We start from the raw sequence: 45949 nt of genomic DNA, 5'->3' as shown, positions 1-45949 counted from the left end.
CGCGCCTGCCCGAGGCCGGCCGGCACCGCGCCGCTCATGCCGCCCACCAGTCCGCAGGCCCCGGCAGGCCGAGCGCGGCGCGGTCGACCGGTGTCGCCGGCGCCTCCGTCCGCCGTGCGACCCGCAGATGTGCCGAGCGGGCGCGCGGGTTCGCCGCCACCTCCGCGGCCGACGGCGCGATGGCCTTCCTGGGCGCAAGGCGCAGAGTCGGCGCCGGCGCCTCGACGACAGGCGCGTGACGGCTGCCGCCGCCCCCATCGCTCGACCGCACCTGCAGGAAGCGCTTCACCACCCGGTCCTCGAGCGAATGGAACGTCACCACGGCCAGGGCGCCCCCCGGCGCCAGCAGGCGCTCGGCGGCCTCGAGCCCGCGGATCAGCTCGCCGAACTCGTCGTTCACCGCGATCCTGAGCGCCTGGAAGCTGCGGGTCGCCGGGTGCGACTGCCCCGGCTTCGGGCGCGGCAGGCAGGACGAGACCACCTCGGCCAGCCGCTCGGTCGTCTCGACGGGCCGCGCGGCCACCAGCGCCCGCGCGATCCGTCGCGCCGCGCGCTCCTCGCCGTAATGGAACAGGATGTCGGCGAGCCGCCCCTCCGACGCCCCGTTGACCAGATCGGCCGCCGAGGCCCCCTGCCCCGACATCCGCATGTCGAGCGGCCCGGGATGGGTGAAGGAAAAGCCCCGCTCGGCGCGGTCGAGCTGCATCGACGACACGCCGAGATCGAGCGCGACGCCCTGCACGGGGCCCTCCACCAGCCGCTCCATCTCGCCGAACCGGCCCTCGACCAGCGTCAGCCCCGGCTTGGCCGCCGCCCAGCCCGCGGCCGCCGCGAGCGCCGCGGGATCGCGGTCGATGGCCGTGACATGCGCCGCCCCCGCCTCGAGCAGGCGGCGCGTGTAGCCACCCGCGCCGAACGTGCCGTCGACCCAGCGCCCCTCGACCGGCGCCACCGCGGCAATCAGCGCGTCGATCAGCACAGGCACGTGGGGCGCCTCGGGGTGGTCTGCGGCAGGCGCGGCGGCGGCCATCGCTCACTCTCCTTCCGACAGCAGCGCCAGCGGGTTGCCGCCCTTGGCCAGTGCCGCGAGGCGCTCGCGCTGCTCGGCGGCGTAGGCGTCGTAGGCGGCGGGGCTGAGGATGCGGAACGACTTGCCGCGCGCGACCAGCACCGCCTCGCCCGTCACGCCGATCTGCCGGCGCAGCGCGGCCGACATGACCAGCCGCCCCGTCTCGTCGGTCGCGCTGCCGAAGGTCTGGCCGTTGAAGTAGTATTCCAGCGCCTCGCGCCGGGGCGAGCCGAGCGGCTGCGCGTCGATCTTTCGGGTGATCTCTTCCATCGCCGCGACGGAATAGCAGTCGAGGAACGCCTGGTCCTCGGGGCCGTGGGCGATGAAGAGGCGCGGCGCGAGCCCGTCCTGCCACTTCGGGTCGGCGGCCTCGAGGACGCGGCGGAACTGGGCGGGGATCGAGACCCTGCCCTTGCCGTCCACCTTGTGGCGGCTCGTCCCCGTGAAGGTGAGCTCCAGAAGGTGCTCCACCCCGACGCTCCTTGTCCCGCCCCCCGGATTCTTGTAGGTTTTTCAAAGAAAACGGCGGATCAGACCGCTGCCACTGTCTGATCCGCCGCCCTCTGCCCCATCCTAGGGGTCGTCCGGCTGCGCGTGCCACCTGGGGGGATGTCTGCTCGCCCGCGCGCCGGATCTCTTTGGTCGATGAAGCGGGGTGCCTGTATGAAACCTGACTTGGGATGTTCGGGGGCTTGTTGGGATGCCCCTCTGTTGTCCCGTCCTCATCGTGGAAACAGGTATGCCATGGGAACTCGCGGGCACCAATGGGAAATGACGGGAAACAGCCAATTTCCGTCGACACCGATCACACGGCCCGACACGGCCACGACAGGATCGGAGGGGATATTGTAGCGGGTGAGGGCGCAGCCACACGATCTTGTGCCACCGCCGGTATCTTTCGATCACGGCAGCGTGCAGAAGCGCAACAAGCTTGCGCATTCGCCTCGCCACGACACTGGTTCGGATTGACTCTGGCGTGGATATGCCGCGTCGGGCCGGAGCGAATCTGGCGGCTCCCCGGCAGCAGGGGGCCATCACCGCCGGTCCAGACCGTCAAAGATCGACAGGAAAGCCCGGAACCGTCCGGGGCAAGCCGCGGTGGGATGGGTTCCCATGGCGCCCCCGCCGTCCCACCGGGTCCCATGCGGGCCCGGGCGGAGAGGGGGGCGCGAGGGGATCAGGAAAAGGGCGTCAGGCCGTGCCCTGCTCGACCAGACGGCGTGCGAGCGCGGCGTAGGCCGCGGCCGCCTTGCCCTCGCCCGCCGCCACGGGCACGCCGGCATCGCCCGCGACCCGGGTCTCGAGCTCGAGCGGCAGCGCCCCGAGGAAGGGCAGGCCAAGCTTGGCCGCCTCCGCCTCCACGCCGCCCTGCCCGAAGAGATGCGCCTCATGCCCGCAGTTCGGACAGACATAGGTCGACATGTTCTCGATCAGCCCCAGCACCGGCGCCTTGAGCTTGTCGAACATGTCGATCGCGCGGCGCGCATCCATCAGCGCCACATCCTGCGGGGTCGAGACGACGAGCGCGCCGGTGACCTGGTATCGCTGGCAGAGCGTGAGCTGCACGTCGCCCGTGCCCGGCGGCAGGTCGACCACGAGGATGTCGAGATCGCCCCATGCCACCTGCCCGAGCAACTGCTGCAGCGCGCCCATCAGCATCGGCCCGCGCCAGACGACCGCCTCCTCGGGCTTCAGCATGAGCCCGATCGACATCATCGTGACGCCGTGGGCATGCAGCGGCTCGATCGCCTTGCCGTCGGGCGAGCCGGGCTTCTTCGAGACGCCCATCATGCGGGGCTGGGAGGGGCCGTAGATGTCGGCGTCGAGCAGCCCGACGCGCCGCCCCTGCTTCGCCAGTGCCACGGCGAGGTTGGCCGAGACCGTCGACTTGCCGACGCCCCCCTTGCCCGACCCCACCGCCACGATGCGGTCGATGCCGGCCACCTTGGCCGGGCCGCCCTGCGCCTGCGTGGGGTGGCGGCCGATCTTGAGGTCGGGCGGCGGCGTCGTGGGCTGGGCGGGCGCCTTGCCCGCAGGGCCGTGGGCCGTAAGCACCACGCTCGCCTTCGTCACCCCCGGCAGCTTCGCCACCATCTGCTCTGCCGCCTGGCGGACGGGGGCGAGCGCCTGCGCCTCTCCGGCATCCGCCGCCTCGAGCACGAACGACACCTCGCCGTCTGGCGTGACCGTCAGCGCGCGCACCAGATCGCGCGAGACCACGTCGCGCCCATCGGGCAGCGTCAGCCGTCGCAGCGCCTCCATCACCTCGTCCCGCGTGACCGCCATGTGCCCCTCCTTGCCGTGCCGTTCGCTGGTGCGCCCAACGTGGCGGCTGACGCCGGACATGCAAGGGCGCGCGAAGCGTTGCGAAACTGCCCCGATACCGGGCATCCCTGCCGAAAAAATAGGTCAGTGCTGCATATGCATTTTCTGCATGGCAGCATTGAGCCCCGCGCTATTGTGCAAGCGCAGCATCCGCGTATCTTGAGATCAACGGAACGGGGCGGCGTCGCCGACGGGCAGAGGTCCGGGAGGCGGCCACGGGCCCCGGACCACAAGGTTCAGAAAGCCCTTCCTCCTCCCTGGGTTTTCTGTTTCTGGCGGCGGCACCTTCCTCCTCCCTGGTGTCGCCGCCTTTTTCATTTTTCGGGCCAGCCGCAGCTCCTGGCCGGCTGCAGGGCTCTGGCCGGCCCGGCCGCGCGCATCCTCCTCACGCGCGCGGCCGGGCCGGCCCCCTCCCTCCTCAACTGCGGAACTCGGCCCCCCTCGTCGACAGCGCCTCGGGCGGGGGCAGCGTGCCGTTGCCCGCCACGTGCTCGCACAGCGCCGTCACGTCCTCGATATCGACCGGCTTTCGCATGACCGCCCAGATCGAGGGCGCCATCGCGAACAGCTCTCCCTTGGGATAGAGCGCGGTGCCGGTGATCACGACGACCTTGCAGGCCGGATTGAGGTAAGTGGCAAAGTTGGCGACCGACACGCCATCGGTCTCGCCGAGGAAAAGGTCGAGCAAAACGAGATCGAAAGGCTCCGCCATCAGCAGGTCGCGGGCGGCGGGCTCGGTCTCGACCTGGCGGGCGGTGTGGCCGGCACGCTCGATCACCGCGCCCCAGAGCGCACGGAGATTCGGGTCGTCCTCGACAACCAGTACTTTCAAATGCCTGTCCTCGTTGCAGGCACGCGCCGCGCGTGCCCATGAATCGGTCGGGGGTCAGTTACCCAGAAAACTTGCCGCAGGTCAAAACGGCACATCCCCTGCCTGCGCCTCGGGCAGAAGAAATTTCGCCAGAACCTTCTTCACGCCCGCCTTGTCGAAGTCGACGGCCAGCTTGTCGCCCTCGATCTCGGCCACCTCGCCGTAACCGAACTTCTGGTGAAAGACGCGCTCGCCCTCGGAGAAGGCCGACACCGCCTCGGCGTCGATCACCATGGCGCGCGTCTCGCGCGGCTGGCTCATGGGCCGCTCGGCCGCCCGCGCCTGCATCCGCTTCCAGCCGGGAGAGTTATAGACATCGGCCCGCGCCGCGCGCTCGTGCAGGTCGGAGCGTTGACGCGCCATGATCTCCGGCGAGGCAGAGGCGGCCATGCCCGCGGCGCCGTAGCCGCCGCCGTAGAGACCGGGCGGGGTCAGCACCTCGACGTGCTCTTCCGGCAACTCGTCGATGAAGCGCGAGGGCAGCGCCGATTGCCACTGGCCATAGACCCGCCGGTTGGCCGCGAAGGAGATCGTGCACAGCCGCTCGGCCCGCGTGATGCCGACATAGGCCAGCCGCCGTTCCTCCTCGAGGCCCTTGAGGCCGCTCTCGTCCATCGACCTTTGCGAGGGGAACAGCCCGTCCTCCCAGCCCGGCAGGAAGACCACGGGGAACTCGAGGCCCTTGGCCGCGTGTAGCGTCATCAGCGTCACTTTCGCGACATCGTCCTCGGCCTCGTTGTCCATGATGAGCGCGACGTGCTCCAGGAAGCCCTGGAGATTTTCAAACTCTTCAAGGGCTTTCACCAGCTCCTTCAGGTTTTCCAGCCGCCCCGGCGCCTCGGGCGTCTTGTCGTTCTGCCACATCGCGGTGTAGCCTGACTCGTCGAGGATCTGCTCGGCCAGTTCGATGTGGCTCTGCCCGGGGTCGCGCGCCGCATGCGCCCAGCGATCGACGCCGGCGATCAGCTCCGACAGCGCCGCGGCGCCCTTGCCGGTCAGCCCCTTCGAGGCGAGCAGCAGCCGCGCGCCCTCCAGCAGGCTCACGCCGTTTGTGCGCGCCGCCACCTGGGTCTTCTGCTGCGCCTTGTCGCCGAGGCCCCGCTTGGGCGTGTTCACGATCCGCTCGAAGGCGAGGTCGTCGTCGGGGCTGGTCGCCAGCCGGAAGTACGCCATCGCGTCGCGGATCTCCATCCGCTCGTAGAAGCGCGGGCCGCCGATCACGCGGTAGGGCAGGCCGATGGTCAGGAATCGGTCCTCGAAGGCGCGCATCTGGTGGCTGGCCCGCACGAGGATCGCGCAGGCGTCGAGGCCGGTCGGCTCCATCCCCCGCGTGCCCTGGCCCAGCGCCTCCAGCTCCTCGCCCACCCAGCGGGCCTCCTCCTCGCCATCCCAATGACCTATGAGGCGAACCTTCTCTCCCTCGTCAGCATCGGTCCACAAGGTCTTGCCCAGCCTGCCCTTGTTGGCGGCAATCACCCCCGAGGCGGCGGCGAGGATGTGCGGGGTCGAGCGGTAGTTCTGCTCGAGCCGGATCACCCTGGCGCCGGGAAAGTCGGTCTCGAATCGCAGGATGTTACCCACCTCGGCACCCCGCCAGCCGTAGATCGACTGGTCGTCGTCGCCGACGCAGCAGATGTTCCTGTGGCCCCCGGCCAGCAGCCGCAGCCACATGTACTGGGCGACGTTCGTGTCCTGATACTCGTCGACGAGGATGTAGCGGAACCAGCGACGGTATTGCCGGAGAATGTCCTCGTGGGTCTGGAAGATCGTCAGCATGTGCAAGAGCAGGTCGCCGAAATCGACCGCGTTCAGCGTGCGCAGACGCGCCTGGTAGTGCCCGTAGAGCTCCACCGCCCGCCGATCGAAGGCATTGGCCTCCGAGGCCGGCACCTTGTCGGGCGTCCATGCCCGGTTCTTCCAGTTGTCGACGATGCCGGCCAGCATGCGCGGCGGCCACCGCTTCTCGTCGATGCCGGCGGCCTGGATGAGCTGCTTGAACAGGCGCAGCTGGTCGTCGGTGTCGAGAATGGTGAAGTTCGACTTCAGGTCGACCAGCTCGGCATGGCGGCGCAGCAGCTTGACGCAGATCGCGTGGAAGGTGCCCAGCCACGGCATCCCCTCCACCGTGTGGCCCATCAGGCCCGAGACGCGCGCCTTCATCTCGCGCGCCGCCTTGTTGGTGAAGGTCACGGCGAGGATCTCGTTCGGCCGCGCCGTGCCGGTCGCCAGCAGATGCGCGATCCGCGCGGTCAGCGCGCGCGTCTTGCCGGTGCCCGCGCCAGCGAGCATCAGCACCGGGCCCTCCAGCGCCTCGACCGCTTCGCGCTGGGCGGGATTCAGCCCGTCCAGGTAGGACGGGGCCGCCTGCGCCATGGCGCGCTGCGAGAGGGGAACGGCCTGCTCGAACGCCTCGAAATCGTCGTAACTGCTCATGGTCCGAGAGTAGCGCGGAATGCAGACGAGTTAAAGAAGCGTTCCATGAATGTTCTGCACGTTTCCACCGTCGGCGCGGTCGCCGCTGCCCTGCGACAGCGCCTCCCGCTTTCGCTCGGGGCGCGGGCGCGGCATAGGGAGTGCATGAGCCTCGACCAGACGCACCCCGCGATCCCGGACCTCGCGCGCACAGCACGGCGCCGCATCCCCCATTTCGCATGGGAGTACCTTCACAGCGCGGTTGGCGACGAGACGGCGCGCGACGGCGCCGAGGCCGCGCTCGACGCGGTACGCCTCGTGCCGCGGGCGCTCCGGGCGGTGACGCAGCCCGACCTCTCGGCGCGGCTCATGGGCCGCGACTACCCCCTGCCCTTCGGCCTCGCGCCCGTGGGCATGTCGGGCCTCGTCTGGCCGGGGGCGGAAGAGACGCTCGCCCGCCTCGCCGCCCGCGAAGGCGTGCCCTACACCCTTTCCACCGTGTCGGCCTCGACGCCCGAGAAGGTCGGGCGGCGCGTCGGCGAACAGGGCTGGTTCCAGCTCTACCCGCCGGGCCAGCCCGAGATCCGCGACGACCTCTGCCGGCGGGCGCGCGAGGCGGGCTTTCACACGCTGGTGCTGACGGCCGACGTGCCCGCGCCCTCGCGGCGCGAACGGCTGCGGCGGGCGCGTCTGTCGAACCCGATGCGCCTGACGCCGCGCACCGTGCTCGACGCGGCGCGGCGCCCTCGATGGGCTCTGGGGCAACTCGCCCGCGGCATCCCCAGCCTCGAGACGCTGGCCCCCTACGCCCAGACGGCGCAGGCGCGCGGCTCGACCGAGCATGTCGGCTACCTGCTGCGCTGCGCCCCCGATATCGACTACCTGCGCGCGCTGCGGGAGGCATGGGAGGGGCCGCTGGTGGTCAAGGGCATCCTGCACCCCGACGACGCGCGCGCGGCCGTCGAGGCCGGCGCCGACGCGATCTGGGTGTCGAACCACGGCGGGCGGCAATTCGACGGCGGCCCGGCGCCGATCCGCCAGTTGCCGCTGATCCGCGCGGCGCTCGGGCCGGAGGTGCCGGTGATCTACGACAGCGGCATCCGCTCGGGTCTCGACATCCTGCGCGCGCGCGCGCTCGGCGCCGATTTCGTCATGGTCGGCCGGGCGGTGCATTACGGGCTCGCGGCCTTCGGGGCCGAGGGCGCCGCCCACGCCGTGCATGTGCTGCGCGAGCAGATGCTGGCCGACCTGTGCCAGCTCGGCTGCGCCCGCCTCGCCGACCTGCCCGGACACCTTGCCGAAGCCGGGCGCTGACCGCGCCCACGGCGTGCATCCGTGCCGACCCCGCCCGTGCCTGCGGCGTCCCGACCGCGCCCCGGCACGGCGGCGTGGCCCACCATGCTGCGGCGCGACATGCGCTCACGCGAGCGTTTACGAGTCTCGCGAAAGCCCATAGACCTGTCGCGCACAGCGCCGGAGGGGCCATGCCCGAGTTCAGGAAGATCCTCATCGCCAACCGCGGCGAGATCGCGATCCGCGTGATGCGCGCCGCCAACGAGCTGGGCAAGCGCACGGTCGCCGTCTTCGCCGAGGAGGACAAGCTCAGCCTGCACCGCTTCAAGGCCGACGAGGCCTACCGGATCGGCGAGGGCCTCGGGCCGGTGCAGGCCTATCTGTCGATCGACGAGATGATCCGGGTGGCGAAGGAGTCGGGCGCCGACGCGATCCACCCGGGCTACGGCCTGCTCTCGGAGAACCCGCACTTCGTCGACGCCTGCCGCGACGCCGGCATCACCTTCATCGGTCCGAAGGCCGAGACGATGCGCGCGCTGGGCGACAAGGCATCGGCCCGACGCGTGGCGATAGAGGCCGGGGTGCCGGTCATCCCCGCGACCGAGGTTCTGGGCGACGACATGGAGGCGATCCGCGCCGAGGCAGAGGCGATCGGTTACCCGCTGATGCTCAAGGCGTCATGGGGCGGCGGCGGCCGGGGGATGCGGCCGATCATGGGCCCCGACGAACTGGTCGACAAGGTGCGCGAGGGGCGGCGCGAGGCCGAGGCCGCCTTCGGCAACGGCGAGGGGTATCTGGAGAAGATGATCCCCCGTGCCCGGCACGTCGAGGTGCAGATCCTCGGCGACAGCCACGGCGCCATCTACCACCTGTGGGAACGCGACTGCTCGGTGCAGCGCCGCAACCAGAAGGTGGTGGAACGCGCCCCCGCCCCGTATCTGAGCCACGCCCAGCGCGAGCAGCTCTGCGCGCTCGGCAAGAAGATCGCCGAGCATGTGGGCTACGAATGCGCCGGCACCGTCGAGTTCCTGATGGATATGGAGACCGGCGAGTTCTACTTCATCGAGGTCAACCCGCGCATCCAGGTCGAGCACACGGTGACGGAGGAAGTCACCGGCATCGACATCGTGCGCGCCCAGATCCTGATCGCCGAGGGCAAGAGCCTGGTGGAGGCCACCGGCACCGCCAGCCAATACGACGTCGAGCTGTCGGGGCACGCCATCCAGTGCCGGATCACCACCGAGGACCCGACCAACAACTTCATCCCCGATTACGGGCGCATCACGGCCTATCGCGGCGCCACCGGCATGGGCATCCGCCTCGACGGCGGCACGGCCTATTCCGGCGCGGTCATCACGCGCTACTACGACTCGCTGCTCGAGAAGGTCACCGCCTGGGCGCCCACGCCCGAGGCCGCCATCGCGCGGATGGACAGGGCGCTGCGCGAGTTCCGCATCCGGGGCGTCGCGACCAATATCTCGTTCGTCGAGAACCTGCTCAAGCACCCGAAATTCCTCAACAACGAGTACCACACCAAGTTCATCGACGAGACGCCGGAGCTGTTCGACTTCAAGGCGCGACGCGACCGCGCGACGAAGATCCTCACCTTCATCGCCGACGTCACGGTGAACGGGAACCCCGAGGTCGAGGGCCGCCCCCGGCCGCATGCCGAGCTGCGCACGCCCAAGGCTCCGGCGCATCGGGCCGAGGCGCCAGCCCCCGGCACGCGCAGCATCCTCGAGGAATTCGGGCCGCAGGCGGTTGCCGACTGGATGGCCGAGCAGAAGCAGCTGCTGATCACCGACACCACGATGCGCGACAGCCACCAGTCGCTGCTGGCGACGCGGATGCGCTCGATCGACATGATCCGCGTCGCCCCCGCCTATGCCCACAACCTGCCGCAGCTCTTCTCGGTGGAGTGCTGGGGCGGCGCGACGTTCGACGTGGCCTACCGCTTCCTGCAGGAATGCCCGTGGCAGCGCCTGCGCGACCTGCGCGCGACCATGCCCAACATCATGACGCAGATGCTGCTGCGCGGAGCCAACGGGGTGGGCTACACCAACTACCCCGACAACGTGGTGCGCTTCTTCGTCAGCCAGGCCGCCGAGAGCGGGGTCGACGTCTTCCGCGTGTTCGATTCGCTCAACTGGGTCGAGAACATGCGCGTGGCGATGGACGCCGTGCTGGAGGCGAACAAGGTCTGCGAGGGGTCGGTCTGCTACACCGGCGATCTGCTCGACCCCGACCGCTCGAAATACGACCTGAGATACTACGTCGAGACGGGCAAGGCGCTGCGCGACGCGGGCGCGCACATCCTCGGCGTCAAGGACATGGCGGGCCTCTTGAAACCCGGCGGCGCAAAGGTGCTGATTCGCGCGCTCAAGGATGAGGTGGGCCTGCCCATCCACCTGCACACCCACGACACCGCCGGCATCGCCTGCGCGACCATCCTCGCAGCCGCCGACGAGGGCGTCGACGCCGTCGACTGCTCGATGGACGCGCTGTCGGGCAATACCGCGCAGGCGACGCTGGGCACCATCGTCGAGGCGCTCCGCCGGGCCGAGCGCGACACTGGGCTCGACATCGAGGCGGTGCGCGCGATCTCGAATTACTGGGAGCAGGTGCGCGGCCACTACGCCGCCTTCGAGACCGGCCAGCAGGCGCCGGCCTCCGAAGTCTATCTGCACGAGATGCCGGGCGGGCAGTTCACCAACCTCAAGGCCCAGGCCCGCTCGATGGGGCTCGAGGAGCGGTGGGGCGAGGTCGCCCACGCCTATGCCGACGTGAACCAGTTGTTCGGCGATATCGTGAAGGTCACACCCTCGTCGAAGGTGGTGGGCGACATGGCGCTGATGATGGTCAGCCAGGGCCTGACGCGCGCCGACATCGAGGAAGGCACGCGCGACATCGCGTTTCCCGACTCGGTCATCGAGATGATGAAGGGCCATCTCGGCCAGCCCCCGGGCGGCTGGCCCGCGAGGATCCAGAAGCGCATCCTCAAGGACGAGGCGCCGATCACCGAGCGGCCCGGTGCGCTGCTGCCGCCCGAGGATCTCGAGGCGAGGCGGGCCGAGATCTCGGAAAAGCTGGGCGGCGCGGAGGTCGACGACGAGGATCTTGCGGGATACCTGATGTATCCCAAGGTGTTCGCCGACTACGCGCTGAAGCACCAGGATTACGGGCCGGTGCGCACGCTCGACACGCGAACCTTCTTCTACGGGATGGCGCCGGGCGACTCGATCTCGCCCGAGATCGACCCGGGCAAGACGCTGGAAATCGTGATGCAGACCGTGGGCGAGACCAACGAGGAGGGCGAAGTGCGCGTCTTCTTCGAACTCAACGGCCAGCCCCGCACCGTGCGGGTGCCGAACCGGCGGGTGAAGGCGACCCACGTCGCCCGCCCCAAGGCCGAGACGGGCAATGCCTCCCATGTCGGCGCGCCGATGCCCGGGGCCATCGCCGCGGTTCCCGTGCAGGCGGGAGCGAAGGTGCGCTCGGGCGACCTGCTGGTGACCATCGAGGCGATGAAGATGGAGACGGGCCTGCATGCCGAGCGCGACGCGGTGGTGAAGGCTGTCCATGTGCGCCCGGGCGACCAGGTCGACGCCAAGGACCTCCTGGTGGAACTGGAGTAGGCGGGCATGCGCCCAGCCCCGGCCGGTTCGCCCGGCCGCACCCGGTGATGGGGGCGCTGCCCCCGTCGCCGCTGCCGCGGCGACCCCCCCGGGATATTTCGAGCAAGAAGAAGCCGGGGCCAGGTTAGGGCCGGCGTGTACCCGAGGGCGGAGCGGGTGCCGGAGCGTGCTACAAGCGCAGCCCGCTCGGCAGGCGGCCCCATATCACGCGGACCGCACGCTTGAGGTGGCCCGGCCAGGGGGGGGGGCGCGGTTCAAGGGGGGCGCGGCTCAGGGGGGCGGGACTCAGGGGGGCGGGGCCTGGACGGCCGCCCGGCGACGCAGCAAGGCCGCTGCCCCGAGCGCGGCCGCGAGGAGCGGCAGCGGGATGACGGGGGGCGCCGAGGCCGACACCTGCCATGTTCTGCCCGGCCCTGTCGGCTCGGAGAGGTTGGCCACGAGAGGGGCGGCAAGGCCATCGAAGGTGATCTCGACCACGCCACCGTTCAGGAGCACGTCGAAATCGTTGACAGTCCCGTCTGTGAAGTCTGGGTCGATGTCGGTCGTGAAGCTGATGCTCTCGCCGGGGTCGAACCCGGTCGTGGCGAACAGGATCTCGTCGGGTCGCTGCCCCCCGCCCGGAAAGCATGAGTCGACCTCCGGCGTCGAGACGGTGAGCGTGCCGCCCGCGGGCGACAGGAGATCCTGAACGCAGTCGAAGTTGAAGGCCGTGTTACCGATGCCGACGCGCCCGCCAAGGATCCGGCTGGCCCCGGAGTCGTCCGAGATCGAGAAAGACGGGTTGTTCGCTGTGCCTTCGATCTCGAGCGAGAACCCGACGCTGGCGGCCTGGGCCGTGGTGGTGCCGGCGACCAGGCCGGCGGCAATGAGGACTCGTCACATGAACGGCTCCCGGTCGACGCTGGCGGCGCATCGGGCGCGGGCCGGGCGGTGCCTGCGCCTCTCGGGGTGGAGCGGCCGGGGACCTGAGCGCGCCCGTCGTCCCGCGGCGTCACGTCGGGCGGGCGCCGATTTTTCGCTTGAAGCCCCGAGCCGGCTTGGGTAACAGACGCGCACTTCAAGGGGCGGGCGTAGCTCAGGGGTAGAGCATTACCTTGCCAAGGTAAGGGTCGTGAGTTCGAATCTCATCGCCCGCTCCAGAAGTCTTCCGACAAGTCGCACCTCCGACCAGTCGCGCCATCGGCACCGACCCGGGGGAGCCGGATGGTTCCCGATTCCTGCCCGGTGCAACCGCCGGTTAATCCCTCTCGCCTAGACGGACGCGGACACGACCGGAGGATCCGCGCCGATGACCACGTCGAAGGGCTCGCAACCGAAACAGCCTCGGCCGCCGCTGGCAGAGGCCGCCGCGGCGCTTCTCGCCGACGACATCCTGCTCGCCTTCGACGCCGGGTCGGGGGCGCTGGCCGGCGCCTCGTCCGCCGCGGCGGCGCGGCTGGACCTGCCGGTGGAGGGCGATGCCAGCCGCGCCTTCGCAGACCTCGTCGCGGCCGCCGGCGAGGAGGGGGCCGATCTGTGGTGGGAGGCGAGCTCGGGGTCGCGCACGGCGTGGTCTGGCGCCCTGATCTCGACCGAGGGCGCGCGCCTCGAGGCCGCGTTCCGTGCCGCGCTTCACGGCCCCGAGGAGGGGCCGCGCCACCTGGTGGTCGCCGCCCTGCCCCTGCCGGAGGCGCCGCCGGCGCCCCCCGCTCCACCCGGCCTGTGGGAGACGATCGACCCCGCGCTCGGCGTGATCGAGTACGATACCGACGGGATCGTGACCGCCGCCAACGAACGGGCGACGATGGCGCTCGAATTCTTCGCCGACCCGATCGAGGGAAAGCACCACGACACGCTCTGGCCCTCCTCGGTGACGATGTCGCCGGATTACGCCGAGTTCTGGGAGAAACTGCGCCAGGGGCGCACCGTCGAGGGCCGGCACGAGCACGTCTCCGGCATGGGAGAGACGGTCTGGCTGCAGTCGGTCTTCATCCCGCGCCGGAACCCCGAGGGCCATGTGACCAGCGTCGTGCAGTGCCTGATGGACGTGTCCGACACCACGGCGAAGGCCGCCGCCGAGACCGAGGTCGCCGCCGCGCTCGAGGCGGCGACGGCCGTTGCCGTGTTCGACGCCGAGGGCCACCTGACCCGCGCCAACGAGGCCTTCCTCGGTCTATACGGCATCGAGCAGGACGAGGCGATCGGCATGAAGCACGACCGGATGGTCGACCCCGAATTCGCCCGCGGCCGCGTCTACCGCGAGGCCTGGGAAGGTCTGGCCGAGGGTCGCGCCGCCGAGATCGACGTCAAGCACCTCACCAAGGCCGGGCGCCCGCGCTGGATGGGCATGACGCTCGCCCCCGTCCTGAGTGCCGACAACTCGCTCGGGAAGGTGATCGTCTCGGCCCGCGATATCACCGAAGTCAAGCAGCGCGCCACGCAGCTGGGTGAACTGCACGATTCGCTCGAGCGGGTGCGCCCCCGGGTGGAATTCGACCTTTCGGGAAAGCTGATCGAAGCCAACCTGCCCTTCCGCAAGCTCTTCGCCGCCGACGAGGAAGAGCTGCTGGGCCTGGAGCACGCCGCGCTCTGCGACGCCGACTTCGGCCGCTCGCGCCGGCACGACGAGTTCTGGGACAAGCTGATCGCGGGCCAGGAAGTGGCGGGCGAGTTCCGCCGCTACGCGCCCTCGGGGCAGGAGCTCTGGCTGCAGATGAGCTACACCCCCGTGACCAATGCCGAGGGGCGCGTCACCCGTATCGCCGCCGTCGCACAGGACGTGACCGCCGCCAAGAAGGAGGCTCTGGGCACGGCCAGCCGCCTCGCCGCGATCGAGCAGGCCCTGCCAATGGCCGAATTCGAGCTCGACGGCACGCTGAACACCGCCAACAAGGCATATCTCGACGCGCTCGGCTATTCGCTCGGCGAGGTGCGGGGGCGCCCGCACTCGATGTTCTGCGACACCGATTTCACGCCCGAGGCGGAGCAGAAGGCGATGTGGGAGGCGCTGCGTACCGGCGAGGCCGTCACGGGCGAGGTCCGCCGCACCGCGTCGGGCGGCCGCGAGGTGTGGCTGCGCACCACCTACGCCCCGGCCCTCGATCGGGCCGGTCAGCCAACACGGGTGGTGCAGGTCGCGATCGACGTCACAAAGGCAGTGCTGGCGCGGGCCGAGGCAGACTCGCGCTGGGCGGCGGTCAACAACGGCTTCGGCGTCGTGGAGTTCGACCCCGACGGCAACATCGTCGAGGCCAACGAGCAGTTCCTGCGGCTCATGGGCTATTCGCGGCGCGACATCTACGGTCAGCACCACAGCATGTTCTGCACCCCCGATTACGTGCAGACGCAGGAGTACCGCGACTTCTGGATCGCTCTCGGCAAGGGCGAGCAGCTGCGCGGCCGCTTCCACCGGGTCGGGCGGTTCAACCGCGACGTGCATATCCTGGCCAGCTACAGCCCGCTCCGCGACACCGCCGGCAAGGTGGTGCGCGTCATCAAGTTCGCCACCGACATCTCCGACCACGTGGCGTTGGAGCGGCTCGCCGCGGAAAAGGCCGACGCGGTGCGCGACGAGCTGCAGCGGCTCGTGCAGGCGCGCAGCGAGATCGAGACCCGCTCGGGCGAGATCCGCGGCGCCACCGCACGCTCGCGCGACCGCGCCGAGTCGAACCGCGCGCGCCTGAAGGAACTCGCCGGCGTGCTCGAGGCGACGGGCCGCGCGGCCTCGGACATGTCGGAAGTCGTCGAGACGATCGGCGACATCGCGGTGCAGACCAACCTGCTCGCCTTCAACGCCGCGATCGAGGCGGCGCGGGCGGGCGAGCATGGCGTCGGCTTCTCCATCGTGGCCGACGAGGTGCGCAAGCTGGCCGAGCGCAACGGCGAGGCGGCGCGCTCGATCACCCGCCTGATCGAGCGGGCGACGGGCGAGCTGTCACGCGGGGCCGCCGGATCGGCCGAGACCGAGGCCGATCTCGGAACGGTCGCCGACGATCTGGGTGCCGCGCTGCAGGAGCTGGAGGCGCTCACCGGTTCCGCGGCGCTGCAGAACGAGGCAGCGGGCAGCATCGAGGGCCTTGTCGCCGACCTCGAGGGCGCAGCGCGCCGATGAGCGCCGCGACGACCGATCGAGGCGGCGGCGACAGCGGCGCCGAGTCCCTGGAGGCGGACGGGGCGCGCCCGGCGAAGCGAGGCGCCGGCGAGGTCGCGCCTGGCGCCGTCGCCGCGACGGCGGACGACCCCGGGGGCGCGGCAGGACCCGCGCCACGGGTCTCCGAGGCCGCCGCCGGCGCGAGTTCCGGTCCGGCTCCCGGTCTTTGCGAGTCCGGGACGACGGGGGCGCAGCCCGACAGCGCAGATACCGGCGCCGGGGCTGCGGGCACCGGCCCGGGCAATGTCTCCGCCACCCCGGCCGGCGCCGGGCGGCAGCCCCCGGACGTGGCCGACGAGACCGTCGCGCCGGGAAGCGAAGAGGACGCCCTGTTACGTCTCGGGATCGCCCGGTGCGGGCAGGCATGCATCGGAATCCCCATCGCGAATCTCGCCGAAGGCTGCCGGGTGAAGTCTCTCGGGCCGCTGCTGCACCCCGCACCCGGCCTTCTCGGCGCGCTGCCTCTGAGGGGCCTTCTGGTGCCCGTGTTCGACCTCGGCGCCTTTACCGACCGCGTGCCGCGCCGGGACTCCGAACTGCCGGACTACGCGGTGATCCTTCGGTCCGGTCATCGGCTTGTCGGGCTCGCCGTCGACGAGATCGAGGGTCTTCTCCAGGCGCGCGCCGGCGACATTCAGCGAATCCAGGGGCTCGCGAACGAGGACCGCCCGAGCGCCGCCCAGGGAGGCGGCACCGCGGCCCGCCCCGACGACGCATCCCGGCTCTCTCCCTTTTCCCGCGTCAGCCGCATCGTGCAGGGCAGCCTGCTGCACGACGACGAAGTCATCTCGGTGCTCGACCCCGAACGCCTCTTCGCCTGCCCCGACATCCTGTCCGTCCCGGCGTCTCGGCGGGGCGCGTCGGGCGCGGTTGCTGCAGACGGCCCGGTCGGATCCGTTCCGGTCGGCACCGAACCGCCGGAGGCGGATCCGGCCCGATTCGGTGCGGTCGACCACGGTGGGAACAAGCCCGCCTCCGCCGCCGGCGCGCCGCGCCGTGATCGCGGCCACACGCCCCCGGCGAAGCGTCATGGCCGAGCCGCGGGTGCATCTGGCGATGGCCCGGCGGAGCCGCACGCCCCCCCGCCCCTCGGCGCCGGGGCGTCCGGCAGCGGGCAAGGCCCCGCCATGCCCGGAGCGGGCATGACCGGCGGCGGCCGCACCCGCATCGGGCCCGAGCAGATGGGCCGCGGCACCGAGCCGCTTCTGACATTTTCCGCCGGCGGGGCGAGCTTTGGCCTGCTGGCCACCGCCGTTCACGCCACGGTGCCCCGATCGGCCATCGAGCAGAACTCGCTGTCGGGTGGCATGTGCATCGGCAGCATCACCCATCATCGCCAGCGCATCCCCGTGCTGCGTACCGCGGCGCTGACTGGTCTGGGCACGCCCTCCGACACCATCGAGACCGAGATCGTCCTCGTGCGCACATCCGAGGAGGAGCGCATCGGCCTCGCTGTGGACACGATCAACCGCATGATCGCTGCCGAGGCCGAGCGAATGCGCCCGGTGCCGCCCGCCGTCGCTGGCGGGCAGGGCCTGTTCAAGGGTGTGATCTCCACCGCCGGCGACGGCGAGCAGATCTTCGTCCTCGACCCGGAGCGGCTCTCCGCCCACCCCGACATCGTCGAGCTGTCCGCCCTCTCGCGCCGCCCCAGGAAGGAAACGAAGCGCACCACCCTCCGCAGCGAGATCCGGAGCGACGTTGTCGAGGAAAGGCTGCGGCACCTCGTGTTCGACGTGGGCACCAGCGTCGCGGCACCCGCCGAACAGATCGTGCGCATCCTCACCCCGCCCGGGGCCGTCACGCCCACCTCCGCCACCGCCGCACCGGGCGTGGAGGGCGTTTTCCTGCTCGAAGGAGGCCCCGTCGTCTATGTCGACCTGGCCGCGCATCTCGGCCTCTGCTCCCGGCCGGTCGACGCGGCTGCCGGCCGCGTCCTGCTCGTGGGGCGGGGCCAGCACCGCATAGGTTTCGGCGTCCACTCGGTCGACGGCATCGAGACCTCCGAATGGCGTCGTGACGGGCAGAACGGAGGTGGGCGGATCGTGCAGCTCGGCCGCGGCGCCGGGCGGGTCATCCTGCCCGCGATCGACCTCCACCGCCTTGCAGACGGGCTGACGGCCCCGCCACCGGTTTCGGGCGCCTGAGCGCGCGGCGTGCCCCCTTCCTCGCCCGATCGTCCCCTCCCACCCCGCAGATGCCGCAAGGCCACGGCGCCCCGTTGCACCGCGCCGACGCCCGGCAATGCCAGGAGCGGATCGTGCCGGCCTTTGGGGAGCCGTTTACCGACCCGAAACGACCGACATGGTAGCGACGACGAAAAGGAAGACCGGAGAAGCCGTGACACCTCCCCTTGCCCACGACACGATCCGCGCATTCGCTCCCGAGCCCCAGGCGGCGCGGGAGCTTGACAGGGCACCGTCGGCCGCTTCCGGCGAGCGCCCGTCGCCGGCACCGGGCGACGCCGCACCGGCAGGCGGCGCCGACGCCACCGCGGGCGTTCCCATCGCCGACGATGCGACACCGGCCGCGACTGCGACCGGGAATGGTCATGACGCCGCCGACGCGCGAGGGTCGCCCGCCGCGATATCGCTGCGGCGCGCGGTGGGCGAGGGCAGCAACATCGCCGTGCCGCGCCCCTGGACGGAGGGCCGCACGTCGCGCCCCTTCTTCGAGGACGGTGAGCTGCATTCGCTGCAGAGCCGTGCGATCGCCTACCTGCGGGCCGGTGTGGCCGTCCGCTTCCAGGGTCCCGCGGGCACCGGCAAGACGGCCATGGCCCTGCGGGTCGCCCACGCCCTCGGCCGCCCCGTCGCGTTCCTCACCGGCCACAGCCACATGACGCCGGACGACCTGATCGGCCGCGAGGCGGGCTTTCGCAGCTCTCGCGTCGAGGACAAGTACATTGCCAGCGTCCGCCGCACCGAGACGCGCACGCGCGCCGACTGGCAGGAGGGCCCGCTGGCCAGCGCCATGCGGCTGGGACAGACGCTCGTCTACGACGAGTTCACCCGCGCTCCGCCGGAGGCGAACGCCGCGCTGCTCTCGGTGCTCGAAGAGGGCGTTCTGGTGATCCATCACCCGGAGCACGGGCGCGACATCCTCGCCGCCGCACCAGACTTCCGCCTGATTCTGACGTCGAACCCCGCCGATTACCGCGGCACGGCCGAGGCGCCCGACGCGCTGCTCGACCGGCTCGTGACCTTCGAGCTCGCGGCCCACGCCGCCGAAACCGAGACCGGGATCGTGTCGGCCGCTACCGGCATCCCCCGTCCGCAGGCCGAGCGGGTCGTGACCCTCCTGCGCACGCTGCGGCTGCGGGAAGGCGACCGCGTCGAGAGCGCCGCTGCGCCGGGCGCGGCCGGCATGCCGGTCTCGATGCGCACCGCGATCCTGATCGCGCGCCTCCTCGTGGCGCAAGGCATCCCGGCCGACGGCCGCGATGCGCGCTTCGTGCAGATCTGCGCCGACGTGCTGCGCGGGCGCCTGTCGCGCTCCGACACCGAGGCGGCCGTCGCCGCCTGTCTCGGTGGCGCGGGGATCTCGCCTACCCCACCATCCGGAAGAGGGTCGCTCCCATGAGAAAGCCCGCCACAGCCCTGCATCGCCGCCCGCCCGCCGTTGCACGACGCGCCGCGCGCACGCGTGCCGAGGCGGCGGTCGACCTCGTTCGCGTCGAGTTCGACGCCGCGCGCCTCGAACGCGAGATCGCCCAGCTCGATCGCCGCTCCGCTCTCGCGCGCCAGGCGCTGGAGGACGGTCGCCGCCGCGCCCTCGCCCTCGTCGCGCGGCTCTCCGACGAAGGAGAACGCCGATGACAGCCTCGCTCGACGCTCAGCCTGCGTCCGGTGGGCCCGGCCCCCGCAGCGAGCGCGCTCCCGCGACCGCTCCGGCAGGGCCCGGCGCGGCGGCGCAATGGTCGGCCGAACCCGCTACGCCTATGCCGCTAATCGAGGCCATCGCCGTGGCCCGCGCGACCGCGTCGGAGCTGACGGGCCTGCCGGTCGACGGCATCGCCGCTACGGCACCCGATGGGTCGGGCGGCTGGCGCATCACGGTCGACGTCATCGAGAGCGCGGCGCGCATGGGCGAGAACGATCTGATCGCGTCCTACGAGGTGCATCTCGGCTCCGACGGCGGGCTGGCCGGTTTCGACCGGGCGCGGCGCTACCGCCGCGAAGACCGGGAGGGCGGAGCATGACCGGGCACGGCGTCCACGGCGCAGCCGGTGGAGACAGTCTCGCCGACGTGCTCGAGCGCATCCTCGACAAGGGCATCGTCGTGGCCGGCGATGTCTCGGTCTCGCTTGTCGGCATCGAGCTTCTGACCATCCGGCTGCGATTGCTGGTGGCCACGGTCGACAAGGCGAAGGAGCTCGGCATCGACTGGTGGGAGACCGACCCCCGCCTGTCGAGCGCGGCCCACGATGCACTGGAGGAGAACGCGGCCCTGCGCGACCGGATCGCCGCGCTGGAGGCGCGGCTTGAAGGAGCGAGCGCCTGAACCGGAGCGGCCGGGACAGGCGGAGCCGACGCGCCGGCGCACCGCCACAGCACGATAAGGGGACGGGGATGGACGAGGACAATCGCAAGAAGCTCGACGAGACGATGTCGGAGCTCGATCTCAGGCTGGGCGGCCTCCTTGGCAAGCTGGGCGACGCCCTGAACGAGGCGGTCTCGCGCCTCGAGACGGGCGATGACGGCGAGGTGCGCCGCACCCACGAGATCCAGACGCCCAAAGGGCCGCTACGGGCCGAGACGGGGGTGCGCGTCCGCCTCGGCGGGCTTGACGCGGGAGCGGTCCGCGACCGCGCCCGCGATCCGGCCCGGCCCGTCAACGATCCGGGCAGCCGACGCGGCCGCAGCCCCGCTGCCGCGACGGCCCGGCCCCGGACGGCCGATAGCCCAGGCGCCGGCCCCGAAGCGTCCATGCAAGGCGCCCCGGACCGGGGCAGCGCCGGCGCCGATGCCGGCAGCCCCCCGCGCCGCCCGCACCTTGAGGCCTACCGCGACGGGCCGCGATGGGTTCTCTGCGCCGATCTTCCCGGCGTGACATTGCCCGAGATCGACGTGCGCATCGAGCCGGGGCACGAACGGCCGGACGCGCATGCGGCCATCGGCGAAGAAGACCGATCGATCTTGGTCGAGACGCGCGGCGCGCGCCGCTACGCGCTGGAGCATCCGCTTCCGCACGATGCCCGGCCCGGCGACATGCAGATCGTCCTGCGCAACGGCGTTCTCGAGGTCTCTCTCGGCACCGGCGACGACGGTGGCCCCGCATGACCCGGCCGTCGCACGACCCGCACGCAGCGTTGGACGGGACGGGGCTCTACCTCTACGGTCTGGCCTCGCGGCCCAGCCCCGACCTCGCCGACAGCCTCGAGGATGTCGCCGGCCTCGGCGGCGAACGGCCGGCGCTTCTCGGTCTCGGCGGCCGGGCGGTGATCGCGACCCCCCATGAATGTGGCGAGATCCTTCAGACACGGCGCCGCATGCTCGCCCATACCCGCGTGCTCGAGGCGGCGATGTCGGCTGCCACGGTGCTGCCCATGCGCTTCGGTCTGGTCGCGTCCGACATGGCCGATGTCGAGGCCATGATCGCCGAGCATGCCGCGGACATCGACACCCAACTCGCGCGGATCGAGGGCCAGGTCGAGATCGGGCTGCGCATCCGGTTCCCGCGGGAGGCGGCGCTCGCGGCGCTGCTGGCCGACCGGCCCGAGCTCGCGGCAGAACGCGACCGGTTGCGCGGCCGCGGTGCCGGCGCCCATTTCGAGCGGATCGAGCTCGGGCGGCTGGTCGCCGAGGGGCTCGACCGCCGGCGCACGGAGGCCCAGCGCCAGCTCGCCGCACGCATCGCCCCGCTCTGCACCGACCACGTGCTGCGCCCCCCGGAAGAGGATGTGGAGGTGCTGCGCGCCGAGTGCCTGCTGCCCGCCGCTGCCGAGCCGGGCTTCGCAGCGGCGGTGCAGGCGGCGATCGAGCCGTGCGCCTTCGCCCCGGGCGCGGACCCCGCGATCCGACTCGTCGGCCCCGTGCCGCCCTATCACTTCGTCGATCTTGTCCTGAGGCGCCCGGGCGCGGAGGCCGCGTGATGGGCCTGCTCGCACGGCTGGTCTCGCTTCCCGTCTCCGGCCCGCTCGGCGGCGCGCTATGGGTGGCGCGTCAGGTGCACGGCGCCGCCGAGCGCGAGGTCAACGACCCGGTCGTGATCCGCCGCACCCTCCGCGCGCTCGAGCAGGACCTCGAGGCCGGTGCGATAGACGAGGACACGTTCGAGGAGGCGGAGATGATCCTGCTCGCGCGCCTTCGGGAGGCCGGCCGATGACCGCCCCGCCCCGCCGCAGCGGCAGCCACTCTCAACAGGCCCCGAACGGCACCGATCCGGGCGACGCCCCCTGGGCGGCCCGGGAGCGCGCCGACCAGGAGGCGCCGCAGACCGTCGCCGCCACTCCCGGCAGCCTCGGCTGCCGCCCGCCGGCGGCGGACCGGCCCGATGTGCACGATCGGAGGATACGCGGCGACGAGGCAGAGTCCCGACGAGCCGGATCGCCGGCCGCGCAGGAGGGCGCCCCCCAGGACAGCATCGGCTACGCGACCGGCGGCCCCCCTTCGCAGCACGACCCCCTCGAGGGCGATCGCAGCAGAGCCGGAGGGCCCGCCGGCGGGTCGAGCGGGCTGGTCCTCGCTCTTCCGATCGCGCCGGGGCCCTCGTCCGACGCCGGGCGGGGGCTCGTGCGGCTGGCGCCCGAGAGCATGGCCCGGCTGGATCTGCGCCCCGGCGACACGGTCGCGCTCGACGGCGGCCGGCGCACCCATGCACGGGTGATGCCAGCGGCCGGTGCCGGCAGCCGCCTGTGGGCCGAGGCCGCCATCGCCGCGAATGCCGGCGCGCGCTGGGGCGAACCCGTTCGCCTCGCCCCGGCCACGCTGCCCGCGCTCGCCGAGGCGCGGCTGCTGACCGACGGTCCACCGCCGCCGGAGGCCGCGCTCGTCGATGCCCTCGCCGACGTGTGCCTGACCGAGGGCGACCGGGTCGCCGTGGACACATCAGAGGGGCGTCACCGCTTGAGCGTCTCGGGTCTCGGCCCCTCTCCCGCAGGCCGCGTCTGCGCCGCGACCGCGATCCGCATCGCCGCTTCGCCCGCTACAGCCCCGCGCTACCCGGGCATAGCCGGGCTCGACGCGCAGATCGCCGCGGTGCACGAAATGGTCGAACTGCCGCTCGCCCGGCCCGATCTGTTCGAGCGGCTGGGCCTCGATCCGCCGCGCGGCGTGCTCTTCACCGGGCCGCCCGGCAGCGGCAAGACCCTGCTCGCCCGCGCCATCGCCGAACGGACGGAGGCCGCCTTCTTCCACCTTGCCGGGCCGGAGATCGTATCGAAGCATTACGGCGAGAGCGAGCGCGCGCTGCGCGAGGTGTTCGAGGCCGCCGCGCGTCGGGCGCCGGCCATCGTCTTCCTCGACGAGATCGACGCGATCGCACCAATGCGCGAGGGGCTGTCGGGCGAGAAACAGGTGGAGCGGCGCGTCGTCGGCCAGCTCCTGACCCTGCTCGACGGGCTCAGCCCGCGCGACCGGGTGGTGGTGATCGCCGCGACGAATCTGCCCGACGCGCTCGACCCTGCGCTCCGCCGGCCCGGACGGCTGGAGCGCGAGATCGCGTTCCTGCCTCCCGGCCCCGAGGCGCGGTCCGAGATCCTGGCACTGCACCTCGCGCGCGCCCCTCTCGGTGCAGACGTCGATCTCGCCGCGCTCGCCGTCCGGTGCCACGGTTTCACGGGCGCCGATCTCGCGGCGCTGGCGCGCGAGGCGGGGCTCGCCGCGCTCGCGCGGGCCCGCACGCAGGCGGGCGGCACCGCGGCGGTCGCGGCCGAGGCGCTCGAGATCGTGCCGGACGATCTCGAGACGGCCCGGCGCCGCATCCGGCCCAGCGCGCTGCGCGTCGACGGGCAGGACGGGCACCCCCCGCGCTGGGCCGATATCGGTGGGCTCGACGCGGCGAAGGCACAGCTGACCGAGGCCGTCGTCTGGCCGCTGACCCGCGCCAGCGCGCTGCGCCGGATGCGCCTGTCCGCTCCGCGGGGCATCCTGCTGGCCGGCCCGCCCGGCACGGGCAAGACGCTGCTGGTGCGCGCTCTGGCGGCCGAGGCCGGCGTCAACTTCCTGCCGATGCGCCCTGCCGCGTTGCTCTCGCAATTCCTCGGCGAGGCCGAGCGGGCGCTGGCGGGTGCCTTTCGCCGCGCCCGCCTCGCCGCGCCGTCGCTGCTCTTCTTCGACGAGATCGACACGCTCGTGCCTGCCCGCGGGCGAGCCGACGCTGCCGTGGACCGGATCGTGGCGCAACTGCTTACCGAGATGGACGGGCTGGAGGAGAATGCCGGCGTCACGGTGATCGCCGCCACCAACCGGCCCGACGCGCTCGACCCCGCCCTGACCCGGCCCGGCCGGTTCGACCTCGTGGTGCCGGTGGGCCTGCCCGACGCCGCCGGGCGGCGCGAGGTGCTGGCCGTCCACGCGCGCGGACGGCCTTTCGCGCCGGAGGTGGATCTCGACCGCCTCGCCGCGGCGACCGAGGGCGCCTCGCCTGCCGAACTCGCCGCGCTGATGACAGAAGCCGCGCGCCGTGCCCTGTCGCGCTGGCGCCCGGCAGCCGGGGCGCGTCAGGGCGAAGACTCCGCCACCCCCGAGACAGGGCCGTCAGCCGATGCCCGGCCCGCCGCCGTCGATCCCCCCGGCACGGAGGCGCCCCCCGCCATACATCCCGCCGACATCGACGCCGCGCTCGCGGCGCTGCGCACTCGCGGCACCCTTCTCGCCGGCCCCACGGCCACCCATCGCCAGAGCCCAGAACGGACCGCTCCATGACGACAGCCCCCCCACCGACCGCGAGCCGCCGCGTCGAACTCGTTGCCTTCCTCGCTCTGTCGCGGATCGAGCCGGGCAGCGCAGCGGAAGAGGCCGAGACGACCGCGCTCCCCGAAGGCTGCGCGGGGCGGCCCTTCACGTTGCCCTGCGGCAGGCCGGCCCTGTCGGTCGAGGCTGCGGATCCTGCGCCCGCAGCCATGATGGGAAATGTCGGCGGCAGACTGCCGGCCGGCGCCGACCTTCGCCGGGCTGTCGCGCACAAGGCGCTCGTCCGCCAGAAGCGGCTCGAGGCCCTCGCCCCGCTCGGAACCGTAGTGCCGGCGGCGCCCGGCACTCTGCCGCCGGACGACCTCTCCACCTTCGCCCGGGCGAACGCGCCGGCGCTCGCCGCCGCCGTCGAGCGGCTCTGCGGGCGCGCGCAGTTTCAGGTCGTCGTCGCATGGGACGCCCGGCGCGCCGCCCGCCGCTTCGCCGCCGCGCCGGAATTGTCCGGGCTGCCACGACGGCCGCCCCGTGGCGCGCGCGCGGCGGCCGTCGCTGCCCTCGCCCGGCGGCTCGGAGACGAGATCGCCAGCCGACTCGCGGCGACCGCAACCGATGCGATCCGCCTGCCCGACACGGAGGGGGGCCTCGCCAACCTCGTGCTGCTGGTCGACCATGCCGAACGAGTCGCGCTCGAAGCCACCCTCGAGGAGGTCGACGCGCTCTGGAAGGAGGGGCTTCGCATCCGTCTTGTCGGCCCCTCGCCGGCCCTGTCGTTCGCGCGTGCGCAGCTCGAAACCGTCGGCACGGACGATCTCGCCGACGCGGCCCGCCGCCTCGGCGCAGATCCCGGCCTGCCGGTCGCGCCGGCCGCCGTCGCCGGGCTTCGACGGCGGGCACTCACGGCCACCGGAGGGCCGGACGCCCTGCTCCCCGCCGAGATCGACCGGGCGGCCACCCTGCTCGCCGCCTGCGCGCGCCTCGGACGTGCCCCCGCCGCGCCGGGCGAGGCGGTGCTGCTCTCATTGGCGCGGGACGGATTGCCGATGGCGGCCGGTCGCGCCGCCACGGCCGGCCCGATCGCGGAGGTTGCATGACCGCCCTGATCCTGCACGGGCTCACCGACGCCGCCACTCCAGCCCCGGTGGACGCCGCGCCGCATCTGCGCGTGCGCGCCGGCGGGCTCGTAGCCCTCTGCACGCCGCTCGAGGCCATGCCCCAGACCGAGGAAGAGGCCGTCTCCGGCGCGCTCGCCCACAACGCCCTTCTCGTCGCACAGGCGCGCCTTGGCGACGTGCTGCCCGTGCGCTTTCCGGCCGGTTTCTCCGGCGAGGCTGCGCTGCACACCCACCTTGCGGCCGAGGGCGCCCGCTACCGCGCGGGTCTCGCCCGCATCGGCGGGGCGCATGAATACGGCCTGCGGCTGGCCCTCCGCCCGGGCGCCGCGCTGCCCGCCGGTGCCCGGGACGCGGCGGACGGCAAAGAGGCAGGCACGCCCGCCAACAGTGGCCGCGCCTTTCTCGAGCGCGGGCGTCGACGCCGCGATCTGAGGGCCGAGCGCGCTGCCGCGCGGGTCCGGATGGCCGAGCGGCTGGCGACCGAGGCCGCGGGCCTCGCGCGCGAGGCCATGCCGGGAGCGCCGCGTACCGACCGCCTCGTCGATCTCGCCCTGCTCGTTCCCGCGAGCGGCGTCGATGCGCTGCGCGCGTGCGCGGCCGCCGGGGCGCGGGAAGCGGCGGGGCTGGGCCTCGACCTCGCGCTGTCCGGGCCATGGCCCCCCTATTCCTTCGCCGGCCACGGGGAGGCGGCGCATGGCTGAGACGCAGGCGCCGCTCTTCGTCGCCCCGGACACGGCGCTCGCCTCCTGCGACACGCGGCTGGTCGACGTGGTCGACCGATTGCTCGATCGCGGGGTGGTGATCCGCGGGGAGCTCTGGCTGACCGTTGCGGGCGTCGATCTCGTTTTCGTCGGCGCCGACCTGGTGCTGGCTTCGCCCGACACGATGCGCCGGACAAGGCACCGGCCTCATGCCGACGGGGCGCGCACGAGCTGCGGCGGCGCCCCCGAAGCCTGCGCGGGCGAGCGGAGATGAGCGGCGTGCTCGTCGACCGGGCGGCGCGCCCGGGCGCGGCGCGGGGGGCAACCGGCCTGCCGGCTCTCTCCCTCGGGATCGTTCCCGCCCACGCGCCGCTTCCCCGGGGCATGCACCGGGCCGCGGGGGCGCCGGACCTCGATCTGGTGGTCGTGCCGGGAGACGCGTTCGCCTCCCCCCGCGCGCGCATGGCCGGTTGCGTGGCGGTCCAGGCGATGTCACCCGCCTTCCTCCCTTGGCCGCCGCGCCGGCCAGTGGCGCCACGCACCGCCCGCGAGCGCGCGCGCCGCTGCGCTCTGTCGCTGCAGGGCATGCTCGCCATGGCGCAGGATCACGTCGAGCTGGCGCTGCTCCTGCCTGTCACCCCACCACCGCGATGCCGCCACGACAGCCCCGCGCCCGGGGCGGTTTCCTTCCCGCCCGAGGGCCGCACCTGGCTCGCCGCCCGCGCCGGGGCACGCGCGGCGGCCGGGTCTGCACAGTCTGCGGCGCGCTCGTGGCTGTACGCCCTCGTGGAGCGGCTCGCCGCCGAGGCAACCTCGATCGAGAGCACCGCCACCGGGCTGCGCGTCTCGGTCTGCATGCGCCGCGCGCCGGAGGGCGCGCTCGCCGACCAGGCCGCGCGTGCCGCCTCTGCCCTCGGCGCCCCGCCGACGGGGAGCGGCCGCCTCCTCGTCACCGGGCCATGGCCGCTCTTCAGCTTTGCCCAAGGATGCCCCGGATGACAGCCGCCGCCCCTCACCCTGGCCCCTCGCCCTGCGACGAGCTGCTCGAGGCAGCGGTCGAGCGCATAGAGGCCGGCGCCGCGCTCGACCTCGACCCCGATACGGTCGCCGAGGATCTTGCCCGCATCGTCCTGGGGCTGATGGAATTCCTGCGCCAGCTGATGGAGCTGCAGGCGATCCGGCGCATGGAAGCGGGGTCGCTCACGCCGCAGGAAGAAGAGCGGCTCGGGCTGACGCTCATGCGCGCCGAAGAAGCAATCGCCGCGCAGGCCCGGGCCTTCGGCCTCACGCCCGACCAGCTCTCCCTCGATCTCGGCCCCCTCGGGCGCACGATCTGATCCCGCCCGACGGGACGGGCAGGCATTAAGGCCGCCTTAACCATGCCGGGTCTAAACGCCAGGGGAAGCGGGCGGGCAGAGGGGATCGTCCAGATGAACGAGACCAGGTCAGCGCGGGTGCCACAGCGGCACCGTTCCGGCTCTGCCCGCAGGCCCTCCGGGCATTGGCTGACGCGCCGGGCCACTGCTGGACCGGCGCATGAGCGCCGTCGCGGCGGCGACCGCCCGGACCGCGGAGCGGGAAGTTGAGCCTGTCGGAGCGGGCAGAGACTGCCCTCGCCGGCGCGGGCGACCACGAGGCATTGCTGCGCCGGCACGGCCTGATCAGCCACGTGGCCATCCTGCCCGAGGATACCTCGCCCGAGCTGGCGGCCCGCTTCCAGTCCGAGGCGTCGCGCGTCGCCCGCAACCTGATCGCCCTTGCGCCGCGGCGCTTCGGCGTCCTTCTCGATGCGCCGGATCGCCCGCTCTCCGACATTGCCTACACGCTGCTGCCCGATCGGGACGGGCCGCTTCCGGACATGGCCACGCCTGGTGCAACCGATGATGGCCCGGCAAGGCCCGGCGCGGTCATGGAGGATGCCGCGCCGGACCAAGCGGACGCGGGCGTGCTGCCTGACGCAGCAGCCCCGGGCGACGAGGCCGCCATCAGGCCGCACCAACCGGCGGATGCCGACATGGCGGACCCCGTGGCGCCCGAGGCGGAAACGGCCGAAACCGAGGCGCCCGACGCCGCCCCACCCGAGACACCGGCTACCGTCGTGGCGGCACAGGACATTGCGCATGAAGGGCCGGTGCCCCCCACCGAGCCGACGCGCGCCAATGCGCCGTCAGCGGCACCGCGCCCCGTTGAAACGGAAGAGATATACCCCGACACCGATCGCCCCGACCTGCCCGGGGGCCCTGCCTCGGACCTGGCGGAACGGCTCGACCGCATCGAGGCCCGCCTCGACGCGATGGATGTCGACGGGCTGGTGGCCGCCGCGCTTCCCCCGGTCGACGATCTGCTGGCCGCCCGCCTCGAGGCGCTCGAACAGCGTCTCCTCGCGCGCGCCGCCGCACCGGCCGACCCGTTCCCCGCCGAGCGGGTTCAGACCTTCTGGGGCGGGCTCGAACAGGCGTTGAGGCTTCTGCATGCGCAACTGTCCGACCTTGGCGGCCTGGCCGAGCGCCTTGAGGCCGCCGCCGACGCCAGCGGCCCCGGCAAGCTCGGCGACCTCGAGTTGGCCGTCGCCCTCGGTTTCGAGGCCGCAGGAGAAGCGCGCGAGGCCAACCAGGCGGCTCTCGTCGCCCACCTTGGGTCGCTCGACAGCGGTGCCGCGGCGCGCGCCGAGCGCCTTCAGGCCGGGCTCGCCGGACTGGCCGACAGGATCGGCGTGCTGGAGGGCGCGCTTGCCGCGCTTCCCTCGAAAAATGATCGAGACGCGGCGCTGGTTGCCGCGATCGGCAGCATGGGCGATGGGATCGCCGCCCTGATCGACGAACGGCTGCCGCTGGCAGAGCCGGGCAACGTGCCCGCGGACGATGGCCGCCTCGACCGGCTTTCGACGCAAGCGGAAGAGACGCTGGCGGCCCTCGGCTGGCTCGACACGCGGCTGGTGAATCTCGAGGCGGCGATCCCGTCGCATCAGGCGGAGGCGACAGGCGACACCGGCGCGCTGGAGCAGCGGATCGACGCGCTCGCCGCCCGACTGGAAGAGCGTGGCGGCATCCTGTCGGATGCGCTCGAGACGTCGCACAGGAGCATGAAGAATTTCTGGCTGGCCGCAGAGAACGCGCTGGGACGGCTCGATGCGGCGCTCGACCGGCAGGTCGACGCCGCTCCGCCCGGCTCCGTCATCGGCGACCGTCTCGAAGCGATCGACGCCCGGCTGGCGCGGAGCGAACGCGAGGGCGCGGGTCTGAGGCTGGCGCTGGCCGAGCTTCTCGCACGCGCCGAGCGCGCCGCGGAACCGCCCGACGCTGCTGACCGGGATCAGTAAAATGCCAACATTCAGAGTGACTTAAGACGAGGCCGCTAAAAGCGTGTCGGCGCCGTATCCGCGGCGTGGAGCCTATGCCAAGGGAAAGGAACTGACATGGCAATCGAAAAGAGCCTTGCCTCCGCCTCCATCGCCGAGGTGGTCGACAGGATCCTCGACAAGGGCGTCGTCGTCGATGCCTTCGTGCGTGTCTCGCTCGTCGGGATCGAGCTTGTGGCCATCGAGGTCCGCGCCGTCGTGGCGTCGGTAGAAACCTGGCTGAAATACGCCGAGGCCATCGGGCTTACCGTAGACCCGCAGGCCGCCTGACCCCGTTCGATCCGGTCGCAAGGCCGGGCCATGCGGCTCCGCGCCCGCCGATGTCGGAGGCGCGGGGCCTGCGAGGGGCTGGTGGTCTGCCGGCGCCATGGCATGGCTCCCCGATCCATCCGCCACGTCGATTTCGCACGGGATGTCCCCAAAAGGGCTCAACGCGGAACGGACCAGACCGACTGCCTCACCACCGCCTGCCCCACTGCCGACTGGCCAACCCACCGAATGGCCGACCCACCGAATGGCCGACCGTGCCGTTTCGGCGAAACCGCGCCGGCAGACCGCGCGCCCGCGCTCGTGGCGGCGCCCCAATGACCGTGATCGCCAACGCCATTGACGGTGTCCGGACAAGGCTGGCCGATGGCACCTCGACGCCGGATCCAAGCGGGTGCAGCGACCCCTGCCTCCACTCTTCTCGTCGACGGACACCGCCCGGCTTGGTCACGATACCCGAGCGGTACATGGCCCCGAAAGAAAAGAACGAATGCCCCCGCGTCGACGGATGTGTGGCCGACGGCAGCTGCAGCCGGCGGTCGGGCGGCCCAGCGTCTAACCAGGACAGTCCCGGTCACCGCGCCGCTTCACCTCAGCGCTCGGCGCCGACCCGTTCCGCGAAAGCGACCCAGCTGGACAGGTCGAGCATCTGGCCGACGAGCCCCATCTGGTCGGTCAGAGCCTCGGGATCGGCTCGTGCGAGATCGTCCAGCGAGGTCACGCCGCATTGCTGCAGCATCCAGACCAGGCCAGGCCCCGCGCCCGGCAGCCTGTGCAGATCGGACTGGACCCCGGCTGTCGTGCCGCCGGGCGACCTATCGGAATCCGCGCCGCATGCGACGCTGTCATGCGCCTGGCTCCCGAACGCGGCCTCGTCGGCCGCCTCTGCGGCCGGACCTGTTCCGGCGCTCTCGTGACCTCCCGTGCGAGGAGCGACATCATCGGCCGTCGTGGCGGATCCGGCTCTCTCTGCATTGTCGCTGCCCTCGGGTATCGCCGGGATACCTTGAGGGTCGGTCTTGGCCTCTGGCCGGCCCGGGAGGTGGCGCGCGGTCCCGGTATCCGCGCGCTCGGCCGGATCGGATGGGCCGTCGGCGATATCGCCGCCGCCTTCCGCGGGCGGCTCGGCAACCATGCCCTCCTCGTCGGGATTGGCCCCGAGGCGCTGGCCCAAACCGGCACTCTCGCACGCGGCGCCATCGAGGGCCTCCGCCGAGGATGCGCCCATCTCGTCAGTCGCACGATCGGTCCACCCGGACTCCACGGCTTCTGCGGCCGAGACGCTGCTGCAGGCCGATTCGGCCGCCGCCGAGATCGACAGAGAAAGGTCGGCCGCGGCAGAGGACGCCCCCGTCGGCGCTTGCGCCGCCGACGTCTCTGCGGGCCGCGCGCCTCGGCGCGAGAGCCGGTCTGCCCGCAATTGCCGCAAATGATCGCGCGCGGCGCCTCGGACGGCACGCGTCCGGCTGCGATAGGTGTCGGTCATCGGTCTTGTCTCTCCTGTCGCGACGGCGGTTCGGGCCCGTGCGGCTGTGACCAGACGCACGAGCGATCCGGCACCGGGGCCTGCGCCTGCACGACGACACCCGCCATTTCCGGTGTCGCGAGGGTGCGTTCGAGCAGGTCGAGCACGGCGCGGCGCGTCTGCTCCTGCACGAGACGGCCGGTCAGGATGCCGAGCGCCTCCGCCGCCGAGATGGCCCGCCCCGGACCGCGCCCCGCCACGCGCCCCGGATCCCGGGGCGGCGAGACCGGCCGCACCCGGCTTTCGAGGTCTGCAAGGAGCGCGTCGAGCGACTCGGCCTTGACCGTTTCGGCCCGCGCCCCCGGCACCCCGGTCAGCGACGCGAGCACGCCACCCGCGGGCCGGCGCCAGATCTCGAGCCTTGCGACACGATCGCCGGCGTCGACCGCGGTGCCCGCGAGGCCGTCGTCGTGCCGTGCGGCAGCATCGACACGGCAGAGCAACTCGGCCCGGAGTCGCAACGGCGGCTTGCCGGCGCGGGGCAGCACGACGAGGTGCCCGCCGGCCCCGGGCGCGGTGCAGGCGTCGGTCACGCCGGCCCTGCCGCTCGCTGTGTGATCGCGCATCGCGTCTCCCCGTTCCGGCGGCGGTCACGCCAACCGGTCGCACGAGGTAGAACATGCGCAGGTTGATCGACGGTTAACCGAAACGGGTCAATGTGGCAGCGGCTGGAGGACGAACCGGGCCGAGGGGAGGAATTCGCGCAGGAACACCATCATCTCGGCGGCCTCGCCCACCGAGGTGAGCGTGTAGACGAGGATCTCCTCTCCCGCCTCTTCGACTCGCATCTGCACCATGGCTCGCCCTCGCACCCGCACCTCTGCCGTTAAGACAACTTCAACGCTGTCGTGGCAAGCCCCTGCCGAACTCGGGATGCGAACGGACCAAGCGATGAGGCAAGCCGCAGGACGGATGAGTGGGCAGACCGGCCGCGCGGGGCCCGGAGCGCGACATGGCTGAGGCGGCCCGGTCCGCAGGCGTGGCACCCGATTGCTCGGTGGCGATCTCGCCGCTTCTGCGCGGTATCCGGGCCGGCGCGTGGAGCGGGAGCGCACCGGCCGGGCCGCGTGCGGGTCTGAGGGTCGACCGCCCGGTGGGCGCGGAGATTCCGTGCGACGCCCCTTCGAGGCGCGCGCCGGCAGTTCGTGCCAGAGGCGAGACTACCGAGGCGTCAGCCGAGCAAGGCCGCGCCCTGCCGACCGCCCCCGGCCGCCGCGAGGCGGATCGCCCCTCCCTGGCCCTGCGAGGCGCCGCGCAGGCGCGGTATCGCCTCCGGCGCGACGGAGCCCGGCCGCTTGTATTCGACGGGGCGCTGCTCTTGCACCTCGCTGTCTGCACGCCCCGCTCCGACAGCGCCGGCGGATCGGCGGCGCCGGCCTGCGAGAGCGGGGGGCGGCAGGCGCAGCCCGACGCCGCCCGCCAGACACTCGACCTTTTCGTCACTGACGCGGGCGCCGTCGTTGCGGCGATACGGGTGGAGGCGGACGACGCAGCGCCGTTCCGCCCGATCTTTCGCGCCCGCACGATCGCCGCGGCAGACGAATTCGCGACCTTTCTGGCCGACCATGATCCCGGCGCCGCGGCAGGGATCGGCTGCGCGCAGGCAAGCGCGATGCGGTCCGACTTCACACGGATGATCCGCGAGGCCGGTCTTGTACCGGGTCGCCTGTCTCTTCGGGGTCCTCCGGCCGGCCGGCCGGCATGATCCGGGGGAGCCGGGCATCTCGCCCACCAGACCGCGCCCGTCGGAGGTCGGCTTGAGGGGGCGCACGTGGCACGACCGGGACGATCCTGCCGGACGTGGCGAGCGCGGCTGCGACGGCGGCGTTTTCGACACCGACCGCAAAGACAACGGCAGACATGACATACGGCAGGATCACGGGTGACACGACAGGACGGGCAGGAATGACCGGAACAGACATGACGGGTTCGGAACGCCGCGGGGCCCCCATCCCCGTCGCGTCGGCCGACGGTCGGGGCCGTGCCGGCGGCCGGGCAGCGCAACAGAAGATGGAATTGCCGAGGTCCGGCACCCGGCCGCTGCGTTTCACGGGCGTGCTCCTGGCCGAGGCCGATCTGGCGCCCTGCGGCGGCGTGCCCGGCTACGCGGCACGACTCTACCAGAAAAAGCCGAAGGGAGCCGTCGTCGAACTGCAGCCGTGGCTTCCCGAGGCCACACCCGGCCTTCCGCAGGCATGGCAGGCGTCGGACCGGGCCGCGGCCCTCGAGCTTCTGCTCCGCCACGACCCGGCACTTGACGTGACCTGCTGCTTCGATCCGGACGACCCCGCGCTCAGCCATGCCGAGATCGTGGCGCATATCCTTGACCTTCGCGCCCGGGTCGATGTCGCGCGCAATGTCCTCGCGCGCCTTGCAGACACGCTCGAGATGCAGGCGGAGATGGGGGTCTGAGCCGGTGCTCCGCCCGGATCCGCAGGTGCCCTTGCGACAATGCCGCACACTTCCATGCCCCGGAATGGCCGGAATTGCCCCACAGGTGTCACGCAAACGTGCAGGGCGGTGGGGATATTGCCGCTTCGGCATGCACCGATGCCACGACGGCGGCTTGACGGTTGCCGCGCGGCCGGGCGAAGCGGTAGACGCGGGCATCGGCAGCGTGAAGTCGGACAGCGATCCCGCATCCGCCTCGAGACGCAGGAGCCACCGCAAGGGACCCATCGATGATCGAGCGCGCCACATTCTCCAGGACCTGGAAGCTGCTCGACGCGCGGCAGAAGAGGGCGCTCTTTCGCGTCGTGATCGTCATGCTGCTCTCCGCCGGCGCGTCGGCCGCGATGGTGGCGTCGATCTTTCCCTTCCTCTCCCTGTTGTCGGATCCAGGCTGGGCCGACCAGTCCGAGATGCTGACGCGACTGCGCGCCGCGATCGGCCTGACCGACGACTACGCACTCGTCCTTTTCGTCGGCATCCTTGCGATTGTCCTGATCGTTCTCGGCAGCGCCATGCAATTGCTGCGCAACTTCATGCTCACGCGGTTCTGCGAGTTCCTCGTCTTCGACCTGTCGCGCACCTTGCTGGGCCGCTATCTCGCGCAGCCCTACATCTTTGCGGTGGGTCGAAATTCCGCGAGCCTCGCGACGAACGTGCTCTCGGAAAGCCAGCGCGTGGTAGGAACCTTCTTCAGACCCATGCTCAACATGAGCGCGTCGAGCCTCACGCTCGTCGCCGTCCTCGGCACCGTGATCACGATCGAGCCCGCGCTCGGCACGGGGGCCTTCGCCTCGGTGGGCGCAATCTACGGCATCATCCTGGTCGCCACCCGGCGCCGCGTCAGGCAATACGGGCGGAGACGCGCAGCCGCCAACGAGGCGCGCTACCGGATATCGGGGGAAGCCTTCGGCGGGTTCAAGGACATCAAGCTCCTCGTCGGCGAATCTGCCTATCTCGATCGGTTCTCGACGCCGGCACGCGAGATGGCCGAACTCGGCAGTCGCGTCGCGATCCTTTCTGCCTCGCCACGCTTTGCCATACAGGGGATCGTCTTCGCCGGCATCATCCTGTTCAGCCTGCTGGCGCTCGAGCCCGAAACGATCGGCACCGGAGAGGTGCTCGGCGGCCTTCTGCCGGCGCTCGGCGTGATCGCCTTCGCGGCACAGCGCGCCCTGCCCGAACTGGCGACGTTCTACAGCTCGCTGACGCAGATCGGCTACGGCGCCGCCTCGGTGGAACGGATCGCCGACGATTTCGACGCGACCGCGAGTGCGGCGCCCCTTCCGGCCACCCCACCCACACCGATCGGCCTCAAGGCCGGGCTTCGCCTCGAGGATGTGCGGTTTTCCTATCCCGGCGCCGACCAGGCCGGCCTGCATGGCGTGACGCTCGACATCCGGGCCGGCGAGCGGATCGGCATCGTCGGCGCCACCGGGGCGGGCAAGACGACGCTGGCCGACATCTTGCTCGGGCTGCTCCGCCCGCAATCGGGCCGGCTCTTGGCCGACGGGGTCGAAATCGACGAGGCGAACCTGCGGGGCTGGCACCGGACGGTGAGCTACGTCCCGCAGGACATTTTCCTGACCGATGCGACCCTGGCCGAGAACATCGCGCTCGGCATCGATCCCGACGCGATCGACCATGACCGCGTCGAACGCTGCGCGCGCCTCGCCCGTCTGCACGGGTTCGTCGAGGCGGAGCTGCCGCAGCGCTACGACACGATGACCGGCGAACGGGGTGTGCGCCTGTCGGGCGGCCAGCGCCAGCGTGTCGGAATTGCGCGCGCGCTCTACCACGATGCCGATCTGATCGTGCTCGACGAGGCGACGAGCGCGCTCGACAACCTGACGGAGCGCGAGGTGATCGAGGCGATCGAGGCGCTGCCGGGAGACAAGACGCTGGTGATGGTCGCCCACCGTCTGACCACCCTGCGCGGCTGCGACCGGATCCTCGTGATGGAGCGCGGCCGCATCGTGGCAGACGGCGCATGGCAGACGCTGGTCGAAGAGAGCCCGGTCTTCCGCGCCTTCGCCCGCCACGCCGGGACGGAGCGGCTGGAAGCGACGGGCTGACGCGATGACGGGGGCGCCGCCCCGCCTTGCCGACCGGCGCGGCGCCCCTCGCGCCCCCTGCCTTGCCTGCCTCACGTGGAACGTCCACCGCGCGCGCGGCGGCGACGGGCGGGTCGATCCCGGCCGGGTGGCGGCGGCGCTTGCACAAGAGGCCTGCGCATCCGCGCGGCCCGACGTGCTTGCCCTGCAGGAGGCCGACACCGAGGCCCGCCCCCATCGCGGCCTGCTCGACCTCGGCCGGCTGGAGCGCGAGACGGGGCTGGCCCATGCCCAGGCGGCGCCGGCCCTGCGCTGGGGCGACGAGAGTCACGGCCTGCACGGGGTTGTCGTGCTGCTCGCCGCGCGCGTCTCGGTCGCCCATGCCGACCTGCTCGACCTGCCCGGCCACTGCCCGCGCGGCGCCGTCGCGCTGGAGGTCGGGGTCGCGGGAACGCCGGTGCGGATCGTCGCCACTCACCTCTCGCTCGGCCAGCCGCTGCGCGTGGCCCAGCTGCGCGTCGTAGGCCAGTATCTCGACCGACGACCGCCGATGCCCACGATCCTGATGGGAGATCTGAACGAATGGCGCCCCTGGGGCGGCGCCGCCCTGTCGCCCCGCCTGCTCGGGAGGCGCTTCGCGGGGCCGGCCCCGGCGACGTTTCCTGTGCGCCGACCGCTTCTGCCGCTCGACCGTATCCTCGCCACGCCCCCGGCACGAGTCCGCGCGGCGCGGGTGCTCGACGGGCCGCTCACACGGGCTGCAAGCGACCACAGGCCCCTTGCAGCCGAGGTGGAGCTGCCTTCGGCCGACGCATGAGGCGGCCTGTGCCTGTCACACGCCCCTGTCGCGCGCCGGCGTCCAGCGGTGCAGCCAGACCGGGCTCGCCGGCCGCCCGGCCCCGTCGCGCAGCACCAGCCGGAGTTCGACCGCCGACGCACCGCCCGGAGCGAGCAGGAAGGTGACCCGCGTCGCCCCGCGCTCGGGCAGCGCATGCACGCTCAGGCCCGACAGTTCCGCCCCGTCGCCCAGCGCCGAGAGGTCGGGCACGAGGCCGTCAGGTGGCCCCGCCACGTCGATCACGTAGCGGCGGTGTCCGGGGCGGTGGTGCTCGCGCCCGCTGCGGCTCTGCAGGATGGGACGCAGGGGGCCGAGCGGCGGCGCGGCGTCGGTCCACTCGATGTCGTAGGCGAAGGCATGCTCGGAGCCGGCCGCGAGCGGCGAGTCGGGCCGCCAGAACGCCACGATGTTGTCCATGAACTCGTCGCCCGTGGGGATCTCGACCAGGGTCACCGCGCCCGGCCCCCAGTCGCCCCGCGGCCGGACCATCGCCGAGGGACGGCGGTGGTAGCGCGCCTCGGCATCCTCGTAATCGGCAAAATCGCGCGGCCCCTGCCACAGGCCGAAGGCGCGGGGGCCGGCATCGGCGAAGGCCGATGTCTGCAACGCGGCGGGGTTGGAGATCGGGCGCCACAGCACCTCGCCCGCCCCGTTCTCGATCACCAGCGCGTCGCTGTCGTGCACGCGGGGGCGGAAATCGTCGGAGGCGGCGGCGCGGATCGGCCCCTTGAGGAACATCGAGGTGAGCGGCGCGACGCCGATATCGGCGATCTCGACCCGCGGCATCAGCGTGACGGTAAGCGACATGCGCGTGGCGCCGCCGGGGGTGAGCGTCATGTCCATGTGGCCGGCAAGCGAGGGACCGTCGATCACCGCCTCGAGCCGCGCGCTGCCCCCCGCAGGCGGGTGAAGACGCAGGCGGATGAAGCGGGGAAACTCCTCAGGGACAGGGCCGCCCGTGCCCCTGGCGACGGCGCGGGCCGAAAGGCCGTAGGCCATCGCCCTGCCGATGGCGCGGAAATAGCTGCCGCCCTGAACCACAAGCACTTCGTCGAGCACATCCGGCGCGTTGAGCGGGTAGCGCAGCCGCAGCCCGGAAAAGCCGGCGCCGGGCGCTTCCCCCGGCACCGCGTCGAAGTAGCGGGGGGAAAAGTCGAAGAGTCGGGGCGAGAAGGGGCGCGGCGCGAAGCCCCCCGCCTCGGGCAGCTCGACCGTCACCGCGTCGGGGAAGTAGAGGCCCGGCGGCAGCAGGTCGACGGCCCAGCCCTCGCCCAGCGGCAGCAGGGCCGCCGCCCCCGGCTTGGGGCGGATGCCGCGATAGGCATCGTAGGTGAGGCCGTCGAAGGGCGGCGGCAGGGGCATGGTGGCGCCCCGCCAGGGACCGGCGGCGAGGCGGCGGGCCTCGTCGATCAGGGGATCGGCCGTGCCTGCCGCAACCGGCCGCGCGAGCGCTGCGCCGGTGGCCGCCGCGAGCAGGCCCAGGGCCGTGCGGCGGGCGATCACGGCGCGCGCTCGAGCCAGGGCACCAGCACCGGTGCGGCGAGAAGCGGCGCCAGAACCGGCACGAACCACGGCGCCGCGCCCGGATTGGCAGCGAGAAGCGCCGCGCCCGCCGCCGCGCCGGCCAGCGCCTCGGCCCCGCCGGGGGGCATGAGGCGCACCGCGGGCACCCCCGTCCGCCAGCCGCAATCGCGGCCCGCGAGCACCGACAGAACGGCCCCGGTCTGGCGCATCATCACCATCGGCGCGACCAGGGTGGAGGTCACCGCCTCCGAGGCGGCCGCGCGCAGGACCGTTCGGCGCCGCGCGGCCGTGCGGGCCCTCGGCAGCCATGTGGCCAGCCCGCAGAGCTTCGGCACGGCGAGCAGCGTCACCACGGCGACCGCCGGCGCCCACCCCGAGAGCGCCACCGCGCCGGACCCCGCCAGCAGGAAAAGCACCAGCCAGCAGGGCGCAGCGAGATAGCTGAAGATGCCGGAGGCGAGGTGCAGCCGGCTGAGCGGCGCGTAGCCCGGGCTGCCGATCAGGCGAAGGTGCTGCAGGTTGCCCTGACACCAGCGGCGGTCGCGACGGTGGAAATCGGCCAGCGTCTGCGGCCCGCCCTCGGCGCTGCCGGCGGTGTCGGGGTCGACCTCGACCGCCCAGCCCGCGCGGGCGAGTTGGGCCGCCTCGATGAAGTCGTGGCTCAGCACGTCGCCGCCGAAGGGCGCACGCCCCGGCAAGCCCTTCAGGGCGCCCGCCTCGCGGAACGCCGCCACGCGGATCAGCGCGTTGTGGCCCCAGTAATTGCCCGTCTCCCCCGTCGAGGCCGCGAAGCCGCGCACGAACGGGCCGCCGAGCAGACGCGCGGCCGTCCGTTGCGCCCGGCCGAACCGGGTGGCCGCCGGCACCAGCCGCATACCCGCCTGGATCAGGCCGAGACGCGGCTCGCGCTCCATGCGGTGGACAAGGCGCGCGATCCGGTCGGCGCGCATCCAGCTGTCGGCGTCGAGCACGAGCATGTGGTCGTGTTCGGCGCCCGCGCGCGCCAGCCAGTCGGCGATGTTGCCGGGCTTGCGGCCCGCGTTGTCGGCGCGGCGGCGGTAGATCACCCGGCCCGACGCGACGAGCGGAGCGAGCGCCCGCTCCTCCGCCGCGACCCGGTCGGCCCCGCGCGTATCAGAGAGGGCGTAGAGCGTGGCGGCCCCCGCCAGCGGCGATGCGGCGAGATCGGCATGGAGGGCGGCGAGGCGCTCGGCCACGGGCTCGGGCGGCTCGCCGCAGAGCGTGGTGAGCACCGCGAGCCGGCCATTGGGCCGCCACCCCGGGGGCAGCGGTCGCGAGGGCGGGGGCGGCGCGATCAGGCCGACGACCGACGTGGCCGCACCGCCCGCGATCCAGAGCGTCGTGGGCACCGCGAGCGCGACCGCCACGATGGCGGCAGGCGTCCACGCAACGACCGCGGCCACGAGCGCGGCAAGCGCCACGCCCGCAAACAACGCAACGAGCATGACGAGGAGCCATGCAGGGCCGGCCGCGCGCAGCGTCGGCAAGGCGCGCGCATGCGCGGGCACCCGAGGCGTGCGAAGGCCAAGGGAGCCAGGCATCATCGCCCCGCTCCCCGACCCGCCGCGTTTCGGCAAGGTGCTGCGCGGATCAGGATGGCGCACCCCCGTCACCCGGAGGGCCGCTCGCGGCCCGCTCTGCGCCGGCGCGACCGACAGGCGGCCAGATGCGGCCGAACACCCCGTCCCGCCGGAGGACGCCGTGGTAGAAGGCGGCAAGCACATGCAGGCCGATCAGCGCGGCGAAGGTGAGCGCAGCCACGTAATGCGTCGTCTGCGCCGCCTGCGCGAGCGCGTCGGAGCGGGGCACGAGGGCCGGCACGCCCAGCGTGTCGAGCCACTCGACCGGGAAGCCCCCCGCCCGCACCCGCACATAGCCCGCGACGGGCACGAGGATGGCGAGGCCGTAGAGCCCCGCGTGCGAGGCCGCCGCTGCGCGCCTCTGCCATCCGGGCAGATGGGCCGGCAGGTCGGGCGGCGGCCGCAGGCGGCGCACGCCAAGGCGGACCAGCATGAGGAGCAGCACAACCACGCCCACGTTCTTGTGAAAGATGAACAGCCCGTTCTGCACCGGGCGCGGCAGCCCGTCCTGCACCATGACCAGTCCGGCCGGGATCATCGCCAGCACCAGAACCGCCACGGCCCAGTGTATCGCTCGCGCGAGGCCCGAATAGCTCTCCATCGGCATCTCCCGTGTCCGTCGCGGACCTAGCAGGCATGGGTGCGCGTTCAAGCGCCTTCCGACCCGACCGGCGGAGCGCCGCGCATCCTCGGCCGCGCGGGAAAGCGCGGTGCGACAGGGGCTTGATCTGCGCCGGGCCGGCCTATCTCCGCGCAGATGGCATCGTCTGACCTCTCCGTGTGCCCTGCGGACCGGCGCGCGCCCCTGGGCACGCCGCGGCGAAGCTACGTGGCAACGGCCGCGGCAGGGTTCGGCGCCCTGGCCGTCGGTCACGTCCTGGTCCATGACGGCGTCGCCCCGGCGCTGTGGCTGCCCGCTCTCCTGGGCTACCTGGCGGTTTCCGCCGGTGTCGCGGCGTTGCTGATCCGCCACTTCCCCTACGACGAGCTTGGCTGGTGCAACGTGGTCACGCAGGCCCGGCTCGCCATGGTCGCGCTGCTGGTGACGCCGCTCGTGGCGGTGGGCGCGGGCACGGGAGAGGGGCCGGCCGTGGCGGGCGGCTGGGCGGCGATGGCCGTGGCGCTCGCGGCGCTCGCGCTCGACGGGGTCGACGGGTGGCTGGCCCGTCGGCAGGGGTTATGCTCGCCGTTCGGGGCGCGCTTCGACATGGAGGTCGATGCCGGGCTCGCCCTCGTGCTCGCCCTCCACGCGCTCGCCGCAGGCGCGGCGGGGCCGGCGGTGCTTGTGCTGGGCCTTGCCCGCTATGCGTTCGTTGCGGCGACAGGGCTCTGGCCCTGGCTCGGCGGCGCCCTGCCCGAGCGGTTCTCGCGCAAGGCGGTCTGCGTCGCGCAGCTTTCGGTCCTGATCCTGCTGCAGGTGCCCGGCCTGCCCGGCGCGGCGGCAGAGGGGCTGGCCGTGATGGCCGCCCTCGCGCTTGCCTGGTCCTTCGGAAAGGACGTCGCGTGGCTGCGCCGCACTCGCCCCGGCACAGCGGAGCGTGCCCGGGCGTGACGCGCGAGCCGCCATGCAGCAGGACCGGGCGGATCACGGCCGCTTTCGGGGCAGCGGCGCTGCTGCATCTCGTGCTGATCCAGCCCAACCACCCCGCGGCGATGACCTGGGGCGCGCTGGCGGTCTTCCCGCTGGAGTTGCCGGCAATCCTGCTCGCACTCGTCGCCCTGCCGCGCGGAAGCCGGGCCACCCTGGCCGTCCGAGCCGCGCTCGTCGGGGCACTGACGGTGATCGCGGCGCTCAAGCTTGCCGACTTCATGAGTTTCACGGCGCTGTCGCGCGGCTTCAACCCGGTGGCGGATGCCGCCCTTGTCTCGGCCGCCTTCCGGCTGACGGCGGGCAGCCTCGGCCTGCTGGCCGCCGTGGCGGCCACGGCAGGCCTCTTGCTCGCGATCGCCGCCCTCGCGACCGCGCTCTGGTGGGCGACGGGCGTGTGGGCGCGGCTGTCGCTGCCGCGCCTCCCCGCGCTGGCCGCGGGCGCGGCGGCGTTCGCGGCGGCAAGCGTCGCCACGGCCGAGATCGGCGATGCGATGGGGCGATGGCGCTTGCCCGTGGAGCCGCCCGGCGCCGCCTTTACGGCGCGGGTGGGCGTCGAGCGCATCGTCATGGCGCGCGAGACGCTGGCCGACCTGCGCGCCTTCGCCGCCGCCGCCCGAGAGGACCCCTACGCCGAGGCCGCACCCCTCTTCGACCGGCTCGACCGCGACCTTCTGGTGATCTTCGTGGAGAGCTACGGGCGCGCGAGCCTCGACACCCCGCTCTACGCGCCCCGCACCCGGGCGACGCTGAACGCGGCAGAGCGTGCGCTGGCGGAGCAGGGACTCGCCATGCGGTCTGGCTGGCTGTCGGCGCCGACGCGGGGTGGGCAGAGCTGGCTGTCGCACGCCACGCTCGCCACGGGCTTGCGCATCGACGGGCAGACGCGGTATTCGGCCGTCCTCGCCAGCGGCCGGCGCACCCTGTATGATCTCGCGGCGAGGTCGGGCCGCCACGCCGCGGCGGTCATGCCCGCGATCACGCTCGAGTGGCCCGAGGGCATTGTCCTGGGCTTCGAGACGATCCTCGCGGCCGACGATCTCGGCTATGCCGGCCTGCCGTTCAACTGGGTGACGATGCCCGACCAGTATACCCTTTCCGCGCTCGACCGCCTGCTGCGCGACAACGATGCCGACCCGGCCGCCGACCGCCCGCTCGTGGCGCAGGTGGCGCTGGTGTCCTCGCATGCGCCGTGGGTGCCGGTGCCCGAGCTGGTGCCGTGGGACGAGGTGGGCGACGGCCGCATCTTCGACGCGATGGCGCAGGCGGGAGACCCGCCCGACGTGGTGTGGCGCGACCGCGACCGGGTGCGCGCGCAATACGGCGAAGCCGTCGACTACGCCCTGCGCACCGTCTTCGACTGGGCCGCGCGGCAGGGCGACGCGCCACCTCTGCTCCTGGTGCTTGGCGACCACCAGGCCGCCCCGTTCGTCGCGCTTGACGATCGACCCGACGTGCCTGCGCATCTGATCGGTCCCCCCGACCTCGTCGCCGCGGCGGCCGCCTGGGGGTGGGGCGAGGGGCTGGTGCCCGCCCCCGACGGCACGGTCGACGGCATGGAGGTCATGCGGGACCGCCTCCTGGCGACGTGGAGCAGCGGCGGCCCCGGCGCGACCCGCAGCGCCGCCGTGGGAGAGGCGGCGCGATGAGCGTATGGGCGAAGCTGCGGATCGGCGCGCAGGCGGCCTTCGGCCTTCTGCTTCTGGTTCTGTTGTGGCGCGGCCTCGACGGGGCCGAGGTCGCGCGGCTGCTGGTCGGCGTCGACTGGGGCTGGCTCGGCTGGGCGCTGGTGGCGCTGACGGTGCAGACATTCGCCTCGGCATTGCGCTGGCGGCTGACGGCGCGGGCGCTGGGGCAGGATTTCGGTTTCATCAAGGCGGTTTCCGAGTATTACCTCGCGCAGTTCTTCAATCAGACGCTGCCGGGCGGCCTGCTCGGCGATGCCGGCCGCGCCATCCGTGCGCGCCATCACGCCGGGCTGATCCGGGCGAGCCAGGCGGTGGCGTTCGAGCGGCTGATGGGGCAGTTCGCCCTCTTCGCCATCATGGCCTTCGCCTTTCTCGTGGCGATCCTCATCCCCTTCGGCGCGTCGTGGCCGCTGTGGCTGACGGCGGCCGGCCTCGCCCCGGCAGCGGGCTTCGCCGCGCTCGCCGGGCTGATCGCCCTCGGCACGAAGCTGCCCGGCGCGGCGGGGCGGGGCCTCGACGATCTGCAGGCGGCCTTCCGCGCCAGCGTCCTCGACCGCCGGGCCTTGCCGCTTCAGGTGGTGCTCAGCTTCGCCACGGCGGGGCTGAACGTCGCCGCCTTCTACTTTGCCGCCCGGGCGACCGGCACCCAGCTCAGCCTCGCCGAGATCCTGGCGCTCGGCCCCGCCATCCTCGCCTTCATGCTGGTGCCCCTCACCGTCAGCGGCTGGGGCCTGCGCGAGGCCGCGGCGGCGGCCCTCTTCCCGCTGGCCGGCGCATCGGCCGAGGCGGGGCTCGCGGCTTCGGTCACCTTCGGCCTGACGTTCATCGTCGCCGCCCTTCCCGGGGTGATCCCCTTCCTGCGGATGGGCCACGTGGAGATGACGCCGGAAGACATCGCCGAACTCGACGATCTCGAGGGCCTCGTCGACCCCGACGACCTGATCGAGCCCGACCCGCCCCTCGTCGCCCTGCGCCGCCGCGCGGGCGCGCGCCTCGCCCGGCTGACGCGCCGCGACGAGCGAGGCGCCGGCGATGACGGCCACGGCTCGCGCAATCCTGCCGAGTGAGCCATTCCGCCCGGTTGCCGGCGCGGTACGGCTCCCTACACTCCATCGGGCAACAGGAGAGGACAACAAGATGATCCGACGCCCGATGACCCGTCGGGGCGTGCTGGCGGCCGGCGGCGCGACGCTCGCCCTGCCCGCCCTGCCCCGCCTCGCCCGCGCCCAGTCGCCCGCGACGCTGCAGCTGTCATGGCTGCACTCGGTGCAGTTCGCCGGCTCCTACATCGCGCAGGAGCGCGGGCTGTGGGCCGACTCGGGCCTCGACGTCTCGCTCAGCCCCGGCGGCCCCAACGCGCCGGTCGAGCCGCCGGTGATCTCGGGCGACGCGCTCGTGGGCATCTCGGCGGCCGACTACACCGCCGCGGCCGTGGAACAGGGGGCGCCCTTCAAGATCCTCATGGTCGCCATGCAGAAGAACCCCTTCGTCATCGCCTCGCTGCCGGGCAACCCCGTCGACGTGCCCGCCGACCTGCAGGGCAAGCGGCTGGGCATGGCGCTGGCCAACCGCCCCGTGCTCGAGGCGCTGTGCACGCTCAATGATGTCGACATCGACGCGATCGAGATGGTGCCGACCCAGTATTCCGCCGCGCCGCTCCTCAACGGCGAGGTCGACTGCCTGCTCTGCTGGGAGACCGACCTGCCCGTGGCCATGGCCATCCAGGGCGTCGAGAGCCGCACCATGCTGATGGCCGATTTCGGCTACTCGGTGCATTCGCAGACCTACATCGCCAGCGAGGAGAGCATCGCCAACCGCCGCGACGAGCTGGTGGCGCTGCTGCGGGGCGAGGCGCAGGGGTGGGATGCCTACCGCGCGGATACCGAGGCCGCCGCCGCTCTGACGGTCGAGAAGTTCCCCGATCTCGGGCTCGACCTCGAGACGCAGGAGCTGCAGGCGGCCCGGCAGGTGCCGCTGATGTTCTCCGATCTGACGGATGCCAGCGGCTTCGGGTGGTGGACCGACGACACGGTGGCCGCCAATGTCGAGACACTGGCGCTGCTCGGCCGCACCGTTTCGCCCGACCTGTGGGACCGCTCGATCCTCGAAGAGGTCCATGCCGGCTAAGTCACAGGGCGCACCGCCGGAGATCCGGCTGGAGGGACTGGCCAAGACGTTTCCCGGCGGCGTGGAGGCGGTGCGCCCGCTCGACCTGACGCTGGCGGCCGGCGAGACGACCGCGCTCGTCGGCCCGTCCGGCTGTGGCAAGTCAACGCTCCTGCGGCTGGTGGCGGGGCTGGAACGCCCCAGCGCCGGCACCGTCTCGATCGGCGGCGAGAGTCCCGGGGAGGTGCGCCGCGCGGCGGGCCTCGCCGTCGCCTTCCAGGACCCCTCGCTGCTTCCCTGGCGCACGGTGCGGGGCAATGTCGGCCTCGCGCTGACGCTCGCCCGCCGCGACGCCGACCCCGCCGCCATCGACCGGCTGATCGGCCTCGTCGGGCTGCAGGGCTTCGAGGACACACGGCCCGGCGCGCTGTCGGGCGGGATGCGCCAACGCGCGGCCATCGCCCGCTGCCTGGTGACCGAGCCGCGCCTGCTGCTTCTCGACGAGCCCTTCGGCGCGGTCGACGAGCTGACCCGCCGCCAGCTGGCCGAG

40 protein-coding genes, 1 tRNA gene and 3 pseudogenes (1 of these 44 running past the window's edge) are annotated in these 45949 nt (G+C 72.6%); 31 read left to right on the top strand and 13 right to left on the bottom strand.

Features of this window, described 5'->3' with window-relative positions; all coding sequences use genetic code 11:
- Positions 1-34: 34 nt before the first annotated feature.
- The 5 genes from rsmH to DLJ49_RS08850 all read right to left on the bottom strand — a co-directional run bounded on the left by rsmH (position 35) and on the right by DLJ49_RS08850 (position 6698).
- Positions 35-1030 (bottom strand): 16S rRNA (cytosine(1402)-N(4))-methyltransferase RsmH, encoded by a 996-nt coding sequence (rsmH, locus tag DLJ49_RS08870; protein ID WP_115393174.1) that lies wholly within the window; start codon positions 1028-1030, stop codon positions 35-37.
- Positions 1031-1033: 3 nt separating this feature from the next.
- Positions 1034-1540 (bottom strand): division/cell wall cluster transcriptional repressor MraZ, encoded by a 507-nt coding sequence (locus DLJ49_RS08865; protein WP_115393173.1) that lies wholly within the window; start codon positions 1538-1540, stop codon positions 1034-1036.
- A gap of 720 nt (positions 1541-2260) precedes the next feature.
- On the bottom strand, positions 2261-3355 hold the full coding sequence (locus tag DLJ49_RS08860; protein ID WP_115393172.1) for an Mrp/NBP35 family ATP-binding protein: 1095 nt from the start codon (positions 3353-3355) through the stop codon (positions 2261-2263).
- 457 nt (positions 3356-3812) lie between these two features.
- Positions 3813-4226, bottom strand: a complete 414-nt coding sequence (locus DLJ49_RS08855; RefSeq protein ID WP_115393171.1) for a response regulator — start codon at positions 4224-4226, stop codon at positions 3813-3815.
- Between the two features lie 81 nt (positions 4227-4307).
- Positions 4308-6698: an ATP-dependent helicase gene (locus DLJ49_RS08850; protein ID WP_115393170.1), complete on the bottom strand. Its 2391-nt coding sequence runs from the start codon at positions 6696-6698 to the stop codon at positions 4308-4310.
- Positions 6699-6842: 144 nt separating this feature from the next.
- Between DLJ49_RS08850 and DLJ49_RS08845 the strand changes: the two genes are divergently transcribed.
- Complete coding sequence (locus DLJ49_RS08845; RefSeq protein ID WP_115393169.1) at positions 6843-7991, top strand: alpha-hydroxy acid oxidase; 1149 nt, start codon at positions 6843-6845, stop codon at positions 7989-7991.
- A 170-nt stretch (positions 7992-8161) separates the two neighbouring features.
- On the top strand, positions 8162-11605 hold the full coding sequence (locus DLJ49_RS08840; RefSeq protein ID WP_115393168.1) for a pyruvate carboxylase: 3444 nt from the start codon (positions 8162-8164) through the stop codon (positions 11603-11605).
- Between the two features lie 285 nt (positions 11606-11890).
- Here DLJ49_RS08840 and DLJ49_RS08835 read toward each other — a convergent pair whose 3' ends face one another.
- A complete protein-coding gene (locus DLJ49_RS08835) occupies positions 11891-12100 on the bottom strand; it encodes a hypothetical protein (RefSeq protein WP_115393167.1) in 210 nt (69 codons plus the stop codon).
- Between the two features lie 40 nt (positions 12101-12140).
- On the opposite strand from DLJ49_RS08835, the gene DLJ49_RS21745 reads away from it, so the two are divergent.
- The 21 genes and pseudogenes from DLJ49_RS21745 (at position 12141) to gvpA (ending at position 30030) form a co-directional block, all read left to right on the top strand.
- On the top strand, positions 12141-12293 hold the full coding sequence (locus tag DLJ49_RS21745) for a hypothetical protein (protein ID WP_158547435.1): 153 nt from the start codon (positions 12141-12143) through the stop codon (positions 12291-12293).
- Positions 12294-12669: 376 nt separating this feature from the next.
- Positions 12670-12744 (top strand) — tRNA-Gly (locus DLJ49_RS08830).
- 149 nt (positions 12745-12893) lie between these two features.
- Positions 12894-15110: pseudogene (locus DLJ49_RS08825) on the top strand (PAS domain-containing protein); the annotation flags it as partial.
- Complete coding sequence (locus DLJ49_RS22860) at positions 15108-15695, top strand: methyl-accepting chemotaxis protein (protein ID WP_255566600.1); 588 nt, start codon at positions 15108-15110, stop codon at positions 15693-15695. The pseudogene DLJ49_RS08825 and the gene DLJ49_RS22860, both read left to right, overlap by 3 nt.
- Positions 15692-16339, top strand: a pseudogene (locus DLJ49_RS22855) (chemotaxis protein CheW); the annotation flags it as partial. The gene DLJ49_RS22860 and the pseudogene DLJ49_RS22855, both read left to right, overlap by 4 nt.
- Before the next feature lie 537 nt (positions 16340-16876).
- On the top strand, positions 16877-17881 hold the full coding sequence (locus DLJ49_RS22395) for a chemotaxis protein CheW (RefSeq protein WP_233488896.1): 1005 nt from the start codon (positions 16877-16879) through the stop codon (positions 17879-17881).
- 457 nt (positions 17882-18338) lie between these two features.
- Positions 18339-19316 (top strand): AAA family ATPase, encoded by a 978-nt coding sequence (locus DLJ49_RS08815; protein WP_158547433.1) that lies wholly within the window; start codon positions 18339-18341, stop codon positions 19314-19316.
- Positions 19313-19552 carry a hypothetical protein gene (locus DLJ49_RS21740; RefSeq protein ID WP_158547432.1) on the top strand — a complete coding sequence of 80 codons (240 nt, stop codon included), beginning with the start codon at positions 19313-19315 and terminating at the stop codon, positions 19550-19552. The genes DLJ49_RS08815 and DLJ49_RS21740 overlap by 4 nt, the downstream gene beginning before the upstream one ends.
- Before the next feature lie 122 nt (positions 19553-19674).
- Entirely contained in the window at positions 19675-19935 is a 261-nt protein-coding gene (gene gvpO, locus DLJ49_RS21735; RefSeq protein WP_158547431.1) for a gas vesicle protein GvpO, read from the top strand.
- Positions 19932-20096: pseudogene (gene gvpJ, locus DLJ49_RS22850) on the top strand (gas vesicle protein GvpJ); the annotation flags it as partial. The gene gvpO and the pseudogene gvpJ, both read left to right, overlap by 4 nt.
- Before the next feature lie 209 nt (positions 20097-20305).
- Entirely contained in the window at positions 20306-21016 is a 711-nt protein-coding gene (locus DLJ49_RS21730; protein WP_158547430.1) for an Hsp20/alpha crystallin family protein, read from the top strand.
- Entirely contained in the window at positions 21013-21828 is an 816-nt protein-coding gene (locus DLJ49_RS08800; protein ID WP_158547429.1) for a GvpL/GvpF family gas vesicle protein, read from the top strand. The genes DLJ49_RS21730 and DLJ49_RS08800 overlap by 4 nt, the downstream gene beginning before the upstream one ends.
- Positions 21828-22061 (top strand): gas vesicle protein GvpG, encoded by a 234-nt coding sequence (locus DLJ49_RS08795; RefSeq protein ID WP_115393160.1) that lies wholly within the window; start codon positions 21828-21830, stop codon positions 22059-22061. Before DLJ49_RS08800 ends, DLJ49_RS08795 begins: the two co-directional genes overlap by 1 nt.
- Complete coding sequence (locus DLJ49_RS08790; protein WP_115393159.1) at positions 22058-24601, top strand: AAA family ATPase; 2544 nt, start codon at positions 22058-22060, stop codon at positions 24599-24601. Before DLJ49_RS08795 ends, DLJ49_RS08790 begins: the two co-directional genes overlap by 4 nt.
- Positions 24598-25680: a GvpL/GvpF family gas vesicle protein gene (locus tag DLJ49_RS08785; RefSeq protein WP_115393158.1), complete on the top strand. Its 1083-nt coding sequence runs from the start codon at positions 24598-24600 to the stop codon at positions 25678-25680. Before DLJ49_RS08790 ends, DLJ49_RS08785 begins: the two co-directional genes overlap by 4 nt.
- Entirely contained in the window at positions 25677-26402 is a 726-nt protein-coding gene (locus DLJ49_RS08780) for a GvpL/GvpF family gas vesicle protein (RefSeq protein WP_115393157.1), read from the top strand. Before DLJ49_RS08785 ends, DLJ49_RS08780 begins: the two co-directional genes overlap by 4 nt.
- Entirely contained in the window at positions 26395-26676 is a 282-nt protein-coding gene (locus tag DLJ49_RS08775) for a gas vesicle protein (protein ID WP_115393156.1), read from the top strand. The genes DLJ49_RS08780 and DLJ49_RS08775 overlap by 8 nt, the downstream gene beginning before the upstream one ends.
- Entirely contained in the window at positions 26673-27401 is a 729-nt protein-coding gene (locus tag DLJ49_RS22390; RefSeq protein ID WP_115393155.1) for a hypothetical protein, read from the top strand. Before DLJ49_RS08775 ends, DLJ49_RS22390 begins: the two co-directional genes overlap by 4 nt.
- A complete protein-coding gene (locus DLJ49_RS08765; RefSeq protein WP_115393154.1) occupies positions 27398-27739 on the top strand; it encodes a gas vesicle protein K in 342 nt (113 codons plus the stop codon). The genes DLJ49_RS22390 and DLJ49_RS08765 overlap by 4 nt, the downstream gene beginning before the upstream one ends.
- Before the next feature lie 245 nt (positions 27740-27984).
- Complete coding sequence (locus DLJ49_RS08760; RefSeq protein WP_115393153.1) at positions 27985-29721, top strand: hypothetical protein; 1737 nt, start codon at positions 27985-27987, stop codon at positions 29719-29721.
- A 96-nt stretch (positions 29722-29817) separates the two neighbouring features.
- On the top strand, positions 29818-30030 hold the full coding sequence (gvpA, locus tag DLJ49_RS08755; RefSeq protein ID WP_115393152.1) for a gas vesicle structural protein GvpA: 213 nt from the start codon (positions 29818-29820) through the stop codon (positions 30028-30030).
- Positions 30031-30619: 589 nt separating this feature from the next.
- On the opposite strand, the gene DLJ49_RS08750 is transcribed toward gvpA, so the two are convergent.
- From DLJ49_RS08750 to DLJ49_RS21435, 4 genes are all read right to left on the bottom strand, one after another.
- The gene (locus tag DLJ49_RS08750) at positions 30620-31513 is read right to left on the bottom strand and encodes a hypothetical protein (RefSeq protein ID WP_115393151.1); all 894 of its coding nucleotides are present in this window, start codon (positions 31511-31513) and stop codon (positions 30620-30622) included.
- Entirely contained in the window at positions 31510-32118 is a 609-nt protein-coding gene (locus DLJ49_RS08745) for a hypothetical protein (protein ID WP_115393150.1), read from the bottom strand. The genes DLJ49_RS08750 and DLJ49_RS08745 overlap by 4 nt, the downstream gene beginning before the upstream one ends.
- Positions 32119-32205: 87 nt before the next feature.
- On the bottom strand, positions 32206-32349 hold the full coding sequence (locus DLJ49_RS21725) for a hypothetical protein (RefSeq protein WP_158547428.1): 144 nt from the start codon (positions 32347-32349) through the stop codon (positions 32206-32208).
- Positions 32350-32723: 374 nt separating this feature from the next.
- A complete protein-coding gene (locus tag DLJ49_RS21435) occupies positions 32724-33323 on the bottom strand; it encodes a hypothetical protein (protein ID WP_147277289.1) in 600 nt (199 codons plus the stop codon).
- 239 nt (positions 33324-33562) lie between these two features.
- On the opposite strand from DLJ49_RS21435, the gene DLJ49_RS08735 reads away from it, so the two are divergent.
- From DLJ49_RS08735 to DLJ49_RS08725, 3 genes are all read left to right on the top strand, one after another.
- Positions 33563-33964 (top strand): hypothetical protein, encoded by a 402-nt coding sequence (locus DLJ49_RS08735; protein WP_147277288.1) that lies wholly within the window; start codon positions 33563-33565, stop codon positions 33962-33964.
- A gap of 269 nt (positions 33965-34233) precedes the next feature.
- On the top strand, positions 34234-36075 hold the full coding sequence (locus DLJ49_RS08730; protein ID WP_115393147.1) for an ABC transporter ATP-binding protein: 1842 nt from the start codon (positions 34234-34236) through the stop codon (positions 36073-36075).
- Between the two features lie 4 nt (positions 36076-36079).
- Positions 36080-36871, top strand: coding sequence for an endonuclease/exonuclease/phosphatase family protein (locus tag DLJ49_RS08725; RefSeq protein WP_115393146.1), 792 nt, complete (start codon positions 36080-36082; stop codon positions 36869-36871).
- A 15-nt stretch (positions 36872-36886) separates the two neighbouring features.
- Here the strand turns inward: DLJ49_RS08725 and DLJ49_RS08720 are convergent, their stop codons facing one another.
- The 3 genes from DLJ49_RS08720 to DLJ49_RS08710 all read right to left on the bottom strand — a co-directional run bounded on the left by DLJ49_RS08720 (position 36887) and on the right by DLJ49_RS08710 (position 40618).
- A complete protein-coding gene (locus DLJ49_RS08720; protein ID WP_233488894.1) occupies positions 36887-38395 on the bottom strand; it encodes an OpgD/OpgG family glucan biosynthesis protein in 1509 nt (502 codons plus the stop codon).
- Positions 38392-39882: a glucans biosynthesis glucosyltransferase MdoH gene (gene mdoH / locus DLJ49_RS08715; RefSeq protein WP_233488892.1), complete on the bottom strand. Its 1491-nt coding sequence runs from the start codon at positions 39880-39882 to the stop codon at positions 38392-38394. Before mdoH ends, DLJ49_RS08720 begins: the two co-directional genes overlap by 4 nt.
- 145 nt (positions 39883-40027) lie before the next feature.
- A complete protein-coding gene (locus DLJ49_RS08710; protein WP_233488890.1) occupies positions 40028-40618 on the bottom strand; it encodes a cytochrome b in 591 nt (196 codons plus the stop codon).
- A 228-nt stretch (positions 40619-40846) separates the two neighbouring features.
- Here DLJ49_RS08710 and DLJ49_RS08705 point away from each other — a divergent pair, with 228 nt between their 5' ends.
- The 5 genes from DLJ49_RS08705 to DLJ49_RS08685 all read left to right on the top strand — a co-directional run.
- The gene (locus DLJ49_RS08705) at positions 40847-41569 is read left to right on the top strand and encodes a CDP-alcohol phosphatidyltransferase family protein (protein WP_158547427.1); all 723 of its coding nucleotides are present in this window, start codon (positions 40847-40849) and stop codon (positions 41567-41569) included.
- Complete coding sequence (locus DLJ49_RS08700) at positions 41566-43254, top strand: LTA synthase family protein (RefSeq protein WP_233488881.1); 1689 nt, start codon at positions 41566-41568, stop codon at positions 43252-43254. The genes DLJ49_RS08705 and DLJ49_RS08700 overlap by 4 nt, the downstream gene beginning before the upstream one ends.
- Entirely contained in the window at positions 43251-44360 is a 1110-nt protein-coding gene (locus DLJ49_RS08695) for a lysylphosphatidylglycerol synthase transmembrane domain-containing protein (protein ID WP_115393143.1), read from the top strand. The genes DLJ49_RS08700 and DLJ49_RS08695 overlap by 4 nt, the downstream gene beginning before the upstream one ends.
- 70 nt (positions 44361-44430) lie before the next feature.
- Entirely contained in the window at positions 44431-45420 is a 990-nt protein-coding gene (locus DLJ49_RS08690) for an ABC transporter substrate-binding protein (RefSeq protein ID WP_115393142.1), read from the top strand.
- On the top strand, positions 45410-45949 hold the 5' portion of the coding sequence (locus tag DLJ49_RS08685) for an ABC transporter ATP-binding protein (RefSeq protein WP_115393141.1). It continues 264 nt past the right edge of the window; only the first 540 of its 804 coding nucleotides appear in the window; it begins with the start codon at positions 45410-45412; its stop codon lies beyond the right edge, outside the window. The genes DLJ49_RS08690 and DLJ49_RS08685 overlap by 11 nt, the downstream gene beginning before the upstream one ends.

The sequence above is a fragment of the Rhodovulum sp. 12E13 genome (assembly GCF_003340565.1).
GTDB lineage: Bacteria > Pseudomonadota > Alphaproteobacteria > Rhodobacterales > Rhodobacteraceae > HLUCCA09.
The sequence above is the reverse complement of the archived record's forward strand: the minus strand, read 5'-3'. Positions and strand labels throughout refer to the sequence as shown.

Coding starts and splice junctions, on each gene's coding strand:
- rsmH (WP_115393174.1), bottom strand. CDS start 1,030: ATGGCCGCCGCCGCGCCTGCCGCAGACCACCCCGAGGCGCCCCACGTG.
- DLJ49_RS08860 (WP_115393172.1), bottom strand. CDS start 3,355: ATGGCGGTCACGCGGGACGAGGTGATGGAGGCGCTGCGACGGCTGACG.
- DLJ49_RS08850 (WP_115393170.1), bottom strand. CDS start 6,698: ATGAGCAGTTACGACGATTTCGAGGCGTTCGAGCAGGCCGTTCCCCTC.
- DLJ49_RS08845 (WP_115393169.1), top strand. CDS start 6,843: ATGAGCCTCGACCAGACGCACCCCGCGATCCCGGACCTCGCGCGCACA.
- DLJ49_RS08840 (WP_115393168.1), top strand. CDS start 8,162: ATGCCCGAGTTCAGGAAGATCCTCATCGCCAACCGCGGCGAGATCGCG.
- DLJ49_RS21745 (WP_158547435.1), top strand. CDS start 12,141: ATGTCGGTCGTGAAGCTGATGCTCTCGCCGGGGTCGAACCCGGTCGTG.
- DLJ49_RS22395 (WP_233488896.1), top strand. CDS start 16,877: ATGACCGGCGGCGGCCGCACCCGCATCGGGCCCGAGCAGATGGGCCGC.
- DLJ49_RS21740 (WP_158547432.1), top strand. CDS start 19,313: ATGAGAAAGCCCGCCACAGCCCTGCATCGCCGCCCGCCCGCCGTTGCA.
- gvpO (WP_158547431.1), top strand. CDS start 19,675: ATGCCGCTAATCGAGGCCATCGCCGTGGCCCGCGCGACCGCGTCGGAG.
- DLJ49_RS21730 (WP_158547430.1), top strand. CDS start 20,306: ATGGACGAGGACAATCGCAAGAAGCTCGACGAGACGATGTCGGAGCTC.
- DLJ49_RS08800 (WP_158547429.1), top strand. CDS start 21,013: ATGACCCGGCCGTCGCACGACCCGCACGCAGCGTTGGACGGGACGGGG.
- DLJ49_RS08795 (WP_115393160.1), top strand. CDS start 21,828: ATGGGCCTGCTCGCACGGCTGGTCTCGCTTCCCGTCTCCGGCCCGCTC.
- DLJ49_RS08790 (WP_115393159.1), top strand. CDS start 22,058: ATGACCGCCCCGCCCCGCCGCAGCGGCAGCCACTCTCAACAGGCCCCG.
- DLJ49_RS08785 (WP_115393158.1), top strand. CDS start 24,598: ATGACGACAGCCCCCCCACCGACCGCGAGCCGCCGCGTCGAACTCGTT.
- DLJ49_RS08780 (WP_115393157.1), top strand. CDS start 25,677: ATGACCGCCCTGATCCTGCACGGGCTCACCGACGCCGCCACTCCAGCC.
- DLJ49_RS08775 (WP_115393156.1), top strand. CDS start 26,395: ATGGCTGAGACGCAGGCGCCGCTCTTCGTCGCCCCGGACACGGCGCTC.
- DLJ49_RS22390 (WP_115393155.1), top strand. CDS start 26,673: ATGAGCGGCGTGCTCGTCGACCGGGCGGCGCGCCCGGGCGCGGCGCGG.
- DLJ49_RS08765 (WP_115393154.1), top strand. CDS start 27,398: ATGACAGCCGCCGCCCCTCACCCTGGCCCCTCGCCCTGCGACGAGCTG.
- gvpA (WP_115393152.1), top strand. CDS start 29,818: ATGGCAATCGAAAAGAGCCTTGCCTCCGCCTCCATCGCCGAGGTGGTC.
- DLJ49_RS08750 (WP_115393151.1), bottom strand. CDS start 31,513: ATGACCGACACCTATCGCAGCCGGACGCGTGCCGTCCGAGGCGCCGCG.
- DLJ49_RS08745 (WP_115393150.1), bottom strand. CDS start 32,118: ATGCGCGATCACACAGCGAGCGGCAGGGCCGGCGTGACCGACGCCTGC.
- DLJ49_RS21725 (WP_158547428.1), bottom strand. CDS start 32,349: ATGGTGCAGATGCGAGTCGAAGAGGCGGGAGAGGAGATCCTCGTCTAC.
- DLJ49_RS08735 (WP_147277288.1), top strand. CDS start 33,563: ATGGAATTGCCGAGGTCCGGCACCCGGCCGCTGCGTTTCACGGGCGTG.
- DLJ49_RS08730 (WP_115393147.1), top strand. CDS start 34,234: ATGATCGAGCGCGCCACATTCTCCAGGACCTGGAAGCTGCTCGACGCG.
- DLJ49_RS08725 (WP_115393146.1), top strand. CDS start 36,080: ATGACGGGGGCGCCGCCCCGCCTTGCCGACCGGCGCGGCGCCCCTCGC.
- mdoH (WP_233488892.1), bottom strand. CDS start 39,882: ATGCTCGTTGCGTTGTTTGCGGGCGTGGCGCTTGCCGCGCTCGTGGCC.
- DLJ49_RS08710 (WP_233488890.1), bottom strand. CDS start 40,618: ATGGAGAGCTATTCGGGCCTCGCGCGAGCGATACACTGGGCCGTGGCG.
- DLJ49_RS08695 (WP_115393143.1), top strand. CDS start 43,251: ATGAGCGTATGGGCGAAGCTGCGGATCGGCGCGCAGGCGGCCTTCGGC.
- DLJ49_RS08690 (WP_115393142.1), top strand. CDS start 44,431: ATGATCCGACGCCCGATGACCCGTCGGGGCGTGCTGGCGGCCGGCGGC.